Origin of the sequence: Agathobacter ruminis (assembly GCF_002735305.1) — a bacterium.
In the GTDB taxonomy this organism is placed as follows: Bacteria; Bacillota; Clostridia; order Lachnospirales; family Lachnospiraceae; genus Roseburia; species Roseburia ruminis.
The window spans coordinates 1-57,671 of record NZ_PDYG01000014.1 but is presented as its reverse complement, the minus strand read 5'-3'; the positions used below and the strand labels follow the sequence as shown (position 1 = coordinate 57,671).

51 protein-coding genes and 1 pseudogene (1 of these 52 running past the window's edge) are annotated in these 57,671 nt (G+C 43.6%); all 52 read right to left on the bottom strand.

Annotated elements, in window-relative coordinates; all coding sequences use genetic code 11:
* A protein-coding gene (gene rfbB / locus CSX02_RS04135) for a dTDP-glucose 4,6-dehydratase (RefSeq protein ID WP_099385749.1) crosses the window boundary here: on the bottom strand, nucleotides 1-653 show its 5' portion. 379 nt of this gene lie to the left of the window's left edge; the window shows 653 of its 1,032 coding nt (coding positions 1-653); the start codon lies at nucleotides 651-653; its stop codon lies beyond the left edge, outside the window.
* A 1-nt stretch (nucleotide 654) separates the two neighbouring features.
* Entirely contained in the window at nucleotides 655-1,566 is a 912-nt protein-coding gene (gene rfbA / locus CSX02_RS04130) for a glucose-1-phosphate thymidylyltransferase RfbA (RefSeq protein ID WP_099385748.1), read from the bottom strand.
* A gap of 82 nt (nucleotides 1,567-1,648) precedes the next feature.
* Nucleotides 1,649-2,155, bottom strand: a pseudogene (locus tag CSX02_RS04125) (linear amide C-N hydrolase); the annotation flags it as partial.
* On the bottom strand, nucleotides 2,103-2,264 hold the full coding sequence (locus tag CSX02_RS14160) for a linear amide C-N hydrolase (protein WP_330399440.1): 162 nt from the start codon (nucleotides 2,262-2,264) through the stop codon (nucleotides 2,103-2,105). The pseudogene CSX02_RS04125 and the gene CSX02_RS14160, both read right to left, overlap by 53 nt.
* Complete coding sequence (locus CSX02_RS04120) at nucleotides 2,249-3,316, bottom strand: acyltransferase family protein (RefSeq protein ID WP_189281338.1); 1,068 nt, start codon at nucleotides 3,314-3,316, stop codon at nucleotides 2,249-2,251. The genes CSX02_RS14160 and CSX02_RS04120 overlap by 16 nt, the downstream gene beginning before the upstream one ends.
* 19 nt (nucleotides 3,317-3,335) lie before the next feature.
* A complete protein-coding gene (locus CSX02_RS04115; protein WP_099385746.1) occupies nucleotides 3,336-6,047 on the bottom strand; it encodes a hypothetical protein in 2,712 nt (903 codons plus the stop codon).
* Nucleotides 6,028-6,873, bottom strand: a complete 846-nt coding sequence (locus tag CSX02_RS04110; RefSeq protein ID WP_099385745.1) for a LicD family protein — start codon at nucleotides 6,871-6,873, stop codon at nucleotides 6,028-6,030. Before CSX02_RS04110 ends, CSX02_RS04115 begins: the two co-directional genes overlap by 20 nt.
* Before the next feature lie 2 nt (nucleotides 6,874-6,875).
* Nucleotides 6,876-7,880 carry an NAD(P)H-dependent glycerol-3-phosphate dehydrogenase gene (locus CSX02_RS04105; RefSeq protein WP_099385744.1) on the bottom strand — a complete coding sequence of 335 codons (1,005 nt, stop codon included), beginning with the start codon at nucleotides 7,878-7,880 and terminating at the stop codon, nucleotides 6,876-6,878.
* 18 nt (nucleotides 7,881-7,898) lie between these two features.
* On the bottom strand, nucleotides 7,899-10,550 hold the full coding sequence (locus tag CSX02_RS04100; RefSeq protein WP_099385743.1) for a right-handed parallel beta-helix repeat-containing protein: 2,652 nt from the start codon (nucleotides 10,548-10,550) through the stop codon (nucleotides 7,899-7,901).
* Nucleotides 10,551-10,638: 88 nt separating this feature from the next.
* Entirely contained in the window at nucleotides 10,639-11,034 is a 396-nt protein-coding gene (tagD, locus tag CSX02_RS04095; protein ID WP_099385742.1) for a glycerol-3-phosphate cytidylyltransferase, read from the bottom strand.
* 10 nt (nucleotides 11,035-11,044) lie between these two features.
* A complete protein-coding gene (locus CSX02_RS04090; protein ID WP_189281336.1) occupies nucleotides 11,045-13,012 on the bottom strand; it encodes a polysaccharide pyruvyl transferase family protein in 1,968 nt (655 codons plus the stop codon).
* Nucleotides 13,013-13,026: 14 nt separating this feature from the next.
* Complete coding sequence (locus CSX02_RS04085; protein ID WP_099385740.1) at nucleotides 13,027-15,438, bottom strand: CDP-glycerol glycerophosphotransferase family protein; 2,412 nt, start codon at nucleotides 15,436-15,438, stop codon at nucleotides 13,027-13,029.
* A gap of 3 nt (nucleotides 15,439-15,441) precedes the next feature.
* Nucleotides 15,442-16,584 (bottom strand): Coenzyme F420 hydrogenase/dehydrogenase, beta subunit C-terminal domain, encoded by a 1,143-nt coding sequence (locus tag CSX02_RS04080; protein ID WP_099385739.1) that lies wholly within the window; start codon nucleotides 16,582-16,584, stop codon nucleotides 15,442-15,444.
* A 13-nt stretch (nucleotides 16,585-16,597) separates the two neighbouring features.
* Nucleotides 16,598-18,991, bottom strand: a complete 2,394-nt coding sequence (locus CSX02_RS04075) for a CDP-glycerol glycerophosphotransferase family protein (RefSeq protein ID WP_099385738.1) — start codon at nucleotides 18,989-18,991, stop codon at nucleotides 16,598-16,600.
* On the bottom strand, nucleotides 18,981-20,234 hold the full coding sequence (locus CSX02_RS04070) for a CDP-glycerol glycerophosphotransferase family protein (RefSeq protein WP_099385737.1): 1,254 nt from the start codon (nucleotides 20,232-20,234) through the stop codon (nucleotides 18,981-18,983). The genes CSX02_RS04075 and CSX02_RS04070 overlap by 11 nt, the downstream gene beginning before the upstream one ends.
* Complete coding sequence (locus tag CSX02_RS04065) at nucleotides 20,213-21,040, bottom strand: ABC transporter ATP-binding protein (protein ID WP_099385736.1); 828 nt, start codon at nucleotides 21,038-21,040, stop codon at nucleotides 20,213-20,215. The genes CSX02_RS04070 and CSX02_RS04065 overlap by 22 nt, the downstream gene beginning before the upstream one ends.
* Nucleotides 21,041-21,061: 21 nt before the next feature.
* A complete protein-coding gene (locus tag CSX02_RS04060) occupies nucleotides 21,062-21,868 on the bottom strand; it encodes an ABC transporter permease (protein WP_099385735.1) in 807 nt (268 codons plus the stop codon).
* Nucleotides 21,869-21,879: 11 nt separating this feature from the next.
* Complete coding sequence (locus CSX02_RS04055; RefSeq protein WP_189281332.1) at nucleotides 21,880-23,310, bottom strand: sugar transferase; 1,431 nt, start codon at nucleotides 23,308-23,310, stop codon at nucleotides 21,880-21,882.
* The gene (locus tag CSX02_RS04050; RefSeq protein ID WP_099385733.1) at nucleotides 23,294-24,496 is read right to left on the bottom strand and encodes a hypothetical protein; all 1,203 of its coding nucleotides are present in this window, start codon (nucleotides 24,494-24,496) and stop codon (nucleotides 23,294-23,296) included. The genes CSX02_RS04055 and CSX02_RS04050 overlap by 17 nt, the downstream gene beginning before the upstream one ends.
* Before the next feature lie 3 nt (nucleotides 24,497-24,499).
* On the bottom strand, nucleotides 24,500-26,059 hold the full coding sequence (locus tag CSX02_RS04045) for an LVIVD repeat-containing protein (RefSeq protein WP_099385732.1): 1,560 nt from the start codon (nucleotides 26,057-26,059) through the stop codon (nucleotides 24,500-24,502).
* Nucleotides 26,040-27,137 (bottom strand): glycosyltransferase, encoded by a 1,098-nt coding sequence (locus CSX02_RS04040; RefSeq protein WP_099385731.1) that lies wholly within the window; start codon nucleotides 27,135-27,137, stop codon nucleotides 26,040-26,042. Before CSX02_RS04040 ends, CSX02_RS04045 begins: the two co-directional genes overlap by 20 nt.
* Nucleotides 27,110-28,363 carry a glycosyltransferase family 4 protein gene (locus CSX02_RS04035; RefSeq protein WP_143248128.1) on the bottom strand — a complete coding sequence of 418 codons (1,254 nt, stop codon included), beginning with the start codon at nucleotides 28,361-28,363 and terminating at the stop codon, nucleotides 27,110-27,112. The genes CSX02_RS04040 and CSX02_RS04035 overlap by 28 nt, the downstream gene beginning before the upstream one ends.
* Nucleotides 28,364-28,387: 24 nt before the next feature.
* The gene (locus CSX02_RS04030) at nucleotides 28,388-29,410 is read right to left on the bottom strand and encodes a glycosyltransferase family 2 protein (protein WP_099385729.1); all 1,023 of its coding nucleotides are present in this window, start codon (nucleotides 29,408-29,410) and stop codon (nucleotides 28,388-28,390) included.
* Nucleotides 29,411-29,413: 3 nt separating this feature from the next.
* Entirely contained in the window at nucleotides 29,414-30,775 is a 1,362-nt protein-coding gene (locus CSX02_RS04025; protein WP_031544552.1) for an exopolysaccharide biosynthesis polyprenyl glycosylphosphotransferase, read from the bottom strand.
* A 14-nt stretch (nucleotides 30,776-30,789) separates the two neighbouring features.
* Complete coding sequence (locus tag CSX02_RS04020; RefSeq protein ID WP_031544549.1) at nucleotides 30,790-31,056, bottom strand: HPr family phosphocarrier protein; 267 nt, start codon at nucleotides 31,054-31,056, stop codon at nucleotides 30,790-30,792.
* 25 nt (nucleotides 31,057-31,081) lie between these two features.
* A complete protein-coding gene (locus CSX02_RS04015) occupies nucleotides 31,082-32,419 on the bottom strand; it encodes a CdaR family protein (RefSeq protein ID WP_189281330.1) in 1,338 nt (445 codons plus the stop codon).
* Nucleotides 32,385-33,293, bottom strand: a complete 909-nt coding sequence (gene cdaA / locus CSX02_RS04010) for a diadenylate cyclase CdaA (RefSeq protein ID WP_099385727.1) — start codon at nucleotides 33,291-33,293, stop codon at nucleotides 32,385-32,387. Before cdaA ends, CSX02_RS04015 begins: the two co-directional genes overlap by 35 nt.
* Nucleotides 33,294-33,356: 63 nt before the next feature.
* A complete protein-coding gene (locus CSX02_RS04005; protein ID WP_099385726.1) occupies nucleotides 33,357-34,388 on the bottom strand; it encodes a hypothetical protein in 1,032 nt (343 codons plus the stop codon).
* 8 nt (nucleotides 34,389-34,396) lie between these two features.
* Nucleotides 34,397-34,828 carry a hypothetical protein gene (locus CSX02_RS04000; RefSeq protein ID WP_207653747.1) on the bottom strand — a complete coding sequence of 144 codons (432 nt, stop codon included), beginning with the start codon at nucleotides 34,826-34,828 and terminating at the stop codon, nucleotides 34,397-34,399.
* Between the two features lie 39 nt (nucleotides 34,829-34,867).
* The gene (locus CSX02_RS03995; protein WP_099385725.1) at nucleotides 34,868-35,677 is read right to left on the bottom strand and encodes a metal ABC transporter permease; all 810 of its coding nucleotides are present in this window, start codon (nucleotides 35,675-35,677) and stop codon (nucleotides 34,868-34,870) included.
* A gap of 2 nt (nucleotides 35,678-35,679) precedes the next feature.
* A complete protein-coding gene (locus tag CSX02_RS03990) occupies nucleotides 35,680-36,513 on the bottom strand; it encodes a metal ABC transporter ATP-binding protein (RefSeq protein ID WP_099385724.1) in 834 nt (277 codons plus the stop codon).
* Nucleotides 36,510-37,442 (bottom strand): metal ABC transporter substrate-binding protein, encoded by a 933-nt coding sequence (locus CSX02_RS03985; RefSeq protein ID WP_099385723.1) that lies wholly within the window; start codon nucleotides 37,440-37,442, stop codon nucleotides 36,510-36,512. Before CSX02_RS03985 ends, CSX02_RS03990 begins: the two co-directional genes overlap by 4 nt.
* A gap of 18 nt (nucleotides 37,443-37,460) precedes the next feature.
* Nucleotides 37,461-38,282, bottom strand: a complete 822-nt coding sequence (gene yihA / locus CSX02_RS03980) for a ribosome biogenesis GTP-binding protein YihA/YsxC (protein ID WP_099385722.1) — start codon at nucleotides 38,280-38,282, stop codon at nucleotides 37,461-37,463.
* Nucleotides 38,283-38,309: 27 nt separating this feature from the next.
* Complete coding sequence (locus tag CSX02_RS03975) at nucleotides 38,310-39,764, bottom strand: flippase (protein WP_099385721.1); 1,455 nt, start codon at nucleotides 39,762-39,764, stop codon at nucleotides 38,310-38,312.
* A gap of 69 nt (nucleotides 39,765-39,833) precedes the next feature.
* Nucleotides 39,834-41,120, bottom strand: a complete 1,287-nt coding sequence (gene serS, locus CSX02_RS03970) for a serine--tRNA ligase (protein ID WP_099385720.1) — start codon at nucleotides 41,118-41,120, stop codon at nucleotides 39,834-39,836.
* A 38-nt stretch (nucleotides 41,121-41,158) separates the two neighbouring features.
* Nucleotides 41,159-42,403: a serine hydroxymethyltransferase gene (glyA, locus tag CSX02_RS03965; RefSeq protein ID WP_099385719.1), complete on the bottom strand. Its 1,245-nt coding sequence runs from the start codon at nucleotides 42,401-42,403 to the stop codon at nucleotides 41,159-41,161.
* Nucleotides 42,404-42,505: 102 nt separating this feature from the next.
* Nucleotides 42,506-44,767 carry a protein translocase subunit SecD gene (gene secD, locus CSX02_RS03960; RefSeq protein WP_099385718.1) on the bottom strand — a complete coding sequence of 754 codons (2,262 nt, stop codon included), beginning with the start codon at nucleotides 44,765-44,767 and terminating at the stop codon, nucleotides 42,506-42,508.
* 24 nt (nucleotides 44,768-44,791) lie between these two features.
* A complete protein-coding gene (gene scfB, locus CSX02_RS03955) occupies nucleotides 44,792-46,252 on the bottom strand; it encodes a thioether cross-link-forming SCIFF peptide maturase (protein ID WP_099385717.1) in 1,461 nt (486 codons plus the stop codon).
* A gap of 113 nt (nucleotides 46,253-46,365) precedes the next feature.
* On the bottom strand, nucleotides 46,366-46,509 hold the full coding sequence (gene scfA / locus CSX02_RS03950) for a six-cysteine ranthipeptide SCIFF (RefSeq protein WP_081826712.1): 144 nt from the start codon (nucleotides 46,507-46,509) through the stop codon (nucleotides 46,366-46,368).
* Nucleotides 46,510-46,589: 80 nt separating this feature from the next.
* A complete protein-coding gene (asnS, locus tag CSX02_RS03945) occupies nucleotides 46,590-47,981 on the bottom strand; it encodes an asparagine--tRNA ligase (RefSeq protein ID WP_099385716.1) in 1,392 nt (463 codons plus the stop codon).
* An 18-nt stretch (nucleotides 47,982-47,999) separates the two neighbouring features.
* Complete coding sequence (locus CSX02_RS03940; protein ID WP_099385715.1) at nucleotides 48,000-49,163, bottom strand: FKBP-type peptidyl-prolyl cis-trans isomerase; 1,164 nt, start codon at nucleotides 49,161-49,163, stop codon at nucleotides 48,000-48,002.
* Between the two features lie 67 nt (nucleotides 49,164-49,230).
* A complete protein-coding gene (locus tag CSX02_RS03935; protein WP_099385714.1) occupies nucleotides 49,231-49,731 on the bottom strand; it encodes a hypothetical protein in 501 nt (166 codons plus the stop codon).
* A gap of 67 nt (nucleotides 49,732-49,798) precedes the next feature.
* Nucleotides 49,799-50,242 (bottom strand): DUF1934 domain-containing protein, encoded by a 444-nt coding sequence (locus CSX02_RS03930; RefSeq protein ID WP_034219319.1) that lies wholly within the window; start codon nucleotides 50,240-50,242, stop codon nucleotides 49,799-49,801.
* Nucleotides 50,243-50,265: 23 nt separating this feature from the next.
* Complete coding sequence (locus tag CSX02_RS03925; RefSeq protein ID WP_099385713.1) at nucleotides 50,266-50,943, bottom strand: GntR family transcriptional regulator; 678 nt, start codon at nucleotides 50,941-50,943, stop codon at nucleotides 50,266-50,268.
* Nucleotides 50,944-50,960: 17 nt separating this feature from the next.
* Nucleotides 50,961-51,827, bottom strand: a complete 867-nt coding sequence (gene ispE / locus CSX02_RS03920; RefSeq protein ID WP_031544511.1) for a 4-(cytidine 5'-diphospho)-2-C-methyl-D-erythritol kinase — start codon at nucleotides 51,825-51,827, stop codon at nucleotides 50,961-50,963.
* Between the two features lie 232 nt (nucleotides 51,828-52,059).
* Nucleotides 52,060-52,737, bottom strand: coding sequence for a hypothetical protein (locus CSX02_RS03910; protein WP_099385711.1), 678 nt, complete (start codon nucleotides 52,735-52,737; stop codon nucleotides 52,060-52,062).
* 239 nt (nucleotides 52,738-52,976) lie between these two features.
* Complete coding sequence (locus tag CSX02_RS03905; RefSeq protein WP_031544507.1) at nucleotides 52,977-53,381, bottom strand: flagellar protein; 405 nt, start codon at nucleotides 53,379-53,381, stop codon at nucleotides 52,977-52,979.
* Between the two features lie 10 nt (nucleotides 53,382-53,391).
* Nucleotides 53,392-54,150, bottom strand: coding sequence for a ComF family protein (locus tag CSX02_RS03900; protein ID WP_207653746.1), 759 nt, complete (start codon nucleotides 54,148-54,150; stop codon nucleotides 53,392-53,394).
* Nucleotides 54,116-55,624 (bottom strand): glycerol kinase GlpK, encoded by a 1,509-nt coding sequence (glpK, locus tag CSX02_RS03895; protein ID WP_031544502.1) that lies wholly within the window; start codon nucleotides 55,622-55,624, stop codon nucleotides 54,116-54,118. The genes CSX02_RS03900 and glpK overlap by 35 nt, the downstream gene beginning before the upstream one ends.
* 202 nt (nucleotides 55,625-55,826) lie before the next feature.
* Nucleotides 55,827-56,336, bottom strand: coding sequence for a peptide-methionine (S)-S-oxide reductase MsrA (gene msrA, locus CSX02_RS03890; RefSeq protein WP_099385709.1), 510 nt, complete (start codon nucleotides 56,334-56,336; stop codon nucleotides 55,827-55,829).
* A gap of 55 nt (nucleotides 56,337-56,391) precedes the next feature.
* Complete coding sequence (surE, locus tag CSX02_RS03885; RefSeq protein WP_242970412.1) at nucleotides 56,392-57,138, bottom strand: 5'/3'-nucleotidase SurE; 747 nt, start codon at nucleotides 57,136-57,138, stop codon at nucleotides 56,392-56,394.
* Nucleotides 57,139-57,187: 49 nt separating this feature from the next.
* A complete protein-coding gene (locus CSX02_RS03880) occupies nucleotides 57,188-57,442 on the bottom strand; it encodes a hypothetical protein (RefSeq protein ID WP_051637958.1) in 255 nt (84 codons plus the stop codon).
* Between the last annotated feature and the right edge of the window lie 229 nt (nucleotides 57,443-57,671).

The following is a 57,671-nucleotide window of genomic DNA, read 5'->3' as shown; positions in this document are numbered from 1 at the left end:
TCGCGCACATTCTCGCCTGTGCCGTAGACCGGCAATGCCTTGTCGTTCAATGCATTTGCAATCATAAGTGGAATCAATTTTTCCGGGAAATGATATGGTCCATAATTGTTCGAGCAACGGCTGATGGTAACCGGCAGTCCATAGGTTCTGTGATATGCAAGCACGAGCAAATCCGCACCTGCCTTTGAAGAACTATACGGACTTGAAGTATGAATCGGTGTCTCCTCGGTAAAGAACAGGTCCGGGCGATCCAAAGGCAAATCTCCGTATACTTCGTCTGTAGAAACCTGATGATATCTCTGGATGCCGTATTTGCGACATGCATCCATGAGTACAGATGTTCCGATGATATTCGTCTGCAAGAAAATCTCCGGATCCTCGATGGAACGGTCTACATGCGACTCTGCAGCAAAGTTTACCACGATGTCCGGATGTTCTTCCTCAAACAGCTGATAGACTGCTTCACGATCTGCAATAGATGCCTTTACAAAACGGAAATTTGGTTTGTCCATCACAGACTTTAATGTGCTTAAATTACCTGCATACGTTAATGCATCCAGACATACCAATCGGTAGTCCGGATGCTTGTCCATCATATGAAAAATAAAATTGCTTCCAATAAATCCGGCTCCGCCGGTTACTATAATTGTCATATTACTTCTTCTCTCTCTCAGTAAATTCTGAACTGAACACACGTCCTTTTGCAACAGTTCTCAAATATTTGCCATATGGTGATTTACCATATAGTTTTGCTGCAGCTTGTAACTCATCAAGGCTAATCCAACCATATCTGTACGCAATCTCTTCCGGTGCAGAAATCTTAATTCCTTGACGCTTTTCAACCATATATACAAACTCAGCAGCTTCTAGCAAACTATTGGTCGTGCCAGTATCAAGCCACGCAAACCCACGGCCAAGAATCCGCACATCCAAACGCTCTTTCTTCAGATAACGCGCATTTAAGGATGTAATCTCTAGTTCACCGCGAGCAGAAGGCTTAATCTTCTTTGCAGCCTTTGCGACCCCCTTCGGATAGAAATATAATCCGGTTACTGCATAATTACTTTTCGGTTGCTTTGGCTTCTCTTCGATGGAGAGCGCTTTGAAATTCTCATCGAATTCTACGACTCCAAATCGCTCCGGATCCTCTACATAGTATCCAAATACTGTTGCGAATCCGTTCTCTGCTTTCTCTGCAGCATCTCGTAAATATTTCGAGAATCCACTGCCATAGAAAATATTATCGCCGAGAATCATGGCGCACTCATCGTCGCCAATAAATTCCTCTCCAATTATGAATGCTTGTGCAAGTCCGTCTGGGGATTCCTGAACCGCATAACTGAGTTCAATACCGAAGTGCTTTCCATCCCCTAACAAATTCTGAAAACGTGGTGTATCCTCAGGTGTGGATATAATCAAAATTTCTCGGATACCTGCCAACATTAATGTGGACAGGGGATAATAAATCATCGGCTTGTCATATACCGGCAACAACTGTTTGGATGTTACCAATGTAAGTGGATAAAGCCTGGTACCGGCTCCACCTGCTAAAATAATCCCTTTCATACCAAATCCTCTCGGTTACAAACAAGTCATATAGACTGATAATCGTATATTTCATTATATCACATCGCATTTATTATTGCATCTACTGGTTCTCATACTGAATCTGCATTTCTTTCCTTAGCGGATATCTCGACAATACTTTTCCATCTATTTTCTCATCAAATAGCTTCACTGCAGTAATCTGTGAATTCTCGTAGGTCTTGTAATAATAAATGCATTTATCCATATTGCAGCATGATGAGTATATTGTGATTTCGTATTGATTATCTCCAAGATGAACACATCCTCTCTGCTGTTCTACCGAACCAAGAATATGAAAAAACTGGCTGACGCTCTCTGCCTCTGAGCTACCGGAAACAGAATTCATCCTGGTAAAAGCAACTTTAGCAAAACGCGAAGAAGATGAGAGATCTCCCGGCAAACCAATTGCCCCCATTCCACGACTATAGTCATCCAGCTTCAGGCTTCTGGCAAATGAATTCTTGGCTGGTTCTGGGGAGAGATTCATATAATTATTTAAGGAAAATAATTGCTTGTCAAATGTCGGATTGTTTGTCATAACGCCTACGGGATTCTCGTATACCTTCAAACGGATAATTGCGAGGCGTAATTGTCACCTCTTCACGATATGAAAATTCCAAATCCAGATTACGACCAAAATAATGGTCTTTTGTTGAATAAGTTATTGCTGTACACATATCCTAATGATCTCCTTGTATTTTGCTGCTCCCCAATGGATAAAAGCATCTGCGCCAAGTATTACGAGCAAAATAAAAATTGTCCACAAAAATGCATATCTGTCCGGCAGACTTATCGCCGGAGCAATTTTTATTTTAAATATTGCATAAAATATCTTCGCACAATAATAACTGACGATTCTATGTAACCCTAGCAAAACCATAGTGTGTTTACCAACATACGCTAATGCTGTTCCAGGCCAATGATTTGCTAAGAGTGAACTTCCAAATACAATTGCAATGGATCCGACGATTGCTGCAAACATAAAGATGAACAGATCATCTCCAAATCCACCTGTCATAAATTCCATAAAACCTAAATATCGAAATGATAACACAAATGTTAATACAACAGCTACTACCGTGATAATACAACGTGTTCCTATAGAAACAGATGGAATCTCAAGTATCTCTTTGCGAAAGCAAATCCCGAGTAATACAAAAAATAATCCCATTGGAATTACGTTGATAAATAAAGGTGCAAACGACCATCCAAACCGTTCCATATATTCCGGCAATCGATAAGCCCCAAATAAAAGTACCTGCATCAAAATAAGTTTTACCCAACTATTCCATTTAGAACATTTACAAACATATAAAAATCCATAAATTAAAACAATGATGTATAACGCCAAAAGAAACCATATTGGTCCCACATGGAAAGTTCTCAACCGTTCCCCAAGAAAAGCTCTTATGATTCGTTTCAATGGATATGTCTTTCTATCAAATACAGCAACAGCCGCAACCGATAATACAAAAAACAGTACATACATCAGACCAAGTCTCTTAGTCTTTTTCCACACATATCTTCCTACGCCACGTATCCCTTCATTATCAACATCCGGTCCTTTTAAAAAAATCCCTGATAAAATAAAAAATAATGGCATATGAAACGAATATATCACTTGTGTAACAGGTGAACGGTAAATAAAAAAATGCCCCATCAGAACAAGGATAATGCCTATTCCCTTTGCTACATCTATAAATTTATATCTTGAATTATAACGTTTCAAAGAAGAATCTCCATTACAATCAATAAAAGAATTTATACACATATATTTTTTCCCCAATTCGATCTACTAACTCAACCCCTTGAAGATTATACTCATCCTCTAGCCAATGAAGCAACGTGATAAAAAGCTTATCATCAGAATCTCTCTGATCTAAATTTTCAAAATTACTTTCACATATAAAATAAACATTATTTCTTTCGAAAATATGTCCATCTAAATGTTCTATCCCAAGGCTTGCCAGTTTTTTTCTATGAAGCGCAGAATTGTATGTCGCGCCCCCCATTCCCATCATATTTTTTAGGCTGTTGGTTGCCAACGGATCTAAATAATTCATGACTCCATTTCTGATATAGATATTATCCTGATGATTCTCTAAATATTCATATACTAATTGATCGGATGCTTTTTTCCGTTTCAATCGGTTTTGATACGACGTCGAAAAATCAACCAAGAGTGAAAAAGTCATAACTATTGCCACAAGGAGCATTCCTATTGTTTGTGCAATCCTACGATTTATCAAATCTTTTTGATAGTAATTCAAATAGAATACAATATTTAACACCATCGAAATAAAAATAACGATAATGAGCGCTCGAAATCGAAGTCTTCCGATTGCATATTGATAACCTACTAGGGCAATACTACCGAACAGATTACATAAGCCGACGAATATACCCATTCTTTTTTTCTGTAGCAAAATAATACCGGTGACCAAAATAGCACTAAGTCCCCACAATATAATTCCACTCCAAAATCTTGGCTGTGCAATAATGGTTCCTATTTTTTCATTGCTCTTTTCAACCCCTGTCTTTTGGCTATTTTGTGTAATAAAAGTCATCGAACTCGTGTTGACCTCATCCGGAAGGAAACACCAGTGTTCCGCCAAATAATAAATATTTTCGTCCCAGCCTACCTGCTTATATACTTCCGGGTTTTCAATGTATGTATCATGTACATAATCTGTAAATGCTACACGTGCAGTACTAAAGGCTAGATATTCTTTTCCGTTGATATGCTCTTGAACGGTGCGATTTAATTCTTTTGCCACACCGCAGCTAATCAAAACACATATCATTACACTACCCAATGATATAACTTTTTTTAATCGTTCTGCCTTTCCACATTGCGTAATTAAGAAGACAATTAATAGCATATCATACGCGAATACACATATCCCAGATTGCTGCCTATGGCAAAATAATAAAATGCTTCCTATCACAAAAAAAAGATATCCTATGATTCTCTTGACATGGGATACTGTAATTGCCGAAAAATATAATACAAATAAAAGTCCTGCCCCCACCACAACAGGTACAATCGTAAAAGCAACATTCTGCACGAAATAGAACAAAAACACCACATCTATTAAAGCTAAGATAATTGCAATTCTGCCATAAGGTACTCGATTACGATTGCCAATATGGATCAAGCCAAAATGTATCATCCATGTGCCGATAAATAGTAAGAATAAGCTATAAAAATACCACCATTGTATCGTTGGGATTAATCGATACATAAAGCTAATCGGGTACGAAATCAGCATATTAATATATTGTTGCACCGGAAAAATAGTGCCTGTGCTCTGACCGGACAAACATGATTGAATTGTTTGATCATCCAAGGTTAAAAAAGCGGGTTCTGATGTCAGGAAACAAATTACATATATTAAACTCGTCAGTCCAAATGCAATTCCCAATTCAATCCATATTGCACTAGCTGCCTTTTTCTTATCCAACTGCCTGATAAATCTAAAACTATAATGAGTTCCATATGCAATCGCATAAGCAATGGCAATTATTATCACAAAAATAATTTCTATTACAATAAGATGTCCCCATAATTTTTTCAACCACCAATAACAAATTGGGATACTAAGCATCCATGCTTCAATCGCATACTGCCCCAGCAAATTCCCAACCTTTTCCATTAACTTGACTTTCAAAATCGGGCATAGTAAGGCTATGAAAGTGATTGAAAAAGCTGTCTCGAAAATAAAATAAGGTATATCTGTCTTTGCTACAATTAATACTTCCAGCATTAGTGCAACTGCTGCTATAGGACATTTATGTCCCAAATGAAAATTCCACTGTTGTTCTGCAATAAACATTGCGCAAACAAAGATTGGCAGGTATTTCCAAAAAGTTTCTTGTCCCATTTCTATATGCAACACAATTGGACAAGCTATAGTAGCAAAAATCGTAGCAAAAGCAAATCCTTTTCGTCTGACAATATAACAGACAAACGGAGCACATAATATCATGATGAAAGCAACGCCAAAAAACCACCAGGCACTTACGAGCCATTTGATATGAAAAATAAAAGCAATTCCTAATATATTGAAAAGCATGCCTCCCATATATTCCAAAGAGGTCTCCCCCCAGGCAGAATATATCTTTGTATCCATGTGTAGTACACAGCAAACAGCAACTGTAACAATGCATACGAAGCTAGTCATTTTTAACAATTCAATATAGTTTTGAACGACCATCTTCAAATGTTGTTGTACTGTCTGTAATCGACTATGTTTCCAATAAAGCTCATAACCTAGGCAGAAAAACAATACCGTAATGCATACATGTCCCAGTTTTGCAATTCTTGCTATCTTATCATACGAGAAAAAGACACCTGACAGATTCGGAATATTTGAACCTGCTTGGTGTCTAAATAATGAATAAAAAATGATACCCAAAATCGCAATTCCCTTAATTGCATTAATCTGCTTCTTTTCCATCTTTCTCCTCATTCAAAACAGCTGCATGTGCATTCTTATCACAATCCTTTGGGGGGGTCATATAGTCACCATACATTTGTGTCAGAATGCGGTCATATTCCACCGGACCAGACAACTGATACTTTTCAAATGGGTACAACTTTCCTGCACCATACCAGTTCTTTGGGAACATCTCTTTAAATTTATATTGTCCCATAAAATTCACGACATAATTGCTTGATTCATACGGGTATTTGCGTAGCAAACTGTCAATTCTATCTAAACATTTTGAGGCATCACTTTTTTGTCCAAATCCGGTAACACTGATAAGTTTGATTGCAACTCTTTCGGACAGCGGACGATTTGGTCTCTTTAAATTTACTTTGTCAAAACAAGCACAATGGTATAAGAATCTGGCTTTCATTAAACGAATCTTATGCACACCCCGCCTAATTCTGCCCTTAGGCATACCATCCAAAGGAAAGATATCCACCCATACATTCTCATCCCTCTCTACAAGGCTTCCGGTGCGCTTTAAACTATATCGCGTATCAACGACACGCGCAAAATAATAATGATGCACATCAAAATTAGACTGATAGGTATATAATTTAAAATGTTCCGGAAGATTTGCTTCTATTTCTCGAAGAAACTGTTCATATTGTACACGCGGGATCCCGATGTCGATATCATCATCCCACGGAATAAACCCCTGGTGGCGTATAGCACCGAGCAGGGTTCCTCCAAGCATATAATATTCCATATGATTTGATTCTAAATATTTATAAATCGGAGCAAATACATCGAGAATCATCTCCTGAACCGGTGATAAATGATGATTATCCATTTTTATTCAGACCTCTGCTTTCTTGCCATTAATTCACGCACTGCTTCGTCAGGCTTTTTCCCATTATTCACAATTGCGTCAATCGCTTTTACAATTGGCATATCAATCTGGTGCTTCTGTGCAAGCTGCAATGCGGCCGGAAGTGCATTGATACCTTCTACCACCATCCCAACTTTTTTGATTGCTTCACCCGCAGAATAACCTTGCCCAATTAACTGTCCTGCACGATTGTTACGACTATGCTCACTGGTCGCAGTCACGATCAAATCTCCCATTCCGGCCAATCCGACAAATGTCGTCAAATTGCACCCCATGGAAATACCCAGTCTAGAGATTTCATTCAATCCTCTTGTAATCAATGCTGCTTTGGTATTGTCGCCCAATCCAAGTCCTGTAGCTACACCGGTTGCCAATGCAATCACATTCTTCAATGCCCCACAGATTTCTACGCCTTTTATATCATAATTCGTATATACGCGCATGCAAGTATCCTCAAACAATTCCTGCACACGTTCTGCAATTGACATATCCCGACAGGCAGCAACAATTGTTGTTGGCATATCACGCGATACTTCTTCAGCATGCGTAGGCCCGGAAAAAGCCACAATATGAATGTGCTTTTCCGGGCATACAGTTTTTAGTTCATCGAGAATCACTTCCGACATAGTATAAAGTGTTTCAGGCTCCATTCCCTTTGCCACATCCACCACTATCTGATTTTCATCTATATATGGTGCAGCCAGTGCCACTGTGCTCCGTACAAACACAGATGGCACCGCCATAATCAGGAAATCTTTTTCTCGACAAACATATTCTATTTCTTTTGTATAACAGATATTATCCGGAAGAATGACCCCCGGCAGTTTTGGATGACAATTGGTTGAAGCCAACTCATCAATTTCCGAAGTGATTGCTGACCATACTGTCACTTCATTTTTTGCATTTGCCAATACTCTGGCAAGTGCAATGCCCCATGTTCCTGCTCCGATAATACCAACTTTACTCATTTTTTTGCACCTCGTATACTATTTAATCTTATTCCCCTTATTAGTATACTTGTTTGTGCCTGTAATTAAAATAGCATTCTTCTTATTTGCACCCTTTATTGTATTCGATACTAATTTACCCTTTTCCGATTGACTTAACCAAATTCCAACATGTGTCTTAGTTGTGGTAACCGTATTCTTATTGATGGTAGCACCTTTACACAGATAAACAGTAATTCCTTCAGCTCCCGGTTTTACCACTTTGTTGGAAGTAAGTGTTACAAAATTGGTGCTTGATACAAAGATTCCTTTCTTCAAATTTCCCTTTCCGGTTCCGGTAACTGTATTGGAAAGAATCTTTGCTGAATTTGACGCTTTTGTACCGCCACAATTATATACAATAATTCCAAATGCTTCCTTACTACTTACCGCATATTTCTTAATCACATTTGATTTAACAGTTCCACTTTTACTTGAGGTATATGAAATACCACTGCCACCGGCAGAATTAATTGTATTTGATACTATTTTTGCAGCATTACTTCCGCCGTTTACATTAATTCCATCCTTCTTGGAACTAACTATATTTTTTGAAATTGTACAACTCTTTGATGCATATACTGTAATCGCAGTATTCTTTGCACCTGAAATGGTATTGCTAAGAACTTTAGTTGACCCACATGATGTTGTAACATTGATTCCTCCACCGGTTGGTGTTGTTATCTTATTCTTTGAAAGAATTCCATAAGTTGCATTTTTGTAATAGGTAATTCCTTCACCATCTGCATTAACAATCTTGTTATTCGAACATGTAACATACTTGGATCCATTCACAAAGATTCCATGTCTTCCAGTATATTTTTTGCGTCCTTCAATTGTATTTGCATCTACAATCACCGGTGTCTTTGCAGTACCACTTGATTCATAAACCAATATTCCACTTGTTGACTCTTTATATGCATAATACTTAATTGTATTCTTCAAAATCTGTCCACTCGACTGAACTGACATCCATACACCGGCGCGTCCAGGTTTTGTGATTTTATTTCCTGATATGATAGCCATTGTAGATTTGGTGTTCACATTAACACCATCTTTTTTTGGTGTATTAATAATATTATCTGTAATCCTTACCTTTTTTGAAGAATAAGCAGTCACTCCGTTTACTGTAGGAGACGTAATTGTGTTCTTTTCAACTGTTGTACCCGTACAGTCTGTAGTCACCTTTACTCCATCTCCATTTGGCGACGTAATAGAATTGCCTGAAACAAGACAATTCGGAGACTTATAGACATATACAGCAGCATCATTAGCCGTTCCCTTTGTGGTCTTAATAACATTATTAATTGCTTTTGAACCTGCACTGGATGTTTTTTCATCTAATCCCCACGAAAATTTAATTCCACATCCAATTGGACTTGTAATGGTATTGCCCTCTACAATAGCATTCTGACATCCACCAATTAATATCGCGTCTTTCTTTGTCGCACTTATTTTGTTATTTCCATTGATTTTAATACCATTCGCATAAGACGCATAAACACCATATCGACTGGTTGCTGAAATTGTATTCCCGCTAATGGTTACTCCCGCAAGCTGACGATCCTTTGCTCCAATTACGCGAATTCCATCTCCCCATGTTCCGGAAGTATCATTCACATTTTTGATTACATTGTTTACAATCCTGATATTATAATTGGATGGAAGGACAACTGCTGTTTTAGATGCAAAATAGTAATCTTTGAATTCAGAATCGTCTAACCATGTATATACAAGTACTGCTGCTTTTACATTTCCGGCAGCACCATCTTTATCATATCCGATTTTATTTCCTGAAACCGTGGTATCTTTATAGTTGAATAACTTCAAAGCCGCATCAGATAGTTTATAAAAATAATTGTTAATGATGTTAACATTTGTATGAAACACTCCTGCTACAGCAGTATGGCTACCAACTCCGCGTGAAAAACTGTTAAACTCACAATTCTTGATTGTAATCTGATCACAGGCAGTATCATCCCAAACTGTCGAATCCGATGCACTCACCTGATTGGTTGGAACCTCTTTAATACTATGTGTCACATCAAGTTGTAATGCTTCTTTATGAGCTTTTGTAGTTGTCCAGTTTTTATAACCATAAAAATGGCAGTTATCGACAGTTGCATTCTGAACACCGGCCAATACTACCAAATGGCTTCCCTCCGGTACATTGCTGAATGTTGCATTCGAGATTTCGATATTCTTGCAATGAATGAAACGAAAAGTCTCAGTACCTTCTTTCAAATTTACAACCGGTGTACTATCCCATGTACCACCGTTAATTTTAATATCATGACTACCGTTATATCTACCCATGGTTGGCTCTAAATAAGCCTCCATAAGTGCACCGTAACTTCTGCCATCCGCTCTCGTATTTTCTTTTATAAATTTTGCTCCGGTCGCATTGATTGTCGTATTCGAATAAACATACAAAGTCGCATTCAGGCTGTATGTCCCCCTGGCAAAATTGACAATCAATGTCTTACCTTCATGTTCTGTTTCAAGCGCTGCATTAATATCTCTAGCGGTTGTTCCCGCTGAAATATTTACGGTCACAGTCGTAGTATTTGCTTGTGTAACCTGTCCCGGGAAAATTGCCACGCTAAACACAAACATTACAATTGCCAACAAAATGCCTTTCCACTTTTTCATAAATCAGTCTCCTTTTCAAATAAAAAAACAGGCTCAAACCCGATGAGTCTGAGCCTATTATAACACCTTTTTTGTTAGTACGGAAGTACTATTTTTTGTTTAAATCATTTTTTATTTGCGTAGTACTAATTTCCGGTGTTCTTGGAAGGTATACTACCTCGACACCCTCATCCTTAAGAAAATCAAATTTTCCGGTCCAATCGTCGCCCATAACAAATGTATCGATGTGATATTCATGTACATCTGATTTTTTTTGTTCCCAATTATTCTCAGGAATTACCAAATCGACATAACGAATCGATTCCAGCAAAGCTTTTCTCTGCTCATAGGTGAAATAGCATTTCTTCTGTTTCTCATTCCAGTTGAATTCATCTGTAGATAATACAACCACCAGATAATCGCCCAATGCTTTTGCGCGCTTCAACAAATTGATATGTCCGTAATGTAATAAATCGAATGTACCGTAGGTAATGACTCGTTTCATAATTGTACTCCTATTTCTTTTTTTCTTGATCAAAATGGAATTCTTTTGCAACCATATGATGCAAGTCCATTTTACTCTTATCTATTATATAACAATCTCTCAATTCGTCAAACCACCGCATGCCTGTATGATCATTTGCCTGAATGATGCAGCCGTCCGAAACAACAGGTTCTCCAGCTATCGTAAAGTCTGTTGCACGCCCAATCAGCATATTGGCTTCACATCTTTCGTAATCATGATTAGAGTGGTTCACACAGCGCACTGCTTCTTGCATGAGAGGTGCTGTTTCGATATTTTCAACATTTGAGACCCCTGACGCAAAATGATAAATAAGATATTGATTCTCATCATGTCTGAATTGATTCGTAAACTCAACACCTGTCAGTTTATCATGATACAAATCCTGCATGCGATTAATGTCTTCAGTTAAAACTCTGTATTTTGCAAAAACTGCAGAAGGGATTTCAATCGTCAGCAAATTTGGAGTATCCAGATTAATCTGTTTTCCCAGCAATGCAATGCGGTATTCATTGCCCACAAACACTACCGGTTTATCTTGTTCCAGCAGTTCTTTGATTTGCGACACTAATTGTGCATCAAATTCTGTTTCAAAGAATTCCGGGACCATGGCTTGTTGAATGACAGATACATCATCGGTGATTGCATAATGACTCGCTTCCACACTTGAAAAAATCGGAAGCACACATTTACCACCACCTGCAATTGCCTTTTTAAACACAGGAGCAAGGATATCAAGCAGTTCGTCATCGCGGTATACGGCCTGTTCTTTTGCTTTTACATAATATCTTCCATTGCCTTGTGAGCGCGTTGCCACTTTGCATGTCTTAGGGCCCTTTATTGCATCATTAAGAAAAGCCTGTGCCTCTGATCTCATCACGCCCTTTTTCCGCTCAACTGCTTCATAATCTATGCACAATGTCTCTAAATCTGTTGGAATCTTCTCGCCTTGGTCAATCAAATGACTAGAGAGCCCCAAAATATCCAACAGATAAATCATACGATCCGGATTAGAGTAATGCGGTACGGTAATAAAATTGCGATGATACGTAATCGCAAAAACAGTAGCATGGAATGAATTCGTAACCACGTATTCCGCATTTGCAATTACACCGATAAATTCCTCCGGTTTGCCGGAAAGAAACTTTTTCATTTCATTGGGATATGTAGAATCCATTCGGTTTGATACAATCGGTAACCCTGTCATCTCTGCAAGTTTCACGACCACACTGTCAAGCGCTTCATCTTCAATATTTAAATGCACATTGTGCACATAAATATATTTTTTCTTTGCCTTATAGTCCTTTTTAATCTGGTCGAAATCTTTTTGCTCGAGCAGGAATGTCGGATCTGCAACCAATGCAACCGGTTTCTCTGTCAACTGTTCTACAGATTCTTTTGCATTCACTTCACGAACTGAAATATAGTCAAATCTCTTCAAGTGATAACGAAACAGTTCAAACTCATCCTCCGGAATATGTGTTGCGCCGATACTTGCCGCATATGAAATCCGTTTTACATTGTCTCCACCAAAATCCAGGAAGTATGCTGAATCAATTCTATTTGGAATACCACTGTTCCAAATCTGATCGCTTCCTGCGATTAAAATATCATAGTGCAAATGAGTATCATTTCTTAACTCTTCAATCGAATTATACTTTTTTGTCGTATGAAGGACATGATTGATAAAATGTTCAAAATTATGATATCGATGATATTTTTCCGAATCGGTAATTCTGGTTTTTACCATATTCATGCGATAGGTCATTCGACTGAGTCGACTCGTCTCATAATCTCTTGGCCGTCCTACAATACGATAAACACGATCAATTTCAGTCAAACGCAAATTCACAATTTCCGCATGGTAACCCAACTTTTCAAGATAAGTCTGCAATGACCAAGCCTGCAATACTGCTCCATAATTATGTGCATTACTAAATGTCACTATACCAATCTTCATATTTCTATCCATTTCTAGCCACCAATCACCTTTCTAAACTGTTCAGCGGCATTTTGGTTATACTTCTCATAATCAATATTCAATGGCTGAATCTCTCCCCTGTCATAACTACGCATTGCCTGATAAATGCCTTTTACCGTCGGCGGAACCAAATATCCCCCATTCTCACGCATAAATCCGGTCGGACCAACGATTTCTGTCGAAGCCACCGGCACGCCAACAGTATCTGCCTCCAAAAGAACCAGTCCAAATCCTTCATATCGTGAACTCAAAATAAAGAAATCACACTTTTTAAGAATTGGCATAGGATTATCAATCTGACGAATGATAAAAATATTATTCTTTGCCGGAGACATTGCCGCTTTCCGTAATGTCTTTCGATATAAGTTTCCATATCCACCTATAAGAAACAATTTCGCATCCGGATGTTCTTTGTAATATTTTGTAAAAGCCTGAATCAGCATGTCGTGTCCCTTTTCATAGGAGAATCGTCCAATGTTGATAAACTTTTGGCCTTCGCTTTCCAACGCCTGCAAAATTGTTTCCTGATCCGTGTTTGTTTCCGTATGTTTTTGGAACACAATTGGTTCGTCAGCTTTTTTCAGGATAGTTTCATACGCATGACAATTATATGTCAAACATAAATTGGAATCCTTTGCGCCCAGACTGCGCGTCGGTGCCTCGAGATCTTTTGATACAATTCCCACATGGTCATAATTAGCATAAGCCCACTCTAGCGTCGGACGATGCTGATTATCCTTCGTCTTTAATTCTTCTGTCATATCATTATGAACAATAATGGTTCGCTCGGCCTGCAATCTGCCAAATATATTAATGACATGTTTTTCATATCCGGTAAAATGGACCGCATAATCAACTTTCACACCATTGAAATGACGTTTGATCTCGCGACTGTACAAATCCTCTATATGTCTTAAGATTCGCTTTGAAACTCGATTCTTTGCAAAATAGAGATGCGCATACCACTTATCCTTTAAGCTGTATCTCGGTTCTGAGCTAATTGGCCAAATACTTACATTCTCCGGCAACACTTCCAATCGTTCCGGATAGCGTGCAAATGTCTTTTCGCGAAATACTGCAAAATAGTTTTTATCTTTCAAATCCAAATGTTCCATCAGACTAAGAATAGATGTGGTAATGCCATTCTTTGCCAATGTTGAAACATAAAAGAATACATTTTCTTTCCCATTTCCTGCATTCTTTTCTGCATTGCAACAATTCTCATTTAATAAAACATGGTGGCAAAGATTTCTGGTTGCCTCCGGACAATCGCAAAAACCATTTTTCTCAATAAAATCACTTTCGTCGTAGCTCTTTCCCTTTTGCATTTCTTCTGCCAATTCTTTCGGACTTGCCACAACCGGGAATGGCATATCTTCCAAAGCAACATAAGTGCCACGCTCTCCAAGATATGCATATTTGTCATATGCCCAAATAATGATTTTCTTTCTCGTATTTACAAAATCAAAGAATACACTTGAATAGTCTGTCACCAATCCATCTGCAGCATTTAAAACTCTATAGGAATCCAGGTTTTTCGGAAAAGCATGAATATGATGGAAACCTGAAAAATCAATGGCATCACCTACAAACGGATGTAATTTGGCAAGAATTGTAACATCATCCGACATGGTTGCGTCCAGTTCTCTCAGCAGATACTCCATCTCATCAACCTGTTTGGTCACATCAAGCTTATTGAGACTGCCTCTCCAGGTTGGCATGTAGACATACAATTTTTTGTTTTCATATCCGATTTCCTTACGCACGGAATCAGCTGCTTTTTGATCAAAGAAAATCGAATTGCGCGGATATCCGGACATCAATACAGTTCCCTGATACAAATTGTCCAGACAATATGCTTTAAACATAATATCTTTCATTAATCGATTTGGATAAACAAGGTAATCTGCCATCTGTAAATTACGCTGCACATTTCCCATTGCATAGGCGCGGTCCTTTACTTGCATTCCCATCAGTTTCAGCGGTGTTCCATGCCATGTATTGGTGATAATCTGTCCATCCTTTTTCATATAATCACGATTGAGTGAAGTATCCAGGAAAATATATTTAGCAGTCGCCAGCAATTTATAATACTTTCGTGTGCCACTCTCGATAATTTTTACATTTGTAATGCCATTGTTTGCCAACAGTTCTTGAAACTGTTCCATCTTTTCAAGTTTTGCAGCCAAAAAGATATGAAAGGATTGATATTCCTGATTTGTTAATTCGGACAAAATCGAAAACATGTTTCCAGCAATGTCGTCTCCATTTTTTGATTCTACCAATATATAATGATCCTTCAAGGACGCTCTTTTATAGTTGCGGTAATAGCTCCCTCTGATGCGCCATGCAGAAAGATTTCTTTTTATCTTCTTTAGTTTTTTTAATTTAGATGACTTTGCCATAATTTATCCTTTCTTCGCAAACTTCTTTTTGATTTTTGCGATCCAGTAATTTTGCGGAGTGTATTCTGCATATTTTTTTGCAATATATTTCATGCCTTTATTGGACAACTCGTTATCAAACTCTACATAATCCGGTTTGCGTTTGGTTGGAGCTTTCATATTTGAATGACGGAATGGATATCCGGTTACATCCACATAATCCATGTCCTCTTTTGCAGTATTCCATAATTCCATTCCATGTGCGTTATTTACTAAAACAAGAGAGATTCCCTTATCGTCATCCCACTTCTCTCCGATTGCATTTTCATGTCCCCAGAAATCGGCAATCGTGATATCGCCAACACGGTTTTGATTCGCATATTTACATTCATAACAAGATGGTCGTGCACTTCCAAAGCAGATTTTCGCATAGATTCTGGAAGTATACGGCTTTCCATTAATCCAAATTGTCTCGAAGTGCTTCTTCCACCCTTTTTTCTTTTTGTCACGGAATTCCACATTGGTTACTTTTCCATGGAATTCCTTTTCTCGCATTTTTAGGAATTCCTTCCACAATTTTGGTGAAGGTGTTCCGTGGCAAACTATATCAATCGTGTACAAATTCTCATATTCTTTTCCAAGGAATTGATGCAATGCCCCAACCTGACAGCCGGTTCCCGTGAAGAGTACCACTTTTCCCGCTTCTAACTGTGTTTTTATTTTGCTGAATGAATCTTTCAAATCACTCTGCACATATTTTGACTTACACAGACGATCTCGTTCCTCACTCGTCTGTGCCATACGATGAGATACTTTATAGAACCCTTCTGTCTCGTCAAAATCTGCGCCATATACAATCCCCTGCTTCTGTAGAATCACATCAGACATTGCAACAAACACTCCTCCGGATCGGCTATGGCTATAGACACTTTCTTTTTTATGTCTACCTCCATATCCATAGAATGGTTCGTATTCTTTTCTCATCGGATATCCACTCTGAAATGCACATTTCTTTAAGCACAAACCGCAATTTATACACTTGCTGTCATCAATTTGTGGATATAAAAAACCAGCCTGATCCGGTACCATGGTAATTGCTCCTTTTGGGCAAACCTGTTCACAAGTCCTGCAACCACAACAATCTTCACGACGCTTAACCAATTCCATATGAATTCTCCTATTAATCCATTAACCTTTCAAACTGCGCAACTGCTGTCTGATTATATTTTTCAAAATCTACATTCAACAATTTGATTTTGCCTTCCATATAATCATTCATCGCACGAAGCAATCCTTCTTCCGACTCTTCCGTCAAATAGCCGTTATGCGCTTTCATGAATCCGGTAGGACCGACTATCTCAGTTGAGACAACCGGAACACCTACTGAAGTAGCCTCCAATAATACCAATCCAAATCCTTCATAGTGTGAACTTAATACAAACAAATCACACTTTTTTAAAATTGGAATTGGATTATTGATTTGTCGAATGATGATAATATTATCAGCATATCGCGAGTCTTTTGCAAGTGCTCTGATTTGCTCATAAGATTTCCCATATCCCCCGATAAGTACCAACTTCGCATCTCTGTGCGTATCTGCAAATCTCTCAAAAGCCCTAATCAACATATCTTGGCCTTTTTCCGGAGAGAAACGACCGATATTGACAAATTTCACTCCCGGTTCCTGCAGTTTTTGGATTAACGCATCCTGCGAAATATTGCATTCTGTATAATCCTGAAAAACGATTTCCTGTTTCCCTTTATTGACAATTGTCTGATGGGCATGACAGTTTGGGACACAAATAATTTGCTCATCCGGTGTTCCAAAGCTCTTTGTAGATATGCGAAGATCCTCTGTCACAATCGCCACATGATCATAATTGCGATATGCTTTTTGCAGTGTCAGACGATGTTGATTTCCCTTCACATCAACTTCTTTTACCATATCATTATGTACATAAATAGTCCGCTTAGCATCCATATTTTCAAACAGATGAATGATATGAGATTCATATCCTGTGAATTGAATTGCATAATCAATTTTCCAATTTGGATATAATCGGCGTATTTCACGGCGGAACAATTGATCCACATGTTGCTCAACACACTTCCACTTCAAATTCAGTTTGTGCAACATCGCAAACCATACAAGTTCGCTAAATGTATATTCATCAGAACAAATCGGTAGACAATCCACTTCTTTTGGCAAAATATCTAATCTTTCTGCTGTCTTTGCCTTTGATGTTTCTCGATATACCGCGAAATAATTCTTCGCATTCAAGTCCAGATGTTCCATCAGGCTGAGAAGGGATGTCGTCATTCCGTTCATTGCAAGCGTAGATACATATATCAGAACATTCTCTTTCTGATTGTGCGTCGCATAATCAATTATTTCTCCATCCTTCAATGCTTCCTGTAACAGCACATGATGCAACAGCTTTTTGGTTGCATTCGCACAGTCACAATAGCCATATGATTCCATAAATGCAGACTCATCATACTGCTTCTCTGAATCCAGTTCTCGGACTAAATCTGACTCTGTCTTTACTACCGGGAATGGCAAATCCGATAGATTTTCATACAGGCCACGCTCTTTGATATATTCTTCTTCATCATAGGCCCATAATATAATTTTCTTACGCGCATTTGCGAAATCATAAAAAACGCTTGAATAATCCGTAATCAAACCATCAGATGCATTTAATAATTCATAGGTATCCCACTGGTTTGGAAATTTCTTAATCTGCTTCAGATCAGTATAGTCTAATGAATCTCCAATAAACGGATGCATTTTCGCATAGATTACAATGTGTTTCGGTAACTTTTTATCCAGCAAAAGCAATCTTTTTTGCATCTCTGCAATCTGACTTTTACTGTCAATATTTACCAGCTCGCCACGCCAAGTTGGCATATATACAAAAACTTTCTTTGCAGACTCTTCAAGTTTTTCACGATCCGCCCTTGCTTTTTCGGCGTCAAAAAAGATTTCATTACGCGGATATCCAGTCATGAGCGCTTTGCCTTTAAATGCCTTATCGAGATAATATGCATCAAACATAATCTTTCTCATCTGCTCATTTGGGTATACCAAATAATCCGCCATTAGCAAATTTCGTTGCACATTCCCAAACGGGTTTGCCTTTGTTGGAAGATATTTTCCCATCTTTTTTAATGGTGTACCGTGCCAAGTATTAATAATAATCTGACCGGGCTTTTTGATATACGACATTACAGATGAGGTGTCAAAAAAAAGATACTTTGCTTTAGACAAAATTTGATAATACTTCTTGGACCCCATGTGTACAATCTGAACATTTTTTGTACCGGTCTGTTCAATCAAAGTTTGAATCTTCTTATGCAAATGTTTCTTTGCTGTTATATAAATCTGATAATTTCCATATTCTGGCGCTTTTAATTCTTTTAAAATTGCCTTCATATTGCCAGCCAAATCAACACCTTTTTTCGATTCTATCAAAATACTTCTTTCATCGATTGGTATACGATCCAACTTCCTATAATATTGCTCTAACGTAAAATGTTTTTTTAAATCTCTCAGTTTTAATCTAACCTTCATAATCTTTGATCACCCGCATCACGAGTCGTTCCGCGGCCTTTCCGTCGTCAAGCCTATTATATTTCATCAAGAATTCACCATACTCTTTTTCATATTTTTTTGAATATTTGATTGCAGAAATCAGTTCCGATTGTGTTTTTACAATTGGTCCCGGCATCTCTTCAAGATTAATATAAAAGCCTCTGATATCTTCCTGATATCGTTCCAAATCATACATATAAAAAATCATTGGTCGCTTTAAATTTGCATAATCAAAAAGTACACTGGAATAATCCGTGATTAATAAATCCGCACACATATATAATTCGTTGATATCCGGATATAATGACACATCATATACAAACCCTTTATACTTTTCAAAATCAAAACTGTTTGCCACCAAATAATGCGCACGAAATAAAATAATATAATCTTTTCCCAGCTCCTTTTGCAATTTGTCAAAATCAATCGGTGGCTGGTAAGTATATCCGATTTTCAAATCATATTGATTATCTCGCCATGTCGGTGCATAGAGGATTACCTTTTTCTCTTTACTTTGCTCAAATTCATTTTTCAAAATGTTTTGCTTTATGCGCAACACATCAAGCTCATTAAATTGAAACAAGCTGTCATTTCTAGGATAGCCAACTTCTAAAATCTTATTTGTCATATTGCATGCACGCAGATTCCATGCAGATGCAAAAATATCTGTACAAAAAGCAGATGGGGATAACAGATATGCAAACTTTTTCGCGTCAATCCGATATCGCCTACGAATCTCAAATCTTCCATTCATTGCATTATCTGCTTTTTGAATATCATACCCTAGCCTTTTCAGCGGTGTTCCATGCCAACATTGCACATATGTCTGCATTGATTTTGGATAAATGTAATCCGGAATATTATAATTGCAAAACCAATATTCTGCTGTAGCAAACGCCTTCCACGCTTCACTCATCTGCATTATAATAGTCGAATCATCGCGTTCCGATTCCGGGATTACCGATTCATCTTCTATCAGCCAGATATATCTCCATCCGTTGAATCGACCAGAACTTTTCATATAGCGATATACAGCCTTCGGGGTACATGAAAATGACTTTCCCCCAAATACACAAAATAACACCGTCCGCTTCTCGACCGGTGTCATTTTTGCATAATGTCTATACTGCTGTCTTTTCATCCAATAAACGAGTTCTCTGGCTGTCACTCGCAAAACAATATTCTTTTTTACCAGTTTTGTTATTTTTTGAAGAAATGCCATCTCTTTTTTTCTTTCGGTTCTATGATTCGCGCCGCAAATTTGCGGTCACGCTCTTCCTGTTTTTCTTTCTTGCTCAAGCCGTTATAGTACTCGACATATTCTGCATAATGATCAGCAACCTCATCGATATCACCAAATTCTTTAAACTGACCACCCTCCAACCACAGTGCCTGATTACAGAACTTGCGAACCTGTGGCAGCGCATGAGAAATGAAAATTATTGTTTTTCCCTCTTTTTTTAATTCAGCCATCTTATCAAGACATTTCTGAGCAAATGCTTTATCTCCGACAGATAATGCCTCATCTATAATATAAATATCAGGATCTAATGCTAAATTAATTGCAAATCCCAAACGTGATTTCATACCGCTGGAATATTTTTTTACCGGTTGATAAATAAAATCTCCGATTTCCGCAAAATCAATTACTGATTCCTTAATTTCCTCAATGCGCTTCTTACTCAGCCCAAGAAGTGCGCCCTTTAAATCGATATTTTCCATACCGGTAAGCTGCGGATTTAATCCCGTATTAATTGCTATTAAAGCCTGCTCGCCATTTACAATCATCTCTCCTTCGTCAATATCACTGATTCCGGACAATACAATGGAAAGCGTCGATTTACCTGATCCGTTCGTACCAAGTACACCGACAACGGATCCTTTTTCAATTGCAAAACTGATATCTTTTAGCGCATAGAATTTAGTATGTTTGTAATTTTTCTTATCCTTCGCAAATTTTTTGTTTTTTGCTTTCAGTTTATATATTTTCGATACATTCTTGAAAACAATCGAATATTCTTTATCCATTCCTAATCCTCTTTTTCCTATTTAGAGCATATCTACAAAGCGCTTCTGGAATTTATTCATTAAAGCACTTCCAACAATTAACATCAACGCGCAAACACCCCAAAAATAAATTGCAAGGTGCGGATGTGCAGTGATTGGCTTAGAAAAAATCATACTATCACGATATCCCTGTACAATATAGTAAATCGGATTTAATTTCATAAGTTTATTCATCATTGGAAAGCTTCGAAAACGTGCGGTCCAAAGCACCGGCGACATATACAGAAGTAGTCTCATAAACGAACGAACCATTGTCTTCATATCTCTCCAGAGCATGGTAATGACAGATGAAATCATCGTAAATGACCACACAAAGATGAATGCACATACCAGATAATAAAGTGTACCAAGCCAGTAAATGTTTGGTGTAAATCCATATGCGATAATCACAACAATCGCAATAATCAGCATAAAGAAATGATTGATCAGTTCCTTGGCACAGGTCGTTGCCGGAAGAATACTAACCGGGAATTTCATGCGCGAGATAATATTGGCTTTTGAGTGAATTGCAGAACAACCACCTGTAATACATGGACTGATATACCACCATGCAGAGAATCCTACAATGACCCATGGCAAATATTCGATTCCATCCTGTTTGCCTCTGCTCATTCCAATTCCAAATACCAGCCAATAAGTCAATACCTGAATTGCAGGAGATGCAAAACTCCAGAATACACCGAATTTAGAATCACGCAAAGTTGCCAGATATTCATACTTTGCAATGCTGATAATACGATATAGATTTTGATAATTTTCTTTTAAAACAAATAATAAACTTTTAAACAAAACTCTAACCTCTACTTTGATCCTCTTTTCCCTAGCACAACACCCACAGTCTTAAACAGAATCTTCACATCCAGCCGCAGGCTCCAGCGCTGCAGATACTTCTCATCGAGGCGGATGACCTCCTCGAAGTCTGTGATATTGCTGCGACCGCTGACCTGCCACATGCCGGTCAGGCCCGGTTTCATGGACAGACGCACCTTGTGGTGCAGGCTGTACTGCTCGTATTCCGAGAGTGTAGGCGGACGTGTGCCTACCAGGCTCATGTCGCCTTTTAAGATGTTGACGAACTGTGGGAATTCGTCGATGCTTGTCTTGCGCAGGAAGTTGCCGAGGCCTTTGCCCGGTCCTTTTTCGCTTCCGATGATGCGTGGGTCATTTTCCATTTTGAACATCAGACCCTTCATCTCATTTTGCGCCATGAGTTCCGCTTTACGCGCTTCGGCATCCACATACATGGTGCGGAATTTGTATATATGAAAGACGCGTCCACCCTTGCCGACACGCTTCTGTTTGAAGAATACCGGACCCGGATCCACGATCTTGATGGCAGGTACGACGAACAGGCAGAGTATGCCTGTAAAAATTACTCCTACCAAGCCACCTATTATATCAACTAATCGTTTGACTGTCAATTTCCACTCCTGTGCCACCTGCAGTGAAGTGGTGATTGCGGTCTCTGCACCAATCTTTTCAATCAGCTGGTTTGGCATGTTTTTCGGCAGGTATCCGGTGCCGATATGAACCGTGATTCCCGTGCTCAGGAAGATGTCTGTCAGCTCGCTTAATTCCTGCTTGCTCTGATAGGCATCGATGAAGACTTCGTCGACGACGTTCTGACGGATGTATTCGAGCATGACATCGCGGCCATAGAGAATCGGGATGTTTGCATCGATGCGTCCGTCCGGCAGCTGCTCATGAAGCAGTGCCACCGCGCAGATTTTGAAGCCGCGGTACGGCTTGATGCGCAGGGATTTGACGCATTCCGCCACGCGCTCATTGTCACTGATCAAAAGCATATTGGCCTGGTTCTTTTCTTTGGTCAGATTGTAACGCACAATCTTTTTCCAGACCACACGCTCTCCATAGCAAAGGAAAATCGAGATTCCCCACGACAACAGGAAGATGGTTCGTGAGAACGCATCGATTTCGCGCGACAGATACATATAAATCAGGAGTACCATATGGATGATCGTGATATGCTTGATGACCGCCCACAGTTCAATCCATTTGGTACGCTGTATGATATTTTCATAATTCTTGGTAAAGAAATCGACTGCAATCGCAAAGAGCACCAGAAGCAGGCTGATGCGCATATACATCTGCATCAGATTCTGCGGCTTGCGGTACAGATATGCAATAATCAGTGCAATTTCCATACAGACGATGTCAAACAACTCGAAATCCCAGTGTTTGAGCCATCCGGAATTAATCTTTCGATACATCATTTCCTCCAAAAGAATACATTGCCAGCATCAGTAGCAATCCATTCCAGTAATACATCAGATTACAGTCGTCGATCAGCATCTGCATGCCAATCAGCAAAAACAATACGATTGTAAAATAATCGCGCTTTCTGGCAAGCGCATACATCAGGCGGCTGTACAATGCACATACCGCGCCTGTAAACAATATGCCATAACGAAACAGGATGTTCATCCACGCATTGTCCACCCAGTTGTAACCGGCGGTGCGTACCTGTCCCGTCGTGCTCAGTCCCTGACCGAACATCTCGATGCGGTTGCCCAGCAAGGAAACACCAAAACTTGTGAATCCGTCATGCGCCAGGCGCAGACGACCCTCGAGCAGGCTGTTGATTTTTGCAAGCAGGCCGATTTCTCCATTGTAAAAATAGGATACGGCTACCGAGAATACGAGCATCACCGGGAAAAAGATGGTTGCAATGCCAAGCCAGATCTGTTCGGCTTTGCTGCCCTCCGGTATCGGCGTCCTCATACACCACAGGGAATATCCCCATCCAAAGATGACAGTTGCCACCGAAAGTAGAAAGCACAGTCTGCCTTCTGTCGCCAGAAAGATGGCACAGGCGCCGGCGAGCAGCATAATCGCATGCCATGCGCGCAGCTTTCCTTTTGTCAGATAGACAATCATCATCTCGATATTCAGATAAAAGGTCAATGGGAACAGTGGTCCCAAAAATCCCAGATAACAGCGCACGCGGGAGGTGCTTTCGATTCCGTAGATATCATAGGTCCCGATGCGATAATTCTCAATCACACCAAACAGTGCACAGGCGATGACAAATACCAAAAGGCAGGTCTCTACAATGGCCGTGATCTTTGCCAGTGTACGGAATTCCAAATTGCGTGCCGAATAGGCAAGCGGAATAATCGTTGCAAATTCGATGGCCGCCGCAGGTGTCTGGTTTTTGATGACAAGAAGCGCAAGCGCCGCTGCAAGCAGCAGCATCACCCATGTATATTTGTGATATTGCTTTTTGCAAAGCAATACAAACTCGCGCAATCCGATCAGTCCCCAGACAATCAGATAATTGATGCTGATGAATTTGCCGAAATGCGATGCGAAAAACGACCGCACCATCACGGCATTGAACAGTGCGAGGATATAAGCAAAATAATAAATCCGGTTTGCGATTTGTCTTTGTTCCATGACTTAGTCCTCCTTCGTATATTGCATTTCGAAGATGCCTAAGCCGTGTGCCATGACAAACAGCTTGCCGTTGCAGGATACGATTTTGGTCAATTTGGCCTTCGGATGTGCCTTCAGTCGAATCAGGGTATCGGTATCCGCCACCCCATCATATCCAAAGGTCAGGGCATGAATGCCGTATTCCTTGAGCGACAGGTAGACACGATTGCCCTCTGTCTTGATGCCGACGCGGCCGGAGGATTTGTTTCCGAGACCGTCCATACGCCACCCGTCGATGACTACCGGCAGATCCCGCTGCGTGATATCATAGACCAGCAGTCCATAGCCGCTGCCATATCCCGGTGCGCCTTCGTATCCGCGCGCAGAGGTTACATCATCATGCTGGGTTGCCACATAAAGCTTCTCATCTTTGGCTTCCATCGTGCCAACCACTCCGGCTGTGGTGATGCGTCCCATATAATACGGATGTGACGGATCTGCAACCGCATAAATCAGAATACGGCTTCCCGCTGAAATATATAAATAATCATCCACACAGACTGCTGACTGCAATGCAAAATCATACTGTTCCTGCAATGCGGATAGTCTGGTCAGCGTGCTGCCTTCTCTTGAAAAGATTTCGAGTCCGGCTTCCCCTTCGACTGCAAACCACAGATTGCCCGCGATGGTCAGCTCGTTGACCGCGCCTTTGAAATGATAACCGCCGAGCTCTGCAATTGCACCGTTCTTCGTCGATACGGTTGCAACACCGCTTTCAAGCAGAGCAATCAATTCGCTGTTTTTGCTGTCATATTGTAATTGCAGGACAGGATTCGACATGGTAGCCACGAGTTGCGGTTTGCTCTTTTGTGTCGCGGCATCATAGGCATAAATCGATTTGTCCGTCGCATAATAGAGTGTCGTGCCGGCAGCAACCATATCGGTTGCCAGTTCGCACAAAGACTGCTCCTGCGTCAAAGAAGCATTTTTGACTTTTGCATTCGGATGAAATGCACCCTGCTTCAGCGCAGACACATCTGTCCCATCTACTAATTTAATAACCTGAAAATCCGAAATCACCGGCATCGATTGGTCATTGGACCAGCTCATATAAAGCTCCGTGACCGGCTCTGACAGATTCAGGTAAAAATAATATTCCATCTCCTCATTGGAGAGAATACAGGTCTTCTTTTGATTTCCAATCAGCACCTTCAGGGCACCACCGCTGTGTACCGTCTCATCTCCGGTATGTCCCTGCAGATGAATATAATAATCACCCGGTTCAAGTGCAACCTGTGGCTGACAGACAATGGACGCCTCCGTCTGTAAAGAGGAGCGTCCGTTTGTGCCATCGAGATCATCTGTTTTGACACAGACACTGCCATATCCGGACAGCTTCGGTGCCCCGCCTGCCTGTGCAACAACAATATGATCCCCTTTGAGATTCAAAAATGTGGATACAAACCGGTCTCTGCCGACAAAGACAATGGTTACCACAATGAGTGTCGTCACCAGCAGTACCAGCTCGAACCAGATTTTATGCAATTGTTGCTTTTTTTGCTTATTATCTTCTTGCAAATTCACTCTTTCCTTCCAGAATGGTACCGATGGTCTGCATCATGACAGTCCAGTCGAGACCCTTTTCTTTCAGTTGCGCCGCATTGTCACGGCGCTTCAGGTTCATTTTTTCAGTAATTTCTTTTGCCCATTCCTCAGCCGGCGCATCCAATGCGATGCTGTAGGCACTTGCTGTCGCAAGTGTCTCTTCCGCAAAGGTATCCGCAATCAGAAGCGGCAGTCCGTTTGCCTGTGCTTCCATTGCAACCAGACAGAGGCCTTCATGCAGACTCGGCATCACCATGACATCCATGGCATTATAATAATCGGCAACCTGTTTGGTTACACCAAAGAAGTTGACGCATTCTTTCAGATTCTTTTCATATACCAGGTCGCGAATCTCTGCTTCCAGCTCTCCTTCTCCGATCAAAAGGAGTCTCGCATCCTCGCGCAGACGATGCAGAGCTTCGAATACTTCGATTAACTTGCGATGGTTTTTTTGCTCCGTAAAGCGGCCGACATGACCGACCACAAACTGCTTCTCCCAGCCGAGCTCTTTGCGGATGTCTTCGCGCTTTTTCTCGTCATACGAGAATGTTGAAATATCCGGTCCGTTTAAGATGGTCACGACGGAACGACCGTCGTAAGCATAATCTGCCACCAGCTGCGATACCGCAATCTTGACATCCACGCTCCTGTTGAAGCGCTTCTTCAGGAACCGGCTCAGCCTCGGGAAGTCGGATTTGGAATTATGACAATGTGTCACCACAAGTTTCGCGCCCGCTTTCCTGGCCGGACTGGCCTCGAAATACATCATCGGGCTGTTGCCGTGGATATAGACTACATCATAGTCTCCCTCCTCGACCAGGTCTCTGATTTCGCGCTGATAGCGAAACAGACTCTTCTTGGGCGGCAGCGTGACACAATGAAGTCTTGAATCATTGAGCAATGCCGTTCCGATTTCGTTGCCATAGCCAAACCGGCTGGCAACCGTAAAATCCATTTCATCCCCAAAACATTTCAGCACGTCCATTTCAATTTTTGTTAATCCGTCATTTAAGAATGGCGTTGTAGCAATTAACAGAACTTTCCGTCGATCGCGCATGAAGTCACCTCCACAATCTTTTGATAGCTGGTCTTGCGGTCAAACCTGGTTTCGGCAAGCTGACGCGCATTGCGACCTGCAAGTACTGCAGCGTTTTGATCCTGATAATACTCCAAAATTGCTTCTTTTAACGGTTCCGGTTTGCCCGGCTCCACATTGATTCCGAATTGATATTTGTCTACCAGCCGGCAGAAAACCGGATTCTCAAGTGTATTGATCATCGGCTTGCCCGAAGCAAGGTAATCGCCGACTTTGTTTACGATACTTTGCGGTGCCCCTTTGACAAATGAGTTGATCACCACATCACTGTTTGCCAATGCGGCTGCCATGCGCGGGTATGCGGTAAAGCCCCAGAAATGCACATATTCCATATGCTGTTCTTTTACATAGGCTTCGAGCATCTCCTTCTCGGATCCGGTACCCAGTATCTGCAGATGCACCTTTTTAGCGGCGCTCTCTCCCAGCGTCTGATTGCAAAGGCTGACTGCGTCGATGACATTTTTGATGTCATAGCTCGTACTGATGGAACCGGCATAGGTGAGCCAGAATTCATCGTCCGGCTTGATGACCTCCTGCTGATGAATCGCCACACCGCCGTCGAAGTCAGCCAGATTGCATCCGACATAAACCGTCTCCATCGGCAAATCGCGATGGTTGTATTGTACTGCTCGCGCGGTGTAATCCTCGGAGGTACCGATTGCGGCCACACAATTGCGGTAGGTAGTCTCGGCATCCCGCTGGAATCCGTGAAAGAGGATTTTGCGCAGTCTGTCATTCTTGACGACCATACTCATCGCCTCCGGCCACAAATCCTCGATATCGACGATGAACGGCACCTGATGTGCCTTGCAGATTTCCGATGCGACAGCCGCGACATTGTTGGCCGGGATACTGCAGTAAACCGCATCGTATTCTGTTATATGCTGATTTAAATATTGTTTCAACCGCTTGGCTACACCGCGATTGCTGATTACGCGCTGTACACCGACATTTTTCTTGTACGGTTTGGTCTCGATAAAGGTGATTGCAAACGGATAATTCTGTTGCATAATCTGTGTCGTATTGCGCTTTGCTTTTTTGAAATGCTGAAAGTCGGTTGTGATGACTTCCACTTCATAACCGCTGTTTACAAAGGTCTGCGCGATCTGAAAGAAACGCGACGGCCCGGATTCCACCGGGAACCACATATATCCCATCGAGATAATACATACTTTTTTTGCTTTCATATTTTCTACCACTGTTTTGTTCCCTTAATTGGATTTGTGTCTGCGCAGTCGAAGCATGAAGGTAAACATGCGATCCGACACATGCAGCCGATTGAGCTTTTTAAAAATTTCATATTTCGGTAGAATACGCTGGTACAGCGACTCCGATGCGTTACGCACTTCCTGCGTCAGGTTCTCTGCCGCATTGCGATAAATGCGCTTATCCTTGCTGCGGATCAGCATCACGCGATAGATGTCAGTCAAAAACTTTGACATCTTATGTTCCCAAAAGGCGTATGCGCCATCCGGACAATCAATCAGATTCGGCTCAAAGGCAAGCATCCGGCGTTCCACCGTCAGGAAATGATCGAGTCGCTTAAGCATGCTGGCGCTTGATACACTCTGGTTCACATCACCGATGCGATATTCATACAACGGCAGATCCAGTACACGCAATGTCTGTGCTCTGCAAAGTGGAATTGTCGAATATTCCTGATCCTCATAAAAGACATGCTCCGGCATATCATAATGCTGGTTGCGATAAAAATCAGTCCGGTATGTCAGGCCGTGAAAGGTCATGCAATTCGTACAATACGGGCCGTCCATCAGCTCCTCTAAACTGTATACGGTCTGCTCCTGCGAAGGTGGTGCGACGGCGATGGTCTTGACCGTAGCCGGGCTGGTGCTGATATCATGCGTGCGATAGCTTTGAATCAGCGCATCAACCGGTGGCTCCTGTTCGAGGATCTGCATGGTCTGCATCAGTGCATCCGTATCCACCCAGTCATCTGCGTCAATCACTTTGAAATAGCGTCCTCTGGCGGCCTTGACACCGGCATTGATGCCGGAACCGTGTCCGCCGTTTTGTTTGTTTAAAATGCAAAAAGTCCCCGGATAGCGGTCGACATATTGCTGTGCCACCTCGGCGGAGTTGTCGCTTGAGCCATCGTTGACCACGATGACCTCCAGCTTCTCCATCCACTCAGCAGGCAAAATCATTGATGTAAGCCCTTTATCCAGAAACTTCTGTGCATTGTAAGTTGGTAAAATTAAAGTTAAAATTTTCATGTTTTATTTAAGAGCAGTCGTTTGATTGCTGTCAATTCCCTCTGTATTTTCTTTTTGGAACAAAATCTTGATGGTCAAAAGAATAATCTTGATATCAAGCCATACGGAGTAGTTTTCGATATATGTTAAATCAAGCTTTACTTTGTCGTATGGTGTCGTATTATACTTCCCAAAAACCTGTGCATATCCGGTCAGTCCTGCTTTGACTTTTAATCGGAATTTGAATTCCGGCACGGACTCCGTATACTGGTCGGTTGTCATCTTCCACTCTGGTCTCGGACCGACGAAAGACATTTCTCCAATCAAAATATTAAACAACTGTGGCAGCTCGTCAAAATGAATATTGCGGATAATCTTGCCGATCGGGGTGACGCGGTCATCATCCTTCATCGTGATATGCGCTTCGTCATCCGGCTTTGCCACCTTCATACTGCGGAATTTCAAAATCTTAAAAATCTTGCCGTCCCTTGTCAGGCGCTCCTGCGTATAAAAGACCGGTCCGCGGTCATACAGCTTGATGCATAATGCAATCAGGAGCATAAACGGAGAGGCAATGACAATTCCCACAAGGGAAATCACAATGTCCATGATACGCTTGACGAAGCGCTGGTCGATGGTCAGTCCCTGATTGCGGAAGAGATACAGCGGTGTGTCAAACAAATGAATGTCATCTGCAGCGCGGAACATAATATCCGAAATCTTCGGCGTACAGTAAACACGGATGCCCCGCTCATAACAGAATTTGAGCAAATCATTGCGCACCTCGCCCGGCAGGTCGTTTAAGACCACGGCCTGAAATTTTTGGATTTCCTTGCAGATTTCCACGAATCCCAATTCACGGTAGCTGATGGTCGCGCAGATGTTGTATTTGTCTCTGCGACCGTTGATCTTGGCAATCAGATCACTCGGGGAGTAATCACCGTATACCAATATCATCTGGCGCGGAGGGTACATGGATTTGTATACTTTACGGACAATCAGATTCCAAAGAATCGAAAAGCAAATCTCGATTCCCGCCACATCGGCAAGCGGAATGGCATCGACATAATCACGCCATACCAGACACAGCTCGAAATAAGCGACCACATTGGCCATTACGAGAGCGAGCACACAGGAGAGAATGATGTCTCCTACACGCACATATCCGACGCGGTAGCCACCAAGCACCTTTGTAAAGAAGAATACAATCAGCACATACAGGCCGATGATTGCCCAGTTTCCTCGACGGAAGAACGGCACGATTGGGTTCTCACTCACCCAGTTTGCATAATAATTGTACCAAACAATCGCAAACATCACGCCGTGAAATCCCAGCGTGATGAGATTTGCCACAAAATTCAGCAAATGCTTATATTGTTCTTTCATGATTTGTTACCTTTCTATTCTCCGAGGCCGCTCTCGATATATGCGACAAGGGCACTGAGTGCAATCTCTTCGTCCTCTCCGTCACAGCAGAGAGTGATGGTTGTCCCGCTCTTGATGCAGGCGCCAAGTACGGATAACACGCTCTTGGCATTGGCGGAGTTGTCTCCGTCATATTCAAATGTGACTTTGCATTTAAATTTCATTGCCTCTTTGCAGAGGTTTCCTGCCGGGCGCAAATGCAATCCGGTTGGATTTGATATTTTTACATCTTGCTTTACCATGTTCCAAAAATCTCCTTAGAGTATATTATTCTGTCGTGTTTCCGTCATTTTCGGAATCACCCTGATTGTCACTGTTGTCCGGATCGTCACCGTTTTGCTTCTCTTTTAATGTGAAGGTGACGGTCGCTTTGGCAATCTTGTAATCGCTGTCAAGGTCAAAACTGATGGTCGCCGTATGCGGGCCTGCAGTCATGCCGTCAACATTGATGGTACCGGACAACATCGCAGCTGTCAGATTGGCCAGATCGGAGCTCTTGCCGCTTACCTTGACCGTGATGGTCGCATCGGTAAAGGCCATTTCCAGGTTCGGATCGAGTCCGGTCACTGTCAGATCTGCGGTGTTGATTGTAAATTCTTTTTCTTCATATTCCTCGATTTCGACGGTTACGGTAATCTGTGCCTGGGACGGCTGTACGAGCGATACGCCTTCCGGCAGATATTCCGAAATGTCGACCGTCGTCGAGAAGCTGGCGGATGCGCCATCCACATTGAGTACCTCACCCGGCACTTCGATTGCGCTGACCAGATTCAAGGCTGCTGCTGAGCCCTGGATTTCCACTTCGTTTACATTCTGCTGAATACCGATGACATTCAAATCATCTGCAGGTGTCCCTGTGGTATTGAACTTCACAGGAACGGTCTTGGTATTCATAATCTCGACTTCCACGGATACGCGGGAGCTTGAGAATGTCAGTTTGCTTGCGTCAATCTTGTTTCCTTCCGAATCATATACTTCCGGAATCGCGTTATCGCGGATGGTATCCATACCCTGTCCGCCCAGTCCGCTGACATCGATGATGGCTTTGCAGCTGGCGATTTCATTGACCACGCTGGCCGGTCCCGATACCGTCATCATCGTCGGGGTAACCACATGCGCATGCTCACTGTTGGTCGCATAGCCTTCCGCAGGTGTTCCTGTGACTTCCGCTTCCACCTTAAATGTCTGCTTCACATAATCCTCGATAGACAGATGAATGACCGCACTGGTCGAATTGAATGTCAAAAGTGAATTGCTGCGACTGCTCATGAATTCAAGCGAAACGGTCGCACTCTTGCGGTCCTTTGCCAGCTCTGCACGGCTTAAGTCTGCCGTTGCGGTGATATCGGAGTCATCGATATTCTGGATGACACTTCGCTTGCCGGTGATGGCCACCTTGACGCTCGTGCCGTCAATGACTTCGTAATACAATTTCTGATTTAGCAATGACTCTCCGTTTTCGATTTTGACGGAGGCCGTAAATGTCTTGGTCACATTCGGGTCGTCGATGTTATAAACGACGAGCCAGAGGATAAAGGCCAGAAACAGCGCCAGAATCTTGTACCAGATATTATTCGTCAGAGTTCTTAGAATTTTCTTTCCCATTCTTTTTCCTCCTCTTGAATAATTCAAATCCGCGCGCTTCATAATTGTGGCTCTGCAGGAAGGTCAGCTTCGCGCGAAGGAAATCCTGCTCAATGTCATGGTAAATGGCACCATGATAAGCGAGCGATACCTTTCCGGTTTCCTCTGAGACTATGATGGTCATGGAATCGCTTGCTTCGCTGATACCGATTGCCGCACGATGGCGGGTTCCCAGATCCTTGCTGATGGAGACGCTGTCCGAAAGCGGCAGATAACAGGTCGCCGCAAGCACGCGGTCTCCGCGCACAATGACCGCACCGTCATGGAGCGGTGTGTTCTTTTCAAATATATTGATCAACAATTGACTCGTCAAAAGTGCATCCACATCGATTCCGGTGCGAATGTATTCCGTCAAAAGGATTTCGTCTTCGATTACAATCAAAGCACCTGTCTTTTCTTTGCCCATGGCATAGCTGGCGCGGATCAGTTCATCGATGGTCTTGTCGGTGAATTTGGCGCGTTCTTCACGGCTCATGTCAAAGATGCGTCCGAAGAGCTTTCGGTTGCCGAGGCTCTCAAGTGCTTTGCGCAGTTCCGGCTGGAAAATAACTACGAGTGCGATCAAACCAACCGATAAGGTATTCTGTGCAATCCACAGAATCGTATTCATCTGGAAGATGGCCGCAATCAGTACAAAAGCGAGAATCACAAGGATACCCTTAAACAGATTCCATGCGCGGGTCGTCTTGATCCAGATCAAAAAATGATAGACGAGGAAGGCGATAATCAGCATCTCGATGACGTCAATCACACTGATGTCAATATCCGGCACGCCGACAAAGAGCGATGCTTTTTCCAAAAAACTATTCAACAGACCATGCAGTTTTGTGAGCATGTATGCCTTTCCTCCTTTCTGATTTCATTTTGTTCTTTTTGTTGTTCTTTTTGTTGTTCTTTTTTATTTGAGCAGGTCCTCATCAATATCGAGTTCCTGTGCAAGTGCTTTGCGGTCGAGTACCGTCGTATCGCCGGTCGGCGTCTGTGAAACACGAGGCATACGGCCTGTATTTCCAAATTGTTTGATTTGCTTTTCCTTGGCTGCCACCGTGCGCTTTGGAATCGCAGTCACATGATAATAATATTCATCATCTTCGTATTGCACGCGCTCCACTCTCTCATAGTCGAGATTCATGCAGAAGAACTGCAATACCGTTCCGATTGCACCACCGAGCACACTGCCGATGATCAGCATCAGAATATCAGGTGCCACAGACAGCGCAAGGCTGACTACGACATAAACAACAATCTGTATAATCAGACCCGCAAATAAAGCGATGGTCCATGCATAATCGATTTTCAGACGACGCACAAAGAAAATGACCAGTGTACTAAGCACCAGTGCCGCAAGCACTGCATACATTTCTTTGTTGTCGGCAAGAAGACCAACCAATACTTTCAGTCTCTCCGAGCTGGTCGCTCCGCTGACCGGTGCAAGCACGGTCGACGCATTCTGACGCACTCCGTCGAGGAAGTAATATACGACGGTTCCGCATGCGATTGACAGCGCACTGTAAACCGGACGAAGGAGTCCTCCGACCGCCGGAAGCACATATGGGATTCCAAAGCGTGCGAGAATCGGGGTGAGCAATGCTACCACATTGTCCTTCGGACAAAAACGGAAATAAATGAGATAGATTGCCAAAAACAATGCTGCACCGACAAGAGCCACTTCGATGGAAAGGGCATACAGATTCAGCAGCACCACCAGTGCTCCGACCCACAATGTCGCCGACATTGGAAGCAGGCAGCAAATCAATGCGAGCACCAGGCTGATCGGCAGCGAACCGATTCTGTCCATATAGCCGACGCCGTTTTTGATTACAAGCAGCATCACCAGCGCAAGTATAAATTTCAGTCCCATATTGATATAGGAGTCAAACTTCGCATAAATACGAATCAGCGAGTCCTTCATTTCAAGTAATTTGGTCATAAATCCTCCTACTTATCTTTCTCATCCTTAGCATAGAGCTTATTGAGCTTTTTCAAATGATTGCGATAAATCTTGACCTTATGCTTCTGCTTTTCATAGCGCAGGGCATAAATCACATAAGTGATGATGAGATAAACCGAGATGAATGCCAGATAAATTGCGACAAATTGCATGGCGAATACCTCATAGTCTATTTTATTCACTTCGATCATCAGCCGGTCCAGATCACTACACAGCATCAAAAAAGTCACAGCCATAAAAAAAATGGTGCCGGAAAAGAAACTTTTCAACAACTCCTTGGAGATATAATCACCGCGATAAAAAACACGATGGTTCTCGAGTGTTTTTCCTTCTTTCCGGTCCAATAATGCAAGCTGATATTGTTCTTTGATTCGTTCTTCGTTGAGCATAAAATCGTCTCCCAAAGCATAGTTGTACATTCTTATGAATTATACCATACCTAGCGTCTTTTGCAAACACTACGCATCCCGGAATGGGCGAAGCAGGGTGCCAAAGTAGATGGCACTGGCGATGATGACAATCATCGGGCCTGTGGCCACATTGGTAAAGTAGCTGACAAAGAGACCCACAATGCCGGAAAACATCGCAAAGATGACCGCATACGCACTGTAGGAACGCGCATTCTGCGACACATTGCGGGCTGAGGCCGCCGGCAGAATGAGAAGTGCATTGATAATCAGGATACCGACCCATTTGATGGAAACTGTCACAATGACTGCTACGAGCACGGAAAACAGACTCTCCAACAAGTAGACGCGAATGTGACGGCTTCTGGCCAGAATCGGGCTGACTGCAATGGCACTGATGGCATTATAACAAATCAGATAAAATATAATCGTGATGATAAAAACGACAAACAGCCCTGTTACTTCAGGCATTGTTATGCTAAGCACATCGCCGACAAGGATGCCGGAGTACTGGCTGAAGCTGCCACCGCGCGACAAAATTGCAAGTCCGATGGCGATGGCACAGCTGGAGAACACCGAGATGACGGTGTCGGTGGAGGCAAATGCTTTCGCATTGATCCAGTTGAGCAGCAGCGCAAATACGATGGCGAACAGAATCATCGAAAGGGTCGTGTCATGCATTCCGCAGATGACACCGACTGCGATGCCCGTCAGGGCGCTGTGTCCGAGCGCATCCGAGAAATACGCCATCTTTTTGTTGACAATCATCGTACCAAGCAATCCGAACAATGGCGTGATGATCAGGATGGCCAAAAATGCCATCCGCATAAAGGAGTAGTCAAACATTGTCAGAATATCCATGTCTATTTCGTACCTCCTTTGCCGTGATAACTTGCATCATATGGTTTGTACTCGACAATTGGACGGCTGTGTGTCTCATGGGCAACGGTCTGTGCTCCGCCTGCATGCTCGCCAAAGATTGCGATGAATTCCGGGCGCGCATAGAGCTCATGCGGTGTGCCGGATGCAAGGACGGTCTTGTCGAGCAGGACCACCTGATCCGCATATTTGCGTACATAATCCATATCATGCGAAATCAGAATGATTGCAAGATCGTATTGTTCTTTGATGCGGGTGATGGTCTTGTAAAACAGATCCATTCCCGTCTGGTCTACACCGGATACCGGCTCATCCAGCAAAAGCAGATGCGGTTCATCCATAAAAGCCATCGACAGCAGTACGCGCTGCATCTGGCCTCCGGAAAGATTGCAGACCTGACGGTCGATCAAGTCCTCTGCTTCGAATACTGCCAGCGCTTCTTTGATCTGCTGATACAGGTTTCGCCGCTTTGCCAAAAAAATCGGGAAGCGGAACTGATAGCTCGCGATGAGATCATAGACCGAGAGCGGCGTATTTTTATCTACATTTAATTTTTGCGGAACATATCCGATTTTAAGTTTTTCCATGTGGCCGTCTTTCGTATCTCGAAATTCGATATTGCCGGTGTAAGGCACATCTCCGAGCAGTGCCCGCACGAGTGTGGACTTGCCCGCGCCATTCTTGCCGACAATGGCCATCAGTGAATTGCAGTGGACATGCAGATTGACATCCTCAAGTACGACCTGTTCACCGAACGATACGCCGAGATGATTCACTTTGATACAATGAAAGCCACAGGCTTTGATGATTTTTTTCATTCGTTTACCTCTTGAATAATCAATTGCAGATTCTTTTGCATTTCAACCAGATAATAGTCGGCCGGGTCGCCCTCATAATCCCCTGCTCTGGTAAGAGGATTCAGATAAAAGACGATTGCGTTGGTCTCCTCTTCCGCGGTTTTGCCCATATCACTGCCGTACGTAGCCTCTGCCAGGATAAAACGCGTTCCGGTACCGTGAATCATATCCAATGTCTCTGCCACTTCACCGGCAGACAGCTGCCGCTCCTCATCGAGGTCGAGGCAGTATTTCACATCCCACCCAAGCTCGTTTGCCAGATATGCAAAGGCTTCATGGAATATCACAACCGGTACCCGTGCTTCATTCAGCTGTTTTTTCAATTGTTCTTCTGTCAAGGACAGCTGCGCCAGTTTGGTATCATAGACTTGTGCGTTTGCCATATATTCCTTCGCATGATCCGAATCGACCTTTGCGAGTTCCTCCGCCACATACTGCACCATCATGCGATAGTTTGTGACACTCATCCACGCATGGGCATTCAGGCTATGATCATCTTCTTCCGAAATTAAATCAAGTTTTGATGTTGCGGTAATGATGTTCAAATCCGTGTATTCCTCCTGTACATCAGGGAGAAAGGATTCGATTCCGCCACCGTTGACCAAAAAGATATCCGCCGTCGAAAGCAGTCGCATATCTTCCGGTGTCATCTGATAGTCGTGCAGACAGCCGGTCTGTGGCTCACTCATATTGACCACCTGCACTTCTTGCACATCTTTTGTCAGATTCAAGGCAAGAGTATAAAGCGGATAAAAAGAGGTTACGATCGAAACAGTTGCGTCCTCTTTGTCTGTTGTTTTTTGCTCCATATGCACATAAAGTGCTGTCAGGCCAACCGATAGAATCAGGATTACGGTCAGCATCAAAGCCACATAAGTTCTGGTTTTCATTCTTCTATTTCCCTTTTCCTATTTACGCTTGTTTGGATTCTTGCCAAGCGCCTTATGCTTGGCCGCCTTCTTTGCCTGGTGCTTTTGCGCTGTCTTTTTTGCAACCGGATGACCGGTCTTTTTCCAGCGTTCTTTCTTTGGCGCATATTCTTCGCCACGTGCCTGCGCATCAGCGATTGCTTTTTGCTCTGCCACCTGCTTCTCATGTGCGATTCTTGCCTGTTGCTGCGCGCGGGTCTCCTCCTCAAGCGGAGCACCGAATGCGAGGGTCTCCATGAGACGCCAGATTTCTTCCGTGCCCTGCTTTGTCTGTGCGGAAAACGGCAGGATCACGGTATCTTCCTTCGTGCCCAGCACTTTGCGCATGCGCGCAATATTGCGGTCAAGCTCGCCACGCGAAATCTTGTCCATTTTGGTTGCAATGATGACCGGTGAATAGCCCTGTTCGAGCATCCACTGATACATTAGGCAGTCGTTGTCGGACGGCTCATGGCGCACATCAATCAGCAAAAATACTGCAAGCAGCTGCTTGGATGTATGCAGATAGCGCTCAATCATCTTGCCCCACTGCGCCTTGATCTCGACGCTTGCGGTCGCATAGCCATAGCCCGGCAAATCGACCAGATACATGGTCTGATTGATATTATAAAAATTGATGGTCTGCGTCTTTCCCGGCTGGGAAGAGGTACGCGCGAGACCTTTGCGGTTTAAAAGTGTATTGATCAGTGATGATTTACCGACATTCGATTTGCCCGCAAAAGCAATCTCCGGATAATCGGTATCCGGGATTTCACTTGTAATGCCACAAACGATTTCAAGATCAGCACTTCTGATTATCATAAAAATTTTCCTTTCCAATAAAACAGTTTATCGAGAAACCATACGCGCACAGATACCGCGAATGCTTCGGATGCCGCCAAGCAAAAGCTCGTCGCGCAGAAGCAACAGCATCAGACCGTATACGACCACTCCGGTTGCAATCAAAATTGTGGAGCCGAACGCTCCCGGAGCAAGAAAGCTGCCTTCTGCCAAAAGCACTGCAAACATCACACAGGCGGCAATGATATATTTCCATCCACATGTCAGAATCCGCTTCACCGAAAGTTCTTTGCGTGCGAGATAAAGCTGTGCAGATGTAATCACACATTCCGCAATCACGGATGCAATTGCAGCCCCGAGCGAAAACGCATATGGAATTAAAGCCAAGTTTAACAACAGATTCACAACAGCACCGATGCAGACCGTACGCGTCACATACCATTCCCGCTTGGTGGTCATGAAATACTGAATTCCCGTCACATTGCTCAGTCCGATCAATGGAATCAGGAAACATAATATCTTTAACAGGATTGCCACTTTGTCATATCCCGGACCGTAAAAGACCGGAACAAAGTGGTCTGCCACACCGAAGAGGCCAAAGGCCAGCGGCAGGCTGAGGAGCCATACAAACCGATACACGCGGTAGAGCAGTTCTTTCATCTCTTCCTCTTTGTGGTTTGCATAGAGCGCACCGACGCGCGGAATCATGACGGCCTCAAGTGCGGTCACGAGTGTCAGTGCCGTTTTGGACAATTTCATCGACTGCTCATAATAACCGTTTTCTGCTTTCGTATCAGTAAACAGTCCAATCATTGTCTTATCAAAAATCGTATAGATACTGGTCGCAATTGTCGGGACAAACAAAAGCAATGTGCCCGGCAGATGACGCAGGGGATGCAGATTTTTCCAGTCCGGCCGATCGACATACTTCGGCAGATAAACCCAGATAGACCAGTTGCCGAGGCATTCGATACCGACCATACCAAGTACATATAGATAAAGGTCGGATGGTTTGCGCACAAATATCAATGTAAAAGCTACATTTAATATCCTGAAAATAATATTGCGGATGACGACTCTTCGGATTTCCTCGAGTCCCTGAAAGAACCATACGATATTGCTTGCCGCCGACACAAAGGTGATGGCCTGAATCAAATACAGCATGAAATAACGCGTTTGAAATGCCGTAAAGATTCCGTATACAACCAGGACTGCAATCACGCTGAATACACTTAAGAATTCGATTTCCCAGAATGTCTGTGAATATGCCTTGCGATCGTTTTGCACATACGAGATTTCCCGATTGCCGTAGATCAAGGTACCAAGTGCCGCAAACAGTGCAAAGATGGCCACAACAGACTGCGTATAGCTGTAGTCTCCGATCCGTTCTGCACCCAGGACGCGGGACAGATATGGTGTCGTAATCAGTGGCGTCAATACTGCCAGAATCTGGTAGCTGACATTGTATATATAATTACGTTTTAAGTTCGTAGTCTTTTGCAATTTTCAATCCCCTAAACCAACAAGGTGGTACGCAAAGCGTACCACCCGTATTTCCCGTTTTCGCTCAAACTATTTCACTTCAAGCTTGGTTTTGCCACCCATATATGGCTGCAATGCAACCGGAATATTGACACTTCCGTCTGCATTTAAGTTGTTCTCGAGGAATGCAATCAGCATACGAGGAGGAGCAACTACGGTATTATTCAAGGTGTGTGCGAAATATTTATTTCCGTCTGCACCCTTTACGCGGATTTTGAGGCGGCGTGCCTGTGCATCGCCAAGGTTTGAACAGCTTCCAACCTCAAAGTATTTCTGCTGGCGCGGAGACCATGCTTCGACATCACAGGATTTTACTTTCAAATCTGCGAGATCACCGGAACAACACTCAAGTGTGCGCACAGGGATATCCAGGCTGCGGAACAAATCTACGGTGTTCTTCCAAAGGATGTCATAATATTTCTTGGATTCTTCCGGCTTACATACAACGATCATTTCCTGCTTTTCGAACTGGTGAATACGATATACACCACGCTCTTCGATGCCGTGTGCGCCCTTCTCCTTGCGGAAGCATGGAGAATAGCTGGTCAGTGTGTACGGAAGCTTCTCTTCGTCATTGATGGTATCGATGAACTTACCGATCATGGAATGCTCGGAAGTACCGATCAGATAAAGGTCTTCGCCCTCAATCTTGTACATCATGGCATCCATCTCTTCAAAGCTCATAACGCCGGTCACGACGTTGGAACGAATCATATAAGGTGGAATGCAATAGGTGAATCCTCTGTCAATCATGAAATCTCTTGCATAAGAAATGACTGCGGAATGCAATCTTGCGATGTCACCCATCAGATAATAGAATCCGTTTCCTGCTACTTTTCCGGCTGCGTCCAGATCGATTCCGTTGAATTTTTCCATAATCTCGGTATGATATGGAATCTCAAAGTCCGGCACAACCGGCTCACCGAATTTTTCAATCTCGACATTGCAGCTGTCGTCCGGACCAATCGGTACGGATGGATCGATGATGTTTGGAATCTTCATCATGATTTCGGTTACCTTCTCGGAGAGTTCAGCCTCCATCGGCTCCAACTCTTTCAGACGGTTTGAAATCTCAGCCACTTCTTTCTTTACGGCTTCTGCCTCATCCTTCTTTCCCTGTCCCATGAGCTTTCCGATTTCCTTGGAAACGGTATTTTTCTTGGCACGAAGGTCGTCTGCCTCCTGCTGTGCAGCACGTGCTTTCTTGTCGAGCTCGATGACTTCGTCTACGAGACCAAGCTTATGCTCCTGGAATTTTTTCTTGATGTTTTCTTTTACTACATCCGGATTTTCTCTTAGAAATTTAATGTCGATCATAATTTGTTCAACCTCTTATCCTTTTTATTCTTATTATTTTATTCAAAGCGAAGCGGATATTTGTCGGTCAGTTCCTTGATGATGGCTCTTGCCTGAGGAACTGCGCTTTCGCCCTGATTGATCAGCATTGCGATTGCTTCCGCAACCTGATCGAAGTCGTCTTCCTTGAGACCTCTTGTGGTTGCTGCCGGTGTACCGAGGCGGATACCGCTGGTCACGAACGGCTTCTGCGGGTCATTCGGAATGGTATTTTTGTTTGCTGTAATATGTGACTCATCAAGGAGCTTTTCAACTTCCTTACCGGTCAGATTCTGTGGTGTCAGGTCGATTAACATCAGGTGGTTGTCTGTACCTCCGGATACAATCTTGACGCCACGCTTCATCAATCCGTTTGCGAGTGCCTGTGCATTCTTGATAATCTGCTGCTGATATTCTTTGAATTCCGGCTTTAATGCCTCTTCAAAGCAGATGGCTTTTGCAGCTACCACATGCATCAGCGGTCCTCCCTGTATGCCTGGGAAAATTGCCTTGTTGAGTTTGTACTGGTCTGCGATTTCCTGAGAAGCGAGGATCATACCGCCTCTTGGTCCGCGCAGAGTCTTGTGTGTGGTTGTGGTCACGATATGTGCATATGGGATTGGACTTGGGTGCAATCCTGCAGCCACGAGTCCTGCGATATGTGCCATATCCACCCAAAGCAGTGCATCTACCTTGTCCGCAATCTCACGGAAGCGCTTGAAATCGATGATTCTTGCATATGCGGATGCACCTGCGATAATCATCTTTGGCTTGCATTCGAGTGCGATGCGCTCTACTTCATCATAATCGATGAAACCTTCATCATTGACTCCGTAAGGCACGATATTGAAATAGGTACCGGAGAAGTTCACCGGCGAGCCGTGTGTCAAATGTCCGCCGTGGTCTAAGTTCATGCCCATTACGGTATCGCCCGGCTTCAATACGGCAAACTGTACTGCCATATTGGCCTGCGCTCCGGAATGAGGCTGTACATTTACATATTCGCAACCGAACAGTTTCTTTGCGCGTTCTCTTGCAAGGTCTTCAATCACATCGACATGTTCGCATCCGCCATAATAACGATGTGCCGGATAGCCTTCCGCATACTTGTTGGTAAGAATACTTCCCATTGCAGACATCACTGCCGGGCTTACCCAGTTCTCGGAAGCAATCAATTCAATGTGCGAGTTCTGACGGTTGAATTCATCGGTGATAGCAGCTGCGATTTCCGGATCGACAGCTTTGATATCATCATAAGTGTACATGGTTTCTCCTCCTGGTTCTTGATAAAAAAATACTTGTTACTTATATGCACGATAAGCTATCCACGAAATTCGCGGATAGCCTTCGCAACAATCTGTGTTCTCTTAAGACTCTTTGATTCGGTTCTTTCCGAGGCGGCACTTCATGATGTACCACAGCTCGGTTGCAATAAAGATTGATGAGTAAGAACCGCAAACCATACCTACCAGCAACGGAAGTGCAAATTCGCGAATGCTTGATACACCCATGATATACAGAAGTAAAATCATGATGATGGTGGTAATTGAGGTATTGATGGTTCTTGACAGAGTCTGTGTCAGGGACTTGTTTGCGACCTCAGCAAGTTCACCGCGGGTAATGCGGCTGCGTCCCTTCATATTTTCACGAATACGGTCAAAGATGACAATGGTATCATTGATTGAGTATCCGACAATGGTCAGCATACATGCAATAAAAGTATTGCCGACAGAAATACGGATCAATGCATATGCAGTCAATACTACAAGTACATCGTGTACCAGTGCGATGATTGCACTGCTTGCGAAACGCAGATCCTTGAAACGGAACCAGATGTAAAGAAGCATGAAGATACATGCCACTACAACCGCGAGGATTGCATCCTTACGCATTTCGTTTGAAATGGTGGAAGAAATACTCTGGCTCTCGATTGATGACTCATCTGCCTTGAATTTGTCAACGAGCATCTTGCCCATTTCCTGACTCTCGTCAGAAGTCAATGTACGGGTCTTAAATACAACCTTGGTACCGTTGTCTACGGTGTTGGCCTGTACATTTGCATCACCTGTGATTTCACGGATAGAAGGAACAACCTTATCTTCGAGTTCTTCTACGGTATATTCTTCGCCCATATCTACAGTAGTAGAAGTACCGCCGACAAACTCAAGACCAAAGTTCAAAATGCCCTTATGGTTTGCAGAATATGCTGCCATTCCGACGAAGCCGGCAACAATCACTGCGATGGAAATTCCAAAGTATACAAAGCGATGCTTGATGAAGTTGAGTGTCTTTCTCTCTTTTGCACGACCATATAATTTTTCGTTCTTGCAGCCGAGTGTGTACAGACTGTACATTACCCATCTTGCCACAACAAGTGCGGTAAACATGGATGCAAGGATAGAAATCATAAGGGTGTATGCGAAACCTTTGACAGTACCACTGCCGAGCAGCATCAATACAAGTGCTGCGATAAAGGTGGTAACATTTCCGTCGAGGATTGCGGAGAAGGCCTTGTTGTAACCTTCCTTGATTGCAACCTTCACACTCTTACCGTTTGCGATTTCTTCGCGAATACGGGCAAAGGTGATGACATTCGCATCGACCGCCATACCGATACCGAGGATGATACCTGCGATACCAGGCAGCGTTAATGTGATTTCAAATGCCTGAATCAATGATACAACGATTGCAACATAGCAAGCCAGAGCAACAGATGCTGCCACACCGGAGATGCCATACATCACAATCATAAAGAGCATAATCAGGATGATACCGATGATTGCCGCTTTCAGAGAAGTAGAAAGTGCTGCGCTACCAAGCTGTGCACCTACTACGGATGACTCAAGCTCCTCGAGCTCGAGTGTAATTGCACCAACACGAATGAAGGTTGCAAGGTTCTCTGCTGCTTCATAGGATTCCATACCGGTAATCTGACAGGTACCGCCGCTGATTCCGCCCTTCTGGCTTACGGTCGGTGCGCTGATGAAATGATCATCATAGTAAATACCGATTGCTTCGTTCTTTTCATATGCTTCCTTGGTGACTTCATACCAGGTATCTGCAGCTTCATCGGTCAGAGTCAACTGTACAATTGCCTTTGCCTTTCCGCTGTCTCCGCTGTCATATCCTGCTTTTGCATCGACAACAGCCTTACCGTCCAATACAACAGATCCGTTTTCTGTCAGCTTGTCGATGGTCACACCGTCAGACAAAACTGTCTGTCCCTGTGCATTTCTGGTGAAGTTGGTATTGCCCTCTGAGTCGGTCTGGGAAATGAAATACAAAGAACCAGGCTTTCCTAACTCTTCGAGTACTTCATACGGATCGTCCGCACCCGGAATCTCGACAGTGATACGTCCTTCTCCGGACTGGTATACCGAATACTCAGTGGTATATGAGGATGCACGCTCTTCGAGCTTTGCTTTTGTATCCTCAACATCTGTCTGTGAATAATCTTCGGTCACGATCTGATAGGTAATGGATACACCACCTGACAAATCAAGGCCTAACGAAATGGAATTTTTGCCATCCTTTCCTGTATCGCGAATGACATTGTATGCAAAGAACCCTACAAGGGCAAGGCACACAAGTACAACCGCGAGGATTACGGCACTTCTGCTCTTTTTCATTTTTTGTAAAATCCTTTCTTACATTTACGCTTCTGCTTCAGCTGCTTTTATCATAATCGCGCATTCGATACGCTTCTTTTGCAACTCACATCCAAGATCGTAAGCATCTGTGATGCTTCCGTGGAAGTTATATGAATTTGCGGCACATCCGCCGCTGCAATAGAATCGTGCAAAGCACTTTTTGCATTTTTCTTTTGCATATACATTGCATCCCTTGAATTCGTCACGCAACTCTGTATTGGTCACACCGTCGCGGACATTTCCCATCAAAAACTTCTCGTTGCCGACGAACTGATGGCATGGATACAAATCACCCCATGGCGTTACCGCCAGATATTCCGTACCGGAACCGCATCCGGACAGGCGCTTGTAAACGCAAGGGCCTCCCTCGAGATCAATCATGAAGTGGAAGAAGTTAAAATCCTTCCCCTGCTTTTTGCGCTCCACCATCTCTGCCGCAAGTTTGTCATATTCGGCAAACAGCTTTGGCAGATCCTCTTCACGGAGTGCGTAATCGTCCGTCTCCTGTGCCACCACCGGCTCAACGGAAATCTGCTTGAATCCCAGATCTGCCAAATGAAGGACATCTTCGGAAAAATCGGTATTGAAATGTGTATAGGTTCCGCGCACATAATAGCGCTCCTGATTGCGGCTCTCCGCCAGATCCTGAAATTTCGGAACAATCAGGTCGTAGCTTCCTGCTCCCTTTCTGAACGGGCGCATGCGGTCATGGACTTCCTTTCTGCCATCGATGGAAAGAACGACATTGTCGCACTCGCGATTGGCAAATTCCTTGACCTCATCATTTAACAGCACACCGTTTGTCGTAAGCGTAAAACGGAAATGCTTGTCATATTTCTTTTCCTGCTCGCGTCCATAGGCAACCAGCTGCTTAACCACCTCAAAATTCAAAAGCGGCTCACCACCGAAGAAATCTACTTCCAGATTCTTGCGGTTGCCGGAGTTGGCAATGAGGAAATCCAATGCCTGACGGCCGGTCTCATAATCCATGATTGCACGGCGTCCATGATATTCGCCTTCCTCTGCGAAACAGTATTTGCATGCAAGATTACAGTCGTGTGCGATGTGCAGGCAAAGTGCCTTGACAACGGTATTGCGACTCTTGTAATCCACGATGCGGTTCTCGTAGATATCTACGCTAAACAATGCCAAATCCGAAATCAGCGAACAGATTTCCTCGATTGCTTCTTTGGTCTCACCCTCTGCCTCACGGACAAAGGATGCGGATTTCAATAATTCAATTGTCTTTGCAGCAGCTGCGTTGCTTGCTGCTGTGCCCGACTCCACAAGACCTGCGGATTCTGCGGCCTGCTTTGCGGCTGCGATGATCTCGTCTTCGTGTGAAGTCAGATATGCATCCATTTCGGCGATCAGCGAATAAGTCGGCTCATCCACCACATGGATTGCTCCACTGTTTACATCCAGGACAATATTATAGCCATTATTCTGATACTGATGAATCACTACAATATTCCTCTCTCTCTATCATGATATACATATGTGATATTCATATGCGCGACAAAACGACCGTTCGCGAAGCGCGCGGTCGTCTTGGCTATTTGAGCTTTTCAGTTGTTTTATTTGCTGTGTTCACAAGTCTGGTTTCCAACTGTGCAAGAAGTCTTGCATGCAGACTGGCAGGATGTCTGGCACTCACCGCATCCACCCTTCTGAACGGTATTCTGTAATTTCTTTGTATTCAAAGTCTTAATGTGCTTCATTTTTTTCTCCTTTTTCTTTCCGGATCCACCGGACCCAATATTGTTTCGATTATAGCATGAAACCCCAAATATATCAAGGTTTATAGCTCACAATTGTTGACTGTTCTTGGGAACGGAATGACATCACGAATGTTGCCCATTCCGGTCAGATACATCACGCAGCGCTCGAAGCCGAGACCGAATCCGGCATGTCTTGCTGAACCGTATTTGCGCAGGTCCAGATAGAATCCATAATCCTCTTCGTTCAGTCCGAGTTCTTTCATGCGGGCAGACAGTTTCTCGTAGTCATCCTCACGCTGGGATCCACCGATGATTTCGCCGATTCCCGGTACGAGACAGTCAACTGCTGCAACGGTCTTGCCGTCCTCATTGAGCTTCATGTAGAAGGCCTTGATGTCCTTCGGATAGTCGGTTACAAATACCGGACGCTTGTATACTTCCTCTGTCAGATAACGTTCATGCTCGGTCTGCAGGTCGCATCCCCATGATACCTTGTAATCAAATTTGTCATTGTTCTTGGACAGAATATCGATGGCCTCGGTGTAGGTCACGCGTGCGAAGTCGTTCTCTACGACATTATGCAGTCTGTCAAGCAGTCCCTTGTCTACGAAGTTGTTGAAGAATGCCATCTCTTCCGGTGCATTCTCAAGTACATAAGTGATGATATATTTGAGCATGCTCTCAGCAAGCATCATATCATCCTCAAGGTCAGCAAATGCGATTTCCGGCTCGATCATCCAGAACTCAGCAGCATGTCTGGTAGTATTGGAGTTCTCTGCACGGAAAGTAGGTCCGAATGTATAAATGTTTTTGAATGCCATCGCATAGGTCTCACCGTTCAACTGTCCGGATACGGTCAGGTTGGTTGGTTTGTTGAAGAAATCCTGTGCGAAGTCTACTTTTCCGTCCTCGGTCTTTGGCACATTGTTGAGATCCAATGTGGTAACCTGGAACATTTCTCCTGCTCCCTCAGCATCAGAGCTGGTGATGAGTGGAGTATGTACATACACGAAATCTCTCTCCTGAAAGAATTTGTGAATCGCATAGGCACAAAGAGAACGAACGCGGAATACGGCCTCGAAGGTGTTGGTTCTCGGACGCAGGTGCGAAATGGTTCTCAAATATTCAAAAGTATGACGTTTCTTCTGAAGTGGATAATCCGGTGTGGAAGCGCCTTCGATGATGACTTCCTTTGCCTGAATCTCAAACGGTTGCTTTGCCTCCGGAGTCGGAACAAGCTCACCCGTGACGATCAGAGCAGCACCGACATTCACCTTGGAAACCTCTTCATAATTGTCAATTCCGTCTGCATAAACCACCTGAATCGGCTCAAAGAAGGTACCGTCATTGACTACGATAAATCCGAAATTCTTTGAATTACGATTACTTCTCACCCATCCTCCGATGGTGATTGTCTTGTTTGCATACTGGTCTCTGTTGCGGAATATTTCGCGAATGTCTGTTAATTCCATAGTCTCTCCTCTCTCGGCTTAAGCCTGTTCTTTGATATTTGCGTTCTTTACAACCAGATCAATCGCGGTATTGATCAGATATAAACGCTCAATATATACTCTTCCTTCGTCGGTATTGCCGTTTCCGAAGGAATTGTACAAATCTTCTTCACTGCTGAATCCGTAATTCTGTACGGAACTGTCAATATACTTCTGTAAAGATTCGTCCTCGACCTTTAATCCTTCTTCATGAGCCACCTTCTCGAAAATCAATTCGGTCTTGATGGTATCGGTCATCAGGCTCTTCCATTCCTCTTTTGCCTGATCAAGTGACATATTATAAGTCTTTGTCAGATAATCATCGAGGTCCTTGTAGTCTGAAGTCACATTTTTCTTTTCAAACTGTGCAATATATTCATTCAAACGAAGTTCGAGATATTCTTCCGGTACTTCCACTGTAGAATGATCGATCATGTATTTCTTTACCAGCGTTACCACTTCGGAATTTTTCTGATAGTCCATATACTGCTGAGTATAATTCTTGGCATAATCCTTTAACTCATCTACGGTTGAAACCCCGTAAGCATCCTTGAAATTCTTTTCTACAATTTCATCGGTCAGATTATCTTTTGTAAGCTTGTCCATCGTATAAATGCCATGGATTACGAATTCAAACTGTGTTTCCTTGCCGGCGAGATCCGGATTGTTGGTATACGGATCCGGGAATGTCACATCGCTGGTCACGGTGGTGCCAACCTTTGCGCCCACGAGACCGTCCGTAAAGCCCGGAATATAACCATTGTCATCGCTGACATATACATACTGGTTCTGTGCGGCACCTCTGTCAAAGGCCTCTCCGTCCAGATATCCGGTATAGTCAACCAGCACATAGTCGCCCTTTTCGATGGTATCGCGGTCTGTCACCTCTTTATAATTGCCGCTGGCCTGTGCCAGAATTGCGTCAAGATTGGCATTGATTTTCTCATCGGTCACTGCATAATCCTGAGTCAGCTGAATGTCGAATTTCTTGTAATCAGCCAGCTTGGTCACGAGCTTATCGGTATCAAGTTCATACTGTCCGCTGCGCTTCTGCGCGGTTTCTTTGCCCTGTGACTCGGTATCGCTGTCCTTGCCGCCACATGCAGTCATGGACAACACCATTGTTGCGATCAATGCTGTCGCAATGAATCTCTTTTTCATCATCAATACTTCCTTTCACTTATGACAAAAAGGCCCGGTTAGCCGCGCCTTTTGCCGATTCCCAATATATTTATTTCTTTTTTTTGCTTGAAGTTTTCTTTTCCGCTGCAGCCTGCTCGCTCATCTTTTTGTATTTCTCACTGAGCTTCTGGCGGAAGCTTTTCTTGCCCTGTGGTTTCTCGATGGCACCGCGGACACCCTTAACCGCAGTGATATAAAGTCCGCTCACAGTTGCTTTTACTTCCTTGCGCACCGGAATCATATCATAAATTGCCTGGTCGGCAATCAAAGACATCATGTTCGGACCAACCTTTGCTTTTACGATTGGAAGCTTCGAACGCTTCATCACCCAGTTGGCATTCTGCATCACAATTGGCGGAAGTCCCGCATCTTTCAGACGCAGTTTCTTTTTGTCAATAATCAGCATGGTTACCTGCTGTGCTGCTGCATCGAGCTGTTCTTTTTGCTCTGCCTGTCTCTTCTCTAATCTCTTTCCCCAGAAATATAATGCTACTACTACAGCAATCAAAACAATGATTACGATGAGCATTATGATCATCCATGGTTTCATGGCCATGTCCTCCTTCACTCACGATAGAAAATATTCTATCAAAATATATTCCAAAATGCAATGTAAATTAAGGCCTAGACAAATCTACTTTCTTGTCATCCGTCGCTTCAATTGCAATATGACAGTCCGCCACAAATTCATTGTTGATTTCAAGTGCATAATCAATCTCTGCCGTAATTCTGTTTGCCTCCTCTTTGACTGCCACACGCGTTGCGTCAATCCCGATCAGCAGACTGCCGAACGGTGTGTAATAATAGGTCGCATTCTTTTTGCCCTGCTCAAAAACCATATGTACGGAAGTGACTCCGTTTTTGAACAATTCCATATATCCTTCCTTGATTTTGATGCGGTTTTTGGTGGTCTCATCAAACCCTTCCGTCACCTCGTCATAAAGGAAATAATGCTTCCCGTTGCGCTCGTAATAGGTCGCAGGAGAAATGGTCTCGATCGTGTCGGAATCGTTGCCCGCCATCTGAAGACCACTGATTTTTAATAAAATATCATTTGTCATTTGTTGCTCACTTATTCCTTTTGTTATTGATTCTGGCGCTCAATAATCTCTTTTACCGCAACTTCCTGGTTGGCCACATGGACATGAATATATCCGGTCGCCATCTCCACATTATGCTCAGCAAGCGCCTGCACGATTTCTTCATGCTCTTTGATCAGTACCGGATAGACTTCCGGATTCTTGAGATATTCCACACGATAACGGTAGAGCTGCTCGCGCAAATTGTTGAGCAGCGCCATCAGTTTCGGATTGTCGGCAGCTTCATAAACCACATCATGGAATTCCACATCACATTCCGCAAGCCGCTTCACATCTCCGCTCGCGGCAAGCTTCTCGAACTTAATCGCACTGTCTCGCAGTTTTTGAATCTGCTCATCATTGATTTTCTGACATGCGATGCGCACCGCCAGGTCCTCAAGTGCTTCGCGGATCTGCAGGACATCTTCCATGTCTTTTAAGGTCATATGCGCCACTTCCGCGCCTTTGCGCGGTACCGTAATCGCGAGACCTTCCTGCTCAAGCATACGGATTGCTTCGCGAATCGGGGTTCGGCTGACACCGAGTTTCAATGCGAGCTGCTGCTCCATCAAACGCTCCCCCGGCTTGAGATCTTCTTTTAAAATTGCTTCCCTCAATGTATGAAAGACTACATCCCGCAGCGGGAGATAGGCATCCATATTTAATTTCAAATCGTCTGTCATTTCGTTCTCCGTTTCTGTCAGTTGTTAAAAATCTTTGTTACATATACGGCCTTTGCAAGTCCGGCCGCCTTGATGGCAGCTTTCGCCTTGCGCGCCTGTCCCGCATTTGTAAATATGCCAAAGACGGTCGGTCCGCTTCCGCTCATCATGCTTCCGACAGCTCCGTATTCCATCATTTTGTCTTTGATGGTGCCGATGACCGGATATTCCGGAATCGTCACATCCTGCAGGACATTTCCCATATCTGCGCAGATGGCTTCGAGGTCGCCGCGGCGAATGTCCTCCACCTGCTTTTTGATATCCGGATGCTTCATATCCGCATCCAGTTTTAAATGCTCATATACCCATTTGGTGGATACCGAAATAGGTGGCTTTGCAATCACAACAGAGCACTCCACCATCGGATCAAGCACCGTCAGTTTCTCCCCGATGCCTTCCGCCAGAGCCGTACCGCGCAAAATGCAATATGGTACATCCGCTCCAAGACGCGCTCCGCGCTCCATCAGTTCCTCTTTGCTCAAATGCAATTGAAACAAACGATTCATGCCATACAATGCAGCTGCGCAGTCACTGCTACCGCCTGCCAGACCGGCTGCCACCGGAATTCTTTTTTGCAGGCTCACGCGCACACCTTCTTTGATTTGAAATTCCTCACGCAACATCGCAATCGCACGATATACCAGATTATCCTGATTCACCGGCACAAAATTCCAGTTCGTACGAATGGTAATCTCCGGCTCGTCTGTCTTTTCCATTGTCAGATCATCATACAGATCGATTGTCTGCATAATCATAGATACTTCATGGTATCCATCCTCACGCCTGCGCAACACATCCAGACCAAGGTTGATCTTTGCAAGCGCCTTTAGTGATATCTGTTCCATGTTATATATCCCCTGTCTATTATAGTTAGTACCAACTAATTTGTACAGATTTTTTCATGTTTGCACTTTGTATACAATTTATACAAAGTGTATCTTATCAGATTCTGCCCGAATAGTAAACCTTTTTGTATTTTTTCAGATACAATTCCACCGTTTTCACGCACAAAAAAAGAGATCGCAGTTTCTGCAATCTCTTCTTTACACTTTGCTGTTTGATTTCCGACCATTGTGCCTAAGCCTGTACCGCCTCCATGGTCGGATCTGTTTCTGTGCTGTTCATGGATTTCTTCCACTCTTCGAATTTTTTCTCAACCGCTTCATAAGTTCGCTGGCTGATATCCGGCAACTCACTTCCCCAGATTTTGGTTGCCTGTGAGAAGCCCTCTTTGAATGCGTTCAGCAGTGTATCTGCCTTTTCTACATTGCCACCTGACAATGTCTGTGCAAAATCAAAGATTCTTTGTGCGGTCTGCTCTACGCCCCAGTATCCGTCCTCGGAAATTGCTTCCTGTGCTTCCTTCTTTGCGGCTTCGGTTACGGTAAAATCGCCCTTCGCAAGGAATTTCCAGATACCATCCTCATCTCCGATTGAGAGGCTGTAGGTGCTGGACTGTTTGCCGAGTGCTTCACGCACCATGTTGATCAGGCTGTTCTTCTGTGCCTCTGCATCCGCCTGGAGTTGCTGTACAATCGCACTGCGGTCTGTTGCAGGTTTGTCAACCATATGAGCATCCTGCTTTTCAAGTCCTTCCTTTGACGGCGTATAGGTGGCAGCTTCTACAGAAAAATCGGATTTGCCGATTACAACCTGTTTTTCCTTTTCGCTTTGCGCTTTCGATGTCTGCTCTGTCTTCGCTCCACTTGCGGCAGCAACCGAACTCGTAAAGGCATTAATCGAATTAAGATTCATAACTGCGCCCTCCTTGGGTTAAAAAAGTGTCTTCCGTGACAAAGTTACTCTTATATACCTTTTATCGGTCTTTCCTTACCTTCACTTTATACCCTTGCGCAAAATTTTTCAATCAAAACTTAACAATTCTTCACTCTTTTTTGACAATTCGGCTGTTTTTTCGTCATCAGACATACAATTTCCGTTTTTTTAAGGATGAAAAAAGACCTATGTAATACATAGGTCTATCGGATTGCGATTTAGTTGTCAAGGAAACGCATACGCTCTTTGGTGCGCTCCTTCTTCTTTGGAGCTTCTACCTTTGGCTTGTCAATTGCGCTCATGAGTGTATTGGTAAGATTTGCCTTACACTCGTCGCAGTATCTTCCGGTCTTGATGAGCTTACCGCACTTCTCGCACTCGATTCCATCAAGAGATCCTTCTGCAAATACGAGACGCTCTTCGCGTACCCACTGCTTAATCTGCTTTGTGCTGACATCATTTTCCTTGGATACTTCATTCATAGATGCGTTTGGATGCTCATTGAGGTATTCCTTTACTTCCTGGAATTTGTCCTCAAGTTCCTTTACGCAAGCCGGGCAAAGCTTCTCATTGCTCAACTGATTAAACAATCTGCCACAACCTCTACAATTTGTTACGTTCATGTGATTCCTCCTACGCTCCCTTCCCGATGCAGATGCTCAGGAAAAAGATTTTATCAAATCCAGCCTGTTTCAGCGCACGCGCCAGACTGTCGGCTGTTGCACCTGTGGTGAAAATATCATCAACTACTAGTGCTATCTTCCCACATTCTACCATGTTTATTTCTATCTGAAAAGCATTTTTTAAATTATTATATCTTTCTTCTTTTGTTAAAGTCTTTAATGCAGGCGTGTCAACAATGCGCAAAATTCCTTTTGACAGAACCGGCAGACGACGATTGCATTTCCGCTCAAATGCTCTTGACAGTGCCTTTGCAAACACCTGCGCCTGGTTGTATCCTCTGGCTTTCTGTTTTTTGCGATACATCGGCACGGGAATAATACAGTCGATTGCATTTTTGTCTATCCAATCGCCATAGCGTCGGACGGCCTCTGCCGCAAACGCGCGGGCATACTCCCGCTTGTTTGCATATTTGAAGCGATACATAGTCTCCTTAATCTCATCCTGATAAAGATAAATGGCCTTTCCCTGTTCATAGGGCGGTTTCCGGCGCCGACAGGACGGACACAGTTCCTGCCCGTGCGATACAGGCCTGCCACAGGCAGCGCATGCGCTTCCGACCGGCTGCAGACGCATTTTGCACGCAGGATGCAATTCTTTTTCCCATGGTTCGAGAATGTCATCGCATAGAAAGCAACGGCGCGGATAGAGAATATCCGCGCCGAACTGAATCAAATCATTCATCTTCCGGTTCATCTTTTGCCCAACCATATGCATATTTGACCGCTTTGTTCCATCCTTTGCGTTTCGCCTTTCGGTCTTCCTCGCTCATATTTGGTGTAAAGACACGATCGAGCTGCTGGTTCTTGACCACCTCTTCTTTGTTGGCCCAGACCCCGACAGCAAGTCCTGCAAGATAAGCCGCACCAAGTGCGGTGGATTCCACACAGGCCGGACGATTGACCGGTGCATTAAGCATATCTGCCTGGAATTGCATCAGGAAATTGTTCGCACTCGCGCCACCGTCCACACGCAGAGCTCTGATATCGATACCCGCATCAGCTTTCATCGCATCAATGACATCGCAGACCTGAAGGGCAATGGATTCGAGTGTTGCACGAATAATATGATTCTTGTTGGTGCCGCGGGTGATTCCAACGATGGTTCCACGTGCATATTGATCCCAGTGCGGTGCACCAAGTCCTGTAAATGCAGGAACCACGTAACATCCATGTGTGCCTTTGACCTTGGTCGCCATATATTCCGAATCTGCTGCAGAATCAATCAGACGCATTCCATCACGTAGCCACTGAATAGATGCTCCCGCCACAAAGATAGAACCTTCAAGTGCATAATTGACTTTTCCATCCAGCCCCCATGCAATGGTCGTAACCAGACCGTTGTCGGAAAATACCGGTTTCTCACCTGTGTTCATCAGCAGGAAGCAGCCTGTACCGTAAGTATTCTTGGCTTCCCCCTCATTGAAACAGGTCTGTCCAAACAATGCAGCCTGCTGGTCGCCTGCCGCTCCTGCAATCGGAATCGGGGCACCGAAGAGTGTCTTTTCCGTATGGCCGTAGATATAGCTGGACGGCTTTACTTCCGGCAGAATGCTTCGCGGAATATTGAGTTCATCGAGAATCTCATCATCCCAGTCAAGGGTATTGATATTGAAAAGCATCGTACGGCTTGCATTGGAGTAGTCTGTCACATGTACTTGTCCCATTGTCAGCTTCCAAATAAGCCAGGTGTCGACGGTTCCAAAGAGCAGCTTGCCTTCATCCGCGAGCGCTCTTGCGCCTTCAACATTGTCCAGAATCCATTTGATCTTGGTCGCAGAGAAATAAGCATCAATCTTTAATCCGGTCTTTGCACGAATGCTCTCGGACAGGCCTTTTGCCATCAATGCATCTGCAATATCCGATGTGCGGCGGCACTGCCACACAATTGCGTGATAGACCGGCTCTCCGGTCTCTTTGTTCCACATGATGACTGTCTCACGCTGATTCGTAATACCGATTGCCGCGATGTCCTCAGCCTTTGCGGAAATCATGCTCATTGCCTCGATTGCCACACCGAATTGCGTGGACCAGATTTCGTTTGCATCATGCTCTACCCAGCCCGGATTCGGGAAATACTGCTTGAATTCCTTCTGTGCCATGGAACAGATCGTTCCATTCTGATCAAACAGAATACATCTGTTTGAAGTGGTGCCGGCATCAAGTGCCATAATATATTTTGCCATGTAATCCTCCCCTGTAAGAAAATAAAAAAGCGGGCATAACTTCAAAAGAAGCTTGCGCTTCTATCTCCATCATCTCCACTCTCTTCTCACGCCTTTATTTAATTTCTTATCTGCATTCAATTATAGCACTTGACGATTATATAGAAAACCTCGAAAAGATTTTTCTACATAATCGTCAAAAATTTTTAAAAATTATTATGCACTATTTTTGTGAATGGGTTTGTTCCCACTGTCTGCGCTCGCTGATTTCATTTTCGAAGGACTCCGGATTCTTTAAATAATAGTCCTGATGATATTCTTCCGCCGGATAGAAGTTTTTAAACGCCTCTAGCGCAACTGCTGCCTTCTTTCCCTGTGGATGATGTAGCGCGTCAATTGCCTTTTGTGCAATGGCCTTTTCGTCCTCGTTTTGATAATAGATGGCCAAAGTATAGGAAAAGCCCCGGTCCATGTACTGTCCGCCCTCATCAAATGGATCCACATTCGCCAGATAGATTTCCACCAGCTTTGCGTAATCCACCTTTTCGCTATCATAGGTGACTGCGATGGTTTCGCGGTGTCCTGTGCGCTGTGCTTTTACATCCTCATACTTAGGATCAGCCTCTTCCCCGCCGGAATATCCGCTGACGACCTCCGTCGCACCATAAATTTTAAATACAGGTGTGATGCACCAAAAGCATCCGCCTGCAAAATATGCATGTTTTTCTGCCATTTTTATTTCCAATTCCTCGTATTTGTTTTTTTATCTATTTACTTATCACGCTTGGCTATTTCCCTTGCGGTGTATGAAGGTTTTGCACTCGACCGACTGAAATATACCCATCAACAACTGCTCTAAAGTCTGTGCCTTTTGCTGCATCCTCGTGGTAAGTCGCATCAACAGTGAGGATCCATTTGTCATTTCCGTTTGGTTCCATCTTGTATCTGTCAATATAAAAAGCATTCGTTGCCATCACACGATTTCGAAGGATGCCTTTGTATTCGGAAATAGGACAGGATGGAAAATTGATATTGATGATTTCGTTATACTGTAAGGATTCTGTCTCGATTTCTTCGAGTGTTTCTGCAATCATATTTTCCAGATATTGGTCTGTAACCTCATGGAATTCAGATGCGCCTTCCGAAAATGCCACCGCGGCTGTTCCTGCAGTTGCAGCTTCTAAAGCTGCGCCGATGGTTGCGGAATATTGCACATCCGAACCGCAATTGTATCCGTAATTGATGCCGGAAAATACCACATCCGCTTTCCCTTCCACAACGTTCAGCAGGCCGAATCGTACACAATCCGCAGGTGTTCCGCTTGTTGCATAGGCGTGCACGCCCTCCACCGGAAAATCCACTTTTTCTAAATCCATAGGCTCGTGCAACGTGATGCGATGGGACATTGCGCTACACTGATGCTTCGGTGCCACTACCCATACTTCTCCGAATTTCGTCGCAGCCTGCGCCAGGCGTACAATTCCATCACTTGTGATTCCGTCATCATTTGTGATTAAAATATTTCTTTTTTTCAAGAGAATAAACCCTTCCTCTGATTTTATCTCAGCTACGCTGACGCAAATCTTATTCTGATTTTAGATTCTTAAGCTCTGCTTCTGCATTTAAGATGGTCTGCATCACATCATAATCGTATGGTTCATCGTTCTTATGATCGTTGTAATATGCGCGTCCAAGCTCTGCGTAAAGCATCTTTAAATCATATTCTTTTGTTTTTACATCGATTTTGTTTTTTGCAGCGCCGGCAATTTCCTTTGTGGCAGAAACCGCTGTGCGTCCTGCAGAAATGATCATATCTTCTATCTTCTCATAATTTGACATAGTTTTTCCTCCTACAGCTATTATCCCCACTCCCCCTCCTCTTGTCAACACACCGCCTCCCCTCGCGCCCCTTCCCACGCCCCGGTTCTTCTCCTCGCCGCCTCCAGCTCCACCACCCTCTGCCATGCCTCACACGATAGGCGCGGAAGCTTAGATTCTCCAAAGCCGTACAAGCTTCAAGAGGTTGTACTTTCACCGATTTTGCACTTCGACAAACTGTCTTTTCGTC

Bases quoted from the DNA above. Each gene is read 5' to 3' on its own strand.
- rfbA (WP_099385748.1), bottom strand. From the start codon at position 1,566: ATGAAAGGGATTATTTTAGCAGGTGGAGCCGGTACCAGGCTTTATCCA.
- CSX02_RS14160 (WP_330399440.1), bottom strand. From the start codon at position 2,264: ATGTGTACAGCAATAACTTATTCAACAAAAGACCATTATTTTGGTCGT.
- CSX02_RS04115 (WP_099385746.1), bottom strand. From the start codon at position 6,047: ATGGAAAAGAAGCAGATTAATGCAATTAAGGGAATTGCGATTTTGGGT.
- CSX02_RS04110 (WP_099385745.1), bottom strand. From the start codon at position 6,873: ATGGATAATCATCATTTATCACCGGTTCAGGAGATGATTCTCGATGTA.
- CSX02_RS04105 (WP_099385744.1), bottom strand. From the start codon at position 7,880: ATGAGTAAAGTTGGTATTATCGGAGCAGGAACATGGGGCATTGCACTT.
- CSX02_RS04100 (WP_099385743.1), bottom strand. From the start codon at position 10,550: ATGAAAAAGTGGAAAGGCATTTTGTTGGCAATTGTAATGTTTGTGTTT.
- tagD (WP_099385742.1), bottom strand. From the start codon at position 11,034: ATGAAACGAGTCATTACCTACGGTACATTCGATTTATTACATTACGGA.
- CSX02_RS04090 (WP_189281336.1), bottom strand. From the start codon at position 13,012: ATGAAGATTGGTATAGTGACATTTAGTAATGCACATAATTATGGAGCA.
- CSX02_RS04085 (WP_099385740.1), bottom strand. From the start codon at position 15,438: ATGGCAAAGTCATCTAAATTAAAAAAACTAAAGAAGATAAAAAGAAAT.
- CSX02_RS04080 (WP_099385739.1), bottom strand. From the start codon at position 16,584: ATGGAATTGGTTAAGCGTCGTGAAGATTGTTGTGGTTGCAGGACTTGT.
- CSX02_RS04075 (WP_099385738.1), bottom strand. From the start codon at position 18,991: ATGAAGGTTAGATTAAAACTGAGAGATTTAAAAAAACATTTTACGTTA.
- CSX02_RS04070 (WP_099385737.1), bottom strand. From the start codon at position 20,234: ATGGCATTTCTTCAAAAAATAACAAAACTGGTAAAAAAGAATATTGTT.
- CSX02_RS04065 (WP_099385736.1), bottom strand. From the start codon at position 21,040: ATGGATAAAGAATATTCGATTGTTTTCAAGAATGTATCGAAAATATAT.
- CSX02_RS04055 (WP_189281332.1), bottom strand. From the start codon at position 23,310: ATGTATCGAAAGATTAATTCCGGATGGCTCAAACACTGGGATTTCGAG.
- CSX02_RS04050 (WP_099385733.1), bottom strand. From the start codon at position 24,496: ATGGAACAAAGACAAATCGCAAACCGGATTTATTATTTTGCTTATATC.
- CSX02_RS04040 (WP_099385731.1), bottom strand. From the start codon at position 27,137: ATGCGCGATCGACGGAAAGTTCTGTTAATTGCTACAACGCCATTCTTA.
- CSX02_RS04035 (WP_143248128.1), bottom strand. From the start codon at position 28,363: ATGAAAGCAAAAAAAGTATGTATTATCTCGATGGGATATATGTGGTTC.
- CSX02_RS04030 (WP_099385729.1), bottom strand. From the start codon at position 29,410: ATGAAAATTTTAACTTTAATTTTACCAACTTACAATGCACAGAAGTTT.
- CSX02_RS04025 (WP_031544552.1), bottom strand. From the start codon at position 30,775: ATGAAAGAACAATATAAGCATTTGCTGAATTTTGTGGCAAATCTCATC.
- CSX02_RS04020 (WP_031544549.1), bottom strand. From the start codon at position 31,056: ATGGTAAAGCAAGATGTAAAAATATCAAATCCAACCGGATTGCATTTG.
- CSX02_RS04015 (WP_189281330.1), bottom strand. From the start codon at position 32,419: ATGGGAAAGAAAATTCTAAGAACTCTGACGAATAATATCTGGTACAAG.
- cdaA (WP_099385727.1), bottom strand. From the start codon at position 33,293: ATGCTCACAAAACTGCATGGTCTGTTGAATAGTTTTTTGGAAAAAGCA.
- CSX02_RS04005 (WP_099385726.1), bottom strand. From the start codon at position 34,388: ATGACCAAATTACTTGAAATGAAGGACTCGCTGATTCGTATTTATGCG.
- CSX02_RS04000 (WP_207653747.1), bottom strand. From the start codon at position 34,828: ATGTACAACTATGCTTTGGGAGACGATTTTATGCTCAACGAAGAACGA.
- CSX02_RS03995 (WP_099385725.1), bottom strand. From the start codon at position 35,677: ATGGATATTCTGACAATGTTTGACTACTCCTTTATGCGGATGGCATTT.
- CSX02_RS03990 (WP_099385724.1), bottom strand. From the start codon at position 36,513: ATGAAAAAAATCATCAAAGCCTGTGGCTTTCATTGTATCAAAGTGAAT.
- CSX02_RS03985 (WP_099385723.1), bottom strand. From the start codon at position 37,442: ATGAAAACCAGAACTTATGTGGCTTTGATGCTGACCGTAATCCTGATT.
- yihA (WP_099385722.1), bottom strand. From the start codon at position 38,282: ATGATAATCAGAAGTGCTGATCTTGAAATCGTTTGTGGCATTACAAGT.
- serS (WP_099385720.1), bottom strand. From the start codon at position 41,120: ATGATCGACATTAAATTTCTAAGAGAAAATCCGGATGTAGTAAAAGAA.
- glyA (WP_099385719.1), bottom strand. From the start codon at position 42,403: ATGTACACTTATGATGATATCAAAGCTGTCGATCCGGAAATCGCAGCT.
- secD (WP_099385718.1), bottom strand. From the start codon at position 44,767: ATGAAAAAGAGCAGAAGTGCCGTAATCCTCGCGGTTGTACTTGTGTGC.
- scfA (WP_081826712.1), bottom strand. From the start codon at position 46,509: ATGAAGCACATTAAGACTTTGAATACAAAGAAATTACAGAATACCGTT.
- asnS (WP_099385716.1), bottom strand. From the start codon at position 47,981: ATGGAATTAACAGACATTCGCGAAATATTCCGCAACAGAGACCAGTAT.
- CSX02_RS03940 (WP_099385715.1), bottom strand. From the start codon at position 49,163: ATGATGAAAAAGAGATTCATTGCGACAGCATTGATCGCAACAATGGTG.
- CSX02_RS03935 (WP_099385714.1), bottom strand. From the start codon at position 49,731: ATGAAACCATGGATGATCATAATGCTCATCGTAATCATTGTTTTGATT.
- CSX02_RS03930 (WP_034219319.1), bottom strand. From the start codon at position 50,242: ATGACAAATGATATTTTATTAAAAATCAGTGGTCTTCAGATGGCGGGC.
- CSX02_RS03925 (WP_099385713.1), bottom strand. From the start codon at position 50,943: ATGACAGACGATTTGAAATTAAATATGGATGCCTATCTCCCGCTGCGG.
- ispE (WP_031544511.1), bottom strand. From the start codon at position 51,827: ATGGAACAGATATCACTAAAGGCGCTTGCAAAGATCAACCTTGGTCTG.
- CSX02_RS03910 (WP_099385711.1), bottom strand. From the start codon at position 52,737: ATGAATCTTAATTCGATTAATGCCTTTACGAGTTCGGTTGCTGCCGCA.
- CSX02_RS03905 (WP_031544507.1), bottom strand. From the start codon at position 53,381: ATGAACGTAACAAATTGTAGAGGTTGTGGCAGATTGTTTAATCAGTTG.
- CSX02_RS03900 (WP_207653746.1), bottom strand. From the start codon at position 54,150: ATGGTTGGGCAAAAGATGAACCGGAAGATGAATGATTTGATTCAGTTC.
- glpK (WP_031544502.1), bottom strand. From the start codon at position 55,624: ATGGCAAAATATATTATGGCACTTGATGCCGGCACCACTTCAAACAGA.
- msrA (WP_099385709.1), bottom strand. From the start codon at position 56,336: ATGGCAGAAAAACATGCATATTTTGCAGGCGGATGCTTTTGGTGCATC.
- CSX02_RS03880 (WP_051637958.1), bottom strand. From the start codon at position 57,442: ATGTCAAATTATGAGAAGATAGAAGATATGATCATTTCTGCAGGACGC.